The organism is Rhizobium mongolense subsp. loessense (assembly GCF_900099775.1).
Taxonomy (GTDB): Bacteria; Pseudomonadota; Alphaproteobacteria; order Rhizobiales; family Rhizobiaceae; genus Rhizobium; species Rhizobium loessense.
Genome location: NZ_FMTM01000001.1, coordinates 1,008,136 through 1,063,765, shown reverse-complemented (window position 1 = coordinate 1,063,765; position 55,630 = coordinate 1,008,136). Strand labels below are relative to the sequence as shown.

At 59.7% G+C, this 55,630-nt stretch carries 54 protein-coding genes, 1 tRNA gene and 2 pseudogenes (2 of these 57 running past the window's edge); 29 read left to right on the top strand and 28 right to left on the bottom strand.

Going from position 1 to position 55,630, the window contains the following annotated elements; translation table 11 throughout:
- Together dapE and dapD are read right to left on the bottom strand one after the other, a co-directional pair.
- Positions 1-561: the 5' end (the start) of a succinyl-diaminopimelate desuccinylase gene (gene dapE / locus BLP23_RS05315; protein WP_092583824.1), read on the bottom strand. The gene continues 633 nt to the left of window position 1, outside the view; 561 of the gene's 1,194 nt are visible here — the first part of the coding sequence; it begins with the start codon at positions 559-561; the stop codon falls past the left edge of the window.
- Positions 562-672: 111 nt separating this feature from the next.
- A complete protein-coding gene (gene dapD / locus BLP23_RS05310; RefSeq protein ID WP_092583823.1) occupies positions 673-1,533 on the bottom strand; it encodes a 2,3,4,5-tetrahydropyridine-2,6-dicarboxylate N-succinyltransferase in 861 nt (286 codons plus the stop codon).
- 193 nt (positions 1,534-1,726) lie between these two features.
- On the opposite strand from dapD, the gene BLP23_RS05305 reads away from it, so the two are divergent.
- Positions 1,727-2,593, top strand: coding sequence for an LOG family protein (locus BLP23_RS05305; protein WP_092583822.1), 867 nt, complete (start codon positions 1,727-1,729; stop codon positions 2,591-2,593).
- A gap of 45 nt (positions 2,594-2,638) precedes the next feature.
- On the opposite strand, the gene BLP23_RS05300 is transcribed toward BLP23_RS05305, so the two are convergent.
- Together BLP23_RS05300 and BLP23_RS05295 are read right to left on the bottom strand one after the other, a co-directional pair.
- Complete coding sequence (locus tag BLP23_RS05300) at positions 2,639-3,295, bottom strand: EF-hand domain-containing protein (RefSeq protein ID WP_092583821.1); 657 nt, start codon at positions 3,293-3,295, stop codon at positions 2,639-2,641.
- Between the two features lie 111 nt (positions 3,296-3,406).
- Positions 3,407-4,114 carry a pyrimidine 5'-nucleotidase gene (locus BLP23_RS05295; RefSeq protein ID WP_092584283.1) on the bottom strand — a complete coding sequence of 236 codons (708 nt, stop codon included), beginning with the start codon at positions 4,112-4,114 and terminating at the stop codon, positions 3,407-3,409.
- A 97-nt stretch (positions 4,115-4,211) separates the two neighbouring features.
- Here BLP23_RS05295 and BLP23_RS05290 point away from each other — a divergent pair, with 97 nt between their 5' ends.
- Positions 4,212-5,276, top strand: a complete 1,065-nt coding sequence (locus tag BLP23_RS05290; protein WP_092583820.1) for a bifunctional transcriptional activator/DNA repair enzyme AdaA — start codon at positions 4,212-4,214, stop codon at positions 5,274-5,276.
- Between the two features lie 12 nt (positions 5,277-5,288).
- Entirely contained in the window at positions 5,289-6,068 is a 780-nt protein-coding gene (locus tag BLP23_RS05285) for an isocitrate lyase/PEP mutase family protein (protein WP_092583819.1), read from the top strand.
- A gap of 1 nt (position 6,069) precedes the next feature.
- On the opposite strand, the gene argB is transcribed toward BLP23_RS05285, so the two are convergent.
- Entirely contained in the window at positions 6,070-6,957 is an 888-nt protein-coding gene (argB, locus tag BLP23_RS05280) for an acetylglutamate kinase (RefSeq protein ID WP_039843756.1), read from the bottom strand.
- Positions 6,958-7,103: 146 nt separating this feature from the next.
- Here argB and BLP23_RS05275 point away from each other — a divergent pair, with 146 nt between their 5' ends.
- The 3 genes from BLP23_RS05275 to BLP23_RS05265 all read left to right on the top strand — a co-directional run bounded on the left by BLP23_RS05275 (position 7,104) and on the right by BLP23_RS05265 (position 9,028).
- Positions 7,104-7,643 carry a sigma-70 family RNA polymerase sigma factor gene (locus tag BLP23_RS05275; RefSeq protein ID WP_092584282.1) on the top strand — a complete coding sequence of 180 codons (540 nt, stop codon included), beginning with the start codon at positions 7,104-7,106 and terminating at the stop codon, positions 7,641-7,643.
- The gene (locus BLP23_RS05270) at positions 7,640-8,362 is read left to right on the top strand and encodes an anti-sigma factor (RefSeq protein WP_092583818.1); all 723 of its coding nucleotides are present in this window, start codon (positions 7,640-7,642) and stop codon (positions 8,360-8,362) included. Before BLP23_RS05275 ends, BLP23_RS05270 begins: the two co-directional genes overlap by 4 nt.
- 108 nt (positions 8,363-8,470) lie before the next feature.
- Positions 8,471-9,028 (top strand): fasciclin domain-containing protein, encoded by a 558-nt coding sequence (locus tag BLP23_RS05265; RefSeq protein WP_092583817.1) that lies wholly within the window; start codon positions 8,471-8,473, stop codon positions 9,026-9,028.
- Between the two features lie 45 nt (positions 9,029-9,073).
- On the opposite strand, the gene yihA is transcribed toward BLP23_RS05265, so the two are convergent.
- From yihA to rpmH, 4 genes are all read right to left on the bottom strand, one after another.
- The gene (yihA, locus tag BLP23_RS05260; RefSeq protein ID WP_092583816.1) at positions 9,074-9,730 is read right to left on the bottom strand and encodes a ribosome biogenesis GTP-binding protein YihA/YsxC; all 657 of its coding nucleotides are present in this window, start codon (positions 9,728-9,730) and stop codon (positions 9,074-9,076) included.
- Positions 9,731-9,873: 143 nt separating this feature from the next.
- Entirely contained in the window at positions 9,874-11,664 is a 1,791-nt protein-coding gene (gene yidC / locus BLP23_RS05255; RefSeq protein WP_092583815.1) for a membrane protein insertase YidC, read from the bottom strand.
- Entirely contained in the window at positions 11,664-12,062 is a 399-nt protein-coding gene (gene rnpA / locus BLP23_RS05250) for a ribonuclease P protein component (RefSeq protein WP_092583814.1), read from the bottom strand. Before rnpA ends, yidC begins: the two co-directional genes overlap by 1 nt.
- A gap of 21 nt (positions 12,063-12,083) precedes the next feature.
- On the bottom strand, positions 12,084-12,218 hold the full coding sequence (rpmH, locus tag BLP23_RS05245; RefSeq protein WP_016552555.1) for a 50S ribosomal protein L34: 135 nt from the start codon (positions 12,216-12,218) through the stop codon (positions 12,084-12,086).
- A 452-nt stretch (positions 12,219-12,670) separates the two neighbouring features.
- Here rpmH and BLP23_RS05240 point away from each other — a divergent pair, with 452 nt between their 5' ends.
- From BLP23_RS05240 to BLP23_RS05230, 3 genes are all read left to right on the top strand, one after another.
- Positions 12,671-14,668: a methyl-accepting chemotaxis protein gene (locus BLP23_RS05240; RefSeq protein WP_092583813.1), complete on the top strand. Its 1,998-nt coding sequence runs from the start codon at positions 12,671-12,673 to the stop codon at positions 14,666-14,668.
- Between the two features lie 144 nt (positions 14,669-14,812).
- A complete protein-coding gene (locus BLP23_RS05235; protein ID WP_092583812.1) occupies positions 14,813-16,315 on the top strand; it encodes an ATP-binding protein in 1,503 nt (500 codons plus the stop codon).
- Between the two features lie 122 nt (positions 16,316-16,437).
- Positions 16,438-16,514: transfer RNA gene (locus tag BLP23_RS05230), tRNA-Arg, on the top strand.
- A 973-nt stretch (positions 16,515-17,487) separates the two neighbouring features.
- Here the strand turns inward: BLP23_RS05230 and BLP23_RS05220 are convergent.
- The gene (locus BLP23_RS05220; protein ID WP_092583811.1) at positions 17,488-18,681 is read right to left on the bottom strand and encodes a M14 family metallopeptidase; all 1,194 of its coding nucleotides are present in this window, start codon (positions 18,679-18,681) and stop codon (positions 17,488-17,490) included.
- Positions 18,682-18,816: 135 nt separating this feature from the next.
- Here BLP23_RS05220 and BLP23_RS34325 point away from each other — a divergent pair.
- A pseudogene (locus BLP23_RS34325) lies at positions 18,817-19,297 on the top strand (hypothetical protein); the annotation flags it as partial.
- Between the two features lie 274 nt (positions 19,298-19,571).
- Here the strand turns inward: BLP23_RS34325 and BLP23_RS05210 are convergent.
- The gene (locus tag BLP23_RS05210) at positions 19,572-20,042 is read right to left on the bottom strand and encodes an aminoacyl-tRNA deacylase (protein ID WP_092583810.1); all 471 of its coding nucleotides are present in this window, start codon (positions 20,040-20,042) and stop codon (positions 19,572-19,574) included.
- Positions 20,043-20,253: 211 nt separating this feature from the next.
- On the opposite strand from BLP23_RS05210, the gene BLP23_RS05205 reads away from it, so the two are divergent.
- From BLP23_RS05205 to BLP23_RS05175, 7 genes are all read left to right on the top strand, one after another.
- The gene (locus tag BLP23_RS05205; RefSeq protein WP_092583809.1) at positions 20,254-20,568 is read left to right on the top strand and encodes a hypothetical protein; all 315 of its coding nucleotides are present in this window, start codon (positions 20,254-20,256) and stop codon (positions 20,566-20,568) included.
- Between the two features lie 257 nt (positions 20,569-20,825).
- Positions 20,826-21,488, top strand: coding sequence for a class I SAM-dependent methyltransferase (locus BLP23_RS05200; RefSeq protein WP_092584281.1), 663 nt, complete (start codon positions 20,826-20,828; stop codon positions 21,486-21,488).
- Positions 21,489-21,503: 15 nt separating this feature from the next.
- On the top strand, positions 21,504-22,139 hold the full coding sequence (locus BLP23_RS05195) for a TetR family transcriptional regulator (RefSeq protein WP_092583808.1): 636 nt from the start codon (positions 21,504-21,506) through the stop codon (positions 22,137-22,139).
- Positions 22,140-22,575: 436 nt separating this feature from the next.
- Positions 22,576-23,829 (top strand): alpha/beta hydrolase, encoded by a 1,254-nt coding sequence (locus BLP23_RS05190; protein WP_208603128.1) that lies wholly within the window; start codon positions 22,576-22,578, stop codon positions 23,827-23,829.
- Positions 23,830-23,911: 82 nt separating this feature from the next.
- Positions 23,912-25,162: an NAD(P)/FAD-dependent oxidoreductase gene (locus BLP23_RS05185; RefSeq protein ID WP_092583806.1), complete on the top strand. Its 1,251-nt coding sequence runs from the start codon at positions 23,912-23,914 to the stop codon at positions 25,160-25,162.
- Positions 25,163-25,171: 9 nt separating this feature from the next.
- Positions 25,172-25,882: an SDR family oxidoreductase gene (locus BLP23_RS05180; RefSeq protein WP_092583805.1), complete on the top strand. Its 711-nt coding sequence runs from the start codon at positions 25,172-25,174 to the stop codon at positions 25,880-25,882.
- A 12-nt stretch (positions 25,883-25,894) separates the two neighbouring features.
- Entirely contained in the window at positions 25,895-26,932 is a 1,038-nt protein-coding gene (locus tag BLP23_RS05175) for a proline racemase family protein (RefSeq protein WP_092583804.1), read from the top strand.
- Positions 26,933-26,935: 3 nt separating this feature from the next.
- On the opposite strand, the gene BLP23_RS05170 is transcribed toward BLP23_RS05175, so the two are convergent.
- Together BLP23_RS05170 and BLP23_RS05165 are read right to left on the bottom strand one after the other, a co-directional pair.
- The gene (locus BLP23_RS05170; RefSeq protein ID WP_092583803.1) at positions 26,936-27,412 is read right to left on the bottom strand and encodes an RbsD/FucU family protein; all 477 of its coding nucleotides are present in this window, start codon (positions 27,410-27,412) and stop codon (positions 26,936-26,938) included.
- Complete coding sequence (locus BLP23_RS05165) at positions 27,396-28,643, bottom strand: ROK family transcriptional regulator (protein ID WP_092583802.1); 1,248 nt, start codon at positions 28,641-28,643, stop codon at positions 27,396-27,398. Before BLP23_RS05165 ends, BLP23_RS05170 begins: the two co-directional genes overlap by 17 nt.
- A gap of 239 nt (positions 28,644-28,882) precedes the next feature.
- Here BLP23_RS05165 and BLP23_RS05160 point away from each other — a divergent pair, with 239 nt between their 5' ends.
- The 6 genes and pseudogenes from BLP23_RS05160 to BLP23_RS34320 all read left to right on the top strand — a co-directional run bounded on the left by BLP23_RS05160 (position 28,883) and on the right by BLP23_RS34320 (position 34,374).
- On the top strand, positions 28,883-29,902 hold the full coding sequence (locus tag BLP23_RS05160) for a sugar ABC transporter substrate-binding protein (RefSeq protein WP_022713541.1): 1,020 nt from the start codon (positions 28,883-28,885) through the stop codon (positions 29,900-29,902).
- 154 nt (positions 29,903-30,056) lie between these two features.
- Entirely contained in the window at positions 30,057-31,121 is a 1,065-nt protein-coding gene (locus BLP23_RS05155; protein ID WP_092583801.1) for an ABC transporter permease, read from the top strand.
- A 2-nt stretch (positions 31,122-31,123) separates the two neighbouring features.
- Entirely contained in the window at positions 31,124-31,906 is a 783-nt protein-coding gene (locus BLP23_RS05150) for an ATP-binding cassette domain-containing protein (protein ID WP_022713543.1), read from the top strand.
- A complete protein-coding gene (locus BLP23_RS05145; protein ID WP_092583800.1) occupies positions 31,903-32,529 on the top strand; it encodes a nucleoside triphosphate hydrolase in 627 nt (208 codons plus the stop codon). Before BLP23_RS05150 ends, BLP23_RS05145 begins: the two co-directional genes overlap by 4 nt.
- A gap of 93 nt (positions 32,530-32,622) precedes the next feature.
- Complete coding sequence (pyrC, locus tag BLP23_RS05140) at positions 32,623-33,666, top strand: dihydroorotase (RefSeq protein WP_092583799.1); 1,044 nt, start codon at positions 32,623-32,625, stop codon at positions 33,664-33,666.
- 177 nt (positions 33,667-33,843) lie between these two features.
- A pseudogene (locus tag BLP23_RS34320) lies at positions 33,844-34,374 on the top strand (glyoxalase superfamily protein).
- A gap of 36 nt (positions 34,375-34,410) precedes the next feature.
- On the opposite strand, the gene BLP23_RS05130 reads toward BLP23_RS34320, so the two are convergent.
- Positions 34,411-34,908: an anthrone oxygenase family protein gene (locus BLP23_RS05130; RefSeq protein WP_407691765.1), complete on the bottom strand. Its 498-nt coding sequence runs from the start codon at positions 34,906-34,908 to the stop codon at positions 34,411-34,413.
- The gene (locus BLP23_RS05125) at positions 34,896-35,720 is read right to left on the bottom strand and encodes an NmrA family NAD(P)-binding protein (RefSeq protein ID WP_092583797.1); all 825 of its coding nucleotides are present in this window, start codon (positions 35,718-35,720) and stop codon (positions 34,896-34,898) included. The genes BLP23_RS05130 and BLP23_RS05125 overlap by 13 nt, the downstream gene beginning before the upstream one ends.
- 95 nt (positions 35,721-35,815) lie before the next feature.
- Between BLP23_RS05125 and BLP23_RS05120 the strand changes: the two genes are divergently transcribed.
- A complete protein-coding gene (locus BLP23_RS05120) occupies positions 35,816-36,481 on the top strand; it encodes a TetR/AcrR family transcriptional regulator (RefSeq protein ID WP_092583796.1) in 666 nt (221 codons plus the stop codon).
- On the opposite strand, the gene BLP23_RS05115 is transcribed toward BLP23_RS05120, so the two are convergent.
- Positions 36,478-37,749, bottom strand: a complete 1,272-nt coding sequence (locus BLP23_RS05115; RefSeq protein WP_092583795.1) for an MgtC/SapB family protein — start codon at positions 37,747-37,749, stop codon at positions 36,478-36,480. The genes BLP23_RS05120 and BLP23_RS05115 overlap by 4 nt on opposite strands.
- Before the next feature lie 154 nt (positions 37,750-37,903).
- On the opposite strand from BLP23_RS05115, the gene BLP23_RS05110 reads away from it, so the two are divergent.
- Both BLP23_RS05110 and BLP23_RS05105 read left to right on the top strand, forming a co-directional pair.
- On the top strand, positions 37,904-38,593 hold the full coding sequence (locus BLP23_RS05110; protein WP_092583794.1) for an orotate phosphoribosyltransferase: 690 nt from the start codon (positions 37,904-37,906) through the stop codon (positions 38,591-38,593).
- Between the two features lie 91 nt (positions 38,594-38,684).
- Positions 38,685-39,611, top strand: a complete 927-nt coding sequence (locus BLP23_RS05105) for a carbohydrate kinase family protein (protein WP_092583793.1) — start codon at positions 38,685-38,687, stop codon at positions 39,609-39,611.
- A 1-nt stretch (position 39,612) separates the two neighbouring features.
- Here BLP23_RS05105 and BLP23_RS05100 read toward each other — a convergent pair whose 3' ends face one another.
- From BLP23_RS05100 to BLP23_RS05090, 3 genes are all read right to left on the bottom strand, one after another.
- Entirely contained in the window at positions 39,613-40,416 is an 804-nt protein-coding gene (locus tag BLP23_RS05100; RefSeq protein ID WP_092583792.1) for an alpha/beta fold hydrolase, read from the bottom strand.
- Positions 40,417-40,771: 355 nt separating this feature from the next.
- On the bottom strand, positions 40,772-41,128 hold the full coding sequence (locus BLP23_RS05095) for a type II toxin-antitoxin system HicB family antitoxin (protein ID WP_092583791.1): 357 nt from the start codon (positions 41,126-41,128) through the stop codon (positions 40,772-40,774).
- On the bottom strand, positions 41,125-41,379 hold the full coding sequence (locus tag BLP23_RS05090; RefSeq protein ID WP_092583790.1) for a type II toxin-antitoxin system HicA family toxin: 255 nt from the start codon (positions 41,377-41,379) through the stop codon (positions 41,125-41,127). The genes BLP23_RS05095 and BLP23_RS05090 overlap by 4 nt, the downstream gene beginning before the upstream one ends.
- Before the next feature lie 443 nt (positions 41,380-41,822).
- On the opposite strand from BLP23_RS05090, the gene BLP23_RS05085 reads away from it, so the two are divergent.
- On the top strand, positions 41,823-42,836 hold the full coding sequence (locus BLP23_RS05085; RefSeq protein ID WP_092583789.1) for a PQQ-dependent sugar dehydrogenase: 1,014 nt from the start codon (positions 41,823-41,825) through the stop codon (positions 42,834-42,836).
- A gap of 267 nt (positions 42,837-43,103) precedes the next feature.
- Here BLP23_RS05085 and BLP23_RS05080 read toward each other — a convergent pair whose 3' ends face one another.
- The 3 genes from BLP23_RS05080 to BLP23_RS05070 form a co-directional block, all read right to left on the bottom strand.
- On the bottom strand, positions 43,104-44,039 hold the full coding sequence (locus BLP23_RS05080) for a HEPN domain-containing protein (protein WP_092583788.1): 936 nt from the start codon (positions 44,037-44,039) through the stop codon (positions 43,104-43,106).
- Positions 44,040-44,300: 261 nt separating this feature from the next.
- Positions 44,301-45,926, bottom strand: a complete 1,626-nt coding sequence (gene pgi / locus BLP23_RS05075) for a glucose-6-phosphate isomerase (RefSeq protein ID WP_092583787.1) — start codon at positions 45,924-45,926, stop codon at positions 44,301-44,303.
- 139 nt (positions 45,927-46,065) lie between these two features.
- The gene (locus BLP23_RS05070; RefSeq protein WP_092583786.1) at positions 46,066-47,766 is read right to left on the bottom strand and encodes a long-chain fatty acid--CoA ligase; all 1,701 of its coding nucleotides are present in this window, start codon (positions 47,764-47,766) and stop codon (positions 46,066-46,068) included.
- Positions 47,767-47,993: 227 nt separating this feature from the next.
- On the opposite strand from BLP23_RS05070, the gene BLP23_RS05065 reads away from it, so the two are divergent.
- Complete coding sequence (locus BLP23_RS05065) at positions 47,994-48,386, top strand: PRC-barrel domain-containing protein (RefSeq protein WP_092583785.1); 393 nt, start codon at positions 47,994-47,996, stop codon at positions 48,384-48,386.
- A gap of 60 nt (positions 48,387-48,446) precedes the next feature.
- On the opposite strand, the gene BLP23_RS05060 is transcribed toward BLP23_RS05065, so the two are convergent.
- The 6 genes from BLP23_RS05060 to osmF all read right to left on the bottom strand — a co-directional run bounded on the left by BLP23_RS05060 (position 48,447) and on the right by osmF (position 55,168).
- A complete protein-coding gene (locus BLP23_RS05060; RefSeq protein WP_092583784.1) occupies positions 48,447-50,891 on the bottom strand; it encodes a glycoside hydrolase family 2 protein in 2,445 nt (814 codons plus the stop codon).
- A gap of 10 nt (positions 50,892-50,901) precedes the next feature.
- Positions 50,902-51,297 carry a VOC family protein gene (locus BLP23_RS05055; RefSeq protein WP_092583783.1) on the bottom strand — a complete coding sequence of 132 codons (396 nt, stop codon included), beginning with the start codon at positions 51,295-51,297 and terminating at the stop codon, positions 50,902-50,904.
- A 47-nt stretch (positions 51,298-51,344) separates the two neighbouring features.
- Positions 51,345-52,094, bottom strand: a complete 750-nt coding sequence (locus BLP23_RS05050) for an ABC transporter permease (RefSeq protein WP_092583782.1) — start codon at positions 52,092-52,094, stop codon at positions 51,345-51,347.
- The gene (locus BLP23_RS05045) at positions 52,091-53,035 is read right to left on the bottom strand and encodes an ABC transporter ATP-binding protein (RefSeq protein ID WP_092583781.1); all 945 of its coding nucleotides are present in this window, start codon (positions 53,033-53,035) and stop codon (positions 52,091-52,093) included. The genes BLP23_RS05050 and BLP23_RS05045 overlap by 4 nt, the downstream gene beginning before the upstream one ends.
- The gene (locus BLP23_RS05040; protein WP_092583780.1) at positions 53,032-54,198 is read right to left on the bottom strand and encodes an ABC transporter permease; all 1,167 of its coding nucleotides are present in this window, start codon (positions 54,196-54,198) and stop codon (positions 53,032-53,034) included. Before BLP23_RS05040 ends, BLP23_RS05045 begins: the two co-directional genes overlap by 4 nt.
- 61 nt (positions 54,199-54,259) lie before the next feature.
- Entirely contained in the window at positions 54,260-55,168 is a 909-nt protein-coding gene (gene osmF / locus BLP23_RS05035; RefSeq protein WP_092583779.1) for a glycine betaine ABC transporter substrate-binding protein OsmF, read from the bottom strand.
- 417 nt (positions 55,169-55,585) lie between these two features.
- On the opposite strand from osmF, the gene BLP23_RS05025 reads away from it, so the two are divergent.
- Positions 55,586-55,630, top strand: partial view of a LysR family transcriptional regulator gene (locus BLP23_RS05025; protein WP_092584280.1) — the beginning only. The gene runs 1,167 nt beyond the window's last position; the window shows 45 of its 1,212 coding nt (coding positions 1-45); it begins with the start codon at positions 55,586-55,588; the stop codon falls past the right edge of the window.

The following is a 55,630-nucleotide window of genomic DNA, read 5'->3' as shown; positions in this document are numbered from 1 at the left end:
CGAACCGCGGCGGCCGATCTTGATCATGTCGCCGAGCGTATCTGGATTGGTCGGCTCGCCGACGAGGCAGGCATCCCAGCGCTCGCCGCGTTCTGCCGCCCATTGCAGGAGCTTGATCGTGCCGTTGATTGCGGGGCCTTCCTCGTCGCCGGTGATCAGCAAGGAAATCGAGCCCTTCGGATTGCCGTGTTTTTCGACGTACCGGGAAACGGCTGCCACGAAGCATGCGATCCCGCCCTTCATGTCGACCGCACCACGACCGAAGAGTTCGCCGCCTGAAATTTCGGCGGCGAAGGGGGGATGCGTCCAGGCGGCTTCGTCGCCAACCGGCACGACGTCCGTGTGTCCCGCAAACATCAGGTGCGGGCCATCACTGCCCAGGCGGGCGTAGAGGTTTTCGATGTCGGGGGTGCCTGCTTCCGTCGCTTTGACCTTGTCCACCTTAAAGCCCAGCGGCGAAAGCATGGCGTCGAGCGCAGAAAGTGCGCCGCCTTCGGCAGGTGTCACGGAGGGGCAGCGGATGAGCGCCTGGAGATTGGCGACGGGATCGGTAGCGGTCATGAGGGTCGAATTATCCGGCGGGAATGGCAAAGACATGGCAAGGCGGCCAACCGCCTCGCTGAACAGAACGCCGTTTGTTTACCGGATCGGAATCCGGCTGTCACTGAAAGCTTAGTCGCGCAGCAATTCATTGATGCCGGTTTTCGAGCGGGTCTGCTCGTCGACGCGCTTGACGATGACGGCGCAATAGAGATGCGGTGCCGGTTGGCCGTTTGCCATGGTCTTGTTGCCGCTCGACATCGAACCCGCAACGACTACGGAGTAGGGCGGTACTTCGCCATACATGACTTCGCCGGTGGCGCGATCGACGATCTTGGTTGACTTGCCGATATAGACGCCCATGCCGAGAACTGAGCCCTCGCGAATGATGCAGCCCTCGACGACTTCCGAGCGAGCGCCGATGAAGCAGTTGTCTTCGATGATCGTCGGGCCGGCCTGCATCGGTTCCAGCACGCCGCCGATGCCGACGCCGCCGGAAAGATGCACATGCTTGCCGATCTGCGCACACGAGCCCACCGTCGCCCAAGTGTCGACCATCGTGCCTTCACCGACATGGGCACCGAGATTGACGAAGGAAGGCATCAGCACGACGTTCTTGGCGATATAGGCCGAGCGGCGGACGACGCAGTTCGGAACGGCCCGGAAGCCCGCGGCACGATACTGGTTCTCGCCCCAGCCTTCGAACTTGGAAGGCACCTTGTCCCACCAGGTGGAATTGCCAGAGCCGCCCTTGACGACTTCCATGTCGTTCAGGCGGAAGGAAAGCAGTACGGCTTTCTTGAGCCACTGATTGACCGTCCAGACGCCATCGGCGCCGCGTTCGGCGACGCGAGCCTTGCCACCGTCGAGAAGCTCAAGCGCTGCTTCCACGGCTTCGCGAACTTCGCCTGTCGTCGACGTGTTCACGTTGTCGCGGTTGTCGAAGGCAGCTTCGATGGTCTTTTCGAGGGATGCGAGGTCGGTGGCGCTCATGAGAATTCCTTAAACTTCGAGCTTTATCCTGAAGACTAAAAAGTCCCCGGGAATTGTGATCGGCGGGATGCGATCTGCTCTATCGCATGAGCGGCTAAAATGGAATGATTTTTCGAACGAGATCGTTCCTGTATTCAAGGCGTTATAGACATACCCGGTCAGTGGTGCCGGCATTTTTGAAGGGCATTCTGAAATGGCGAAGGGAAAAAACGGCAAGCTCAGGCGCAAGGACAAAGTCTGGGCTCCGCTGAAGTCGAGCGAGATCGACAGGCACCGCGCACTGGCCGTGCCGAAGACGCCGCAAACGCTTTCTCCTTCCTATCGCCTGGCCTATGCCGACGACGACTTTCTCTGCCGCGAGGAGCTGCGGCCGATCCGTCTCCAGCTTGAACTTTTGAAGGTCGAGATGATGTTGACGGAACGCGGCATCAAATCCACCGTCGTCATGTTCGGCGGCGCGCGTATTCCGGCCCCCGGCCAGAGTGCATGGGCAGCCCGCAACGACATACAGCGCGCCAACCTGGAGGCGGCGTCCATCTATTATGACGAAGCGCGCAAGTTCGCCCGGCTCTGCTCGAAATATTCCGCTGGTTTCGATTTCCATGAATATGTGATCGTCACCGGCGGCGGCCCGGGCGTGATGGAGGCGGGCAACCGCGGAGCAGCCGACGAAGGCGCCCCTTCGATCGGCCTCAATATCGTGCTGCCGCACGAGCAGGCCCCGAACGCCTATGTGACGCCGGAGCTCAGCTTCAACTTCCACTATTTCGCGATCCGCAAGATGCATTTCATGGTACGCGCCAAAGCGATTGCGGTGTTCCCGGGCGGCTTTGGAACCCTCGACGAATTCTTCGAATGCCTGACGTTGATCCAGACGGGACGCATGGAAAAGATGCCGCTCATTCTCTTCGGCGAGAAGTTCTGGCGAAGCATCGTCAATTTCGACGCACTTGCCGAATTCGGGACGATCGCACCTGACGACGTGAAGCTGATCAGCTTCGTCGATACGGCAGATGCTGCCTGGAAGATCATCCAGGATTTCTATGAACATCAGGAATAGAACACTCGCGCGATGCGACGGACCTCAATAGAGGTAAGTCCTTGCTTACAGGAATGGCCGATTAGGCATGTCATCGATCGAGATCGCGCCGTCCTTGTTGCGATCCATGCGGATAAAAAACCTGTCGAAGGCGGCCTCGGCTTCGTGCCTGGAGATCTGGCCGTTCTCGTCGGTGTCCATGCGGCGCATCATCGATGTAAACACCATCCTGCCGCCGTCGCGCATCCCCCAGCGCTTGTCGCCGCGGCCGCGATCGCCGTCGCCGCGGTCATGGTTGGCGCGCTTCGGTATCGTCGGCTGGTCACCGTTGTCGGCCGTCTGCGCAGCGTTGGGCATGGCGTCGTCATTGGCGCCCATTTGGTCATCCGGTGCCTTGCGGTCCACCATCTGGGCTTCACGGTGCTTGCGGATTTCGCCCGGCGTCAGCGCCCCGTCGTTGTTCTCATCGATCGCGGCAAAGACCTTCTCGATGCCGTTCTGGGCTTCCTGTTTGGAAATCTGGCCGTCCTTGTTGGTGTCGAACTGCTTCAACATGCGCACAAAGGCAACCTCGCGCATTGCTTCAGCGCGCATCCCCTCGCCCATCATCCGGCGCGGTGGTTGGCGGGCCTTGTCGCCTGGAGCGGCAACGCTGGCGCCGGCTGCAGCGCCGACGATCATGACGGAGGAAAGTGCGATCAGTACCAGCTTGTTCCGAGACATCGTATTTCCTTTTCGGGTTCGCAATCTCGCTGGAGATCGCGCTCGAAGGCTAGGACCGATGCGTCAATTTGACCAATTAAACATTGGCAAGCTGAATGAAATCTTCGTAATCTAGTCCACGACCCTTGCCAGAAACGCTGCCAGATCGTCGGTGACGAAATCGATATGGTCCTCGTCGCCGCTCGTTTGTTCCCACCACTCGACGACGGTTTCCTCAAGATTGTTCGGCACGAGCAGCACAGTCTGCATGCCGAGCGCCTTTGGAACCACAAGGTTGCGCGGCAGGTCCTCGAACATGGCCGCCTTGACCGTTTCGACGCGTTTCAGTGCCATGAACTTGTCATAGGTAACCTGCGCCGGCTTCGGCACGAATTCGGCTGCGACAATGTCGAAGATGTCGTCGAAATGTTCGAGAATGCCGAGCGCACCGGCCGTCATTTCGGCATGTTTGACGCTGCCGTTGGTGAAGATGAACTTGCGGCCCGGAAGTGCCTTGATCGCCGCACCCAATTCGGGCTGAGCCGTGAGGCTCGAATAGTCGATAGCATGGGCCTTTTCCAGAAAGTCGTTCGGGTCGACGCCGTGATGGATCATCAGACCCTGCAGCGTCGTGCCGTGATCGAGATAATATTGCTTTTGCAGCTTGCGCGCCTCGTCCCGCTCCATCTGGAGAAGCGCCGAGACATAGGCCGTCATGTTTTTGTCGATCTGCGCGAAGAGATTGACGTGATGCGGATAAAGCGTGTTGTCGAGGTCGAAAACCCATTCGGTCACATGCGCAAAATCAGCCTTGGTCGGAGTGCGATCTATCTTGGTCATGGCGGCGTTATGGCATGAGCCAAGGAAATTGCCGAACAAAAAAATAGGCGCCCGATTTTCGACGGACGGAAAAGGGAAGGGATGATAAAAGGCTCCCATGCTTTTCGATCTTCCCAATGACGACACGCTTTATGATGCGCTGATCGCCCGCAGCTCCCATTACGAGGGGCTTGCCTATGTCTGCGTGAGAACGACCGGCGTCTTCTGCCGGTTGACCTGCCCCGCACGCAAGCCGAAACGGGAGAACACGCTCTTCTACGATTCCATCGCCACCTGCATGCAGTCCGGCTTCCGGCCCTGCCGGCGCTGCAAGCCGCTGGAACAAGCGGGCAAGGAACCGATCGTCGACGAACTGCTGGAAGCGCTCGACCGTGCTCCGGCGGCGCGCTGGACCGAGGATGATCTCGTCCGCAAGGGCTACGATCCCTCCACCGTGCGGCGCGCTTTCAAACGATCGCTAGGCATGACATTCCTAGAGATCGCCCGCTACCGCCGACTGGGCGAGGCAGCAAGGCAGCTTGCGAGCGGCGCCCGCGTCATCGATGTCCAGCTGGATGCGGGTTATGAGTCGGGCAGCGGGTTTCGCGCCGCGTTTCAGCGGTTGATCGGCAAGGCGCCTGGCATGTCGCAGAATCGCGAGCTGCTCTTCGCAGACTGGTTTGAAACGCCGCTCGGGCCGATGGTCGCGGTGGCCGATCAGACGCATCTGCATCTTCTGGAATTCCACGATCGGAAGGCGCTTCAGGCTGAGCTGGAAAACCTGCAGCGCAAGGCGCGCTCCTCGGTTGCCGCCGGGAGAACGCCTGCGATCGAGCAGATCGATGCCGAGCTGAGAGCCTATTTCGAGGGTAAATCCGCGAACTTCAAAACCCCTTTGGCGCTCGGCAACAGCACCGCCTTCGAGCGAGCGGTCTGGGCGAAGCTTCGGGAAATTCCTGTCGGAGAACGACGCGCCTATGGTGATCTGGCCAGGGAGATGGAAAACCCGCAGATGGTGCGCGCGGTCGGCCGCGCCAACGGCGCAAACCAGCTTGCCATCGTCATCCCCTGCCATCGCGTGGTTGGCGCAGACGGATCACTGACCGGTTATGGCGGCGGGCTGTGGCGCAAGCAATGGCTTTTGAGGCACGAAGGAAAAATGCGGCCCAAAGGGTCTGTTTGAGGAGGACGTTCTATGAACCAGGCGGAAAAGGCGAAGGCGTTCGGCGCATTGCATCAGAAGGGCAATCCGGTCGTCCTCTATAATATCTGGGATGCTGGCACGGGAAAGGCTGTCAGCGATGCAGGCGCCAAGGCGCTCGCGACCGGCAGCTGGTCGGTTGCTGCGGCGCAAGGCTATGCGGACGGCGAAAAAATCCCGCTGGAAGCGCTTGTCGCAACGGTGCGATCGATCACTGCGGCCAACGACTTGCCTCTCTCCGTCGATTTCGAGGGCGCCTATTCGACCGAGAAAGCGGGAGCCGCTGCCAACGCCGCCAGGCTGATTGATGCAGGCGCCGTCGGCATCAATTTCGAGGACCAGGTGGTTGGCGGCAGCGGGCTGCATCCGATCGATAAGCAGGCCGCACGCATCCGCGCCATCCGCGAGATGGCCGAGGCCAAGGGCATTCCGTTCTTCATCAATGCCCGCACCGACCTGTTCCTCAAGTTCTCCGATCCCGACCGGCATGTCCCGCTGGTGGATGAGGCGATCGAGCGGGCAGCCGCCTATGCAGAGGCTGGCGCCAGCGGCTTTTTTGCGCCGGGATTGTCGAACCAGGACCTGATCCGCCGAGTGTGCGAAGCGGTTACTCTGCCGGTCAACATCATGATGCGGCAAGGCGTGCCGGATGTGAAGACGTTGGCAAAGCTCGGCGTCGGCCGTGTCAGTTATGGGCCGGGACCTTACCGCGCAATGATGGAAAAGCTGAAGGAGGCAGCCGAGGCGGTCTTCGCCGCCGCGGGCCAAGCTTGAATCACGGAACGATCAGCGTTCCGGCGCCGTGTTCGGTGAAGATTTCGAGCAGCACGGAATGGGCCGTCTTGCCGTTCAGGATGACGACGCCCTGGACGCCGGCCTTGATCGCGTCGATGCAGGTTTCGACCTTCGGGATCATGCCGCCGGAAATCGTGCCGTCGGCGATCAGCGCGTGCGCCTGCGAAACCGAGAGCTCCTTGATGAGGTTGCCCTGCTTGTCGAGCACGCCGGGAACGTCCGTCAGGAAGAGCAGGCGCGTGGCATTCAGTGCGCCAGCGATGGCGCCTGCGAAGGTGTCGGCATTGATGTTGTAGGTTGCGCCGTCGCGGCCGGGCGCGACCGGGGCGATGACCGGGATCATTTCCGAACGGGCGAGCAGGTCGAGCAGCGTACGGTCGACTTCGACGACCTCGCCGACGAAGCCGAGATCGAGCACGCGCTCGATGTTCGAATCCGGGTCCTTGATCTTCTTCTGCGCCTTTTCGGCAAAGACCATGTTGCCGTCCTTGCCGCAAAGCCCGATCGCCCATTCGCCCGTCTGGTTGATGAGTGCCACGATCTCCTTGTTGATGGAGCCGGCAAGCACCATCTCGACGATCTCGACGGTCTTGGCGTCGGTGACGCGAAGACCGCCTTCGAACTTCGATTCGATGCCCATCTTCGTCAACATCGCGCCGATCTGTGGTCCGCCGCCGTGGACGACGATCGGATTGACGCCGGATTGCTTCAAAAGCGCGATGTCGCTGGCGAAGGCTTTGCCGAGCTCGGGATTGCCCATGGCATGGCCACCGTATTTGACGACTATCGTCTTGTTCTCGTAACGCTGCATGAAAGGCAGCGCCTGTGCGAGAAGGCGTGCTTGGGTTTCGCTTTCGGACTGGTTCATGGCATACCCCGCAGAATAGATCGCGGCCTTTTATCTCAAGTTCTTGACAGATGGAATAATGCCCTGCGCATTAGTTGCTGTGGCTCTTGTCAATTTGAGCCGGCCGCCGTTTATTGGCATCGTGTCAAAGACAGATGGGCCGCGGCATGACGAGCGAGGAAATCGCGCAATTGATAGGCCGCATCGCCATGGCCGACCGGAAGGCTTTCGCCGATCTCTATAAGGAGACGAGCCCGAAACTTTTCTCCATATGCCTGCGTATCCTGAACGATCGTGTTGAAGCCGAGGAAGCGTTGCAGGAGGTTTATGCAAAGATCTGGCAGCGCGCCGGGGCTTTCGTGGCCAACCAAGGTACGCCGTCCTCCTGGCTAGCGGCGATTGCCCGCAACCAGGCGATCGATACGATGCGGGCGCGAAAGCCTGTCGCCGACGAGTTGAACGGTGAATACGATCTTCCCGATCCTGGCCTCGACCCAGAAACGCAGGCCGTGTTGTCTGATGAAGGAAGGCGGATTGACACCTGCATGGAAGAGTTGGAAGCTGATCGGGCGCAGGCGGTGAAGAAGGCCTATGTCGAAGGACTGAGCTATCAGGAACTTGCCGATCAGTTCGGCGTTCCGCTGAACACCATGCGGACATGGCTGCGGCGCAGCCTTTTGAAGCTGAGAGAGTGCATGGAGCGATGACATCGCCGGATCAAAGCAAGGGAGGCCGTTCCCGTGATGAAGTGCTCGCCGGCGAGTACGTGCTTGGTGTTCTTTCGTTTCAGGATCGCCGGGTGGTCGAGGAGCGAATGCGCCGGGACCGCCAGTTTGCCGCAATCGTCAGCCGCTGGGAAACGAACCTCTCTGCTTTCAACGACGATTATGAAGTGGCCGCGAGCCCGGGCCGGGAGACGTTCAAGCAGATCGAGGCACGCCTTTTCGGCGAACCGGAGCTTTCGCGGTCCTTGTCGCGCGGCCTTTGGAATTCCGCCGTCTTCTGGCGCTCGCTGACCTTCGCTTCGCTGGTCGTTGCGATCGGTGCCATCATTTTCGCCTCCGGCAACGTTCCACCGCCGAAAGGTCAATCGCCACTGTTTGCCGAATTGTCGTCCCCCGACAGCCAGGTCAATCTGCTTGCCTCTTACGACGCCCAAAGCGGCCGCCTCCGCATCGTGCCCGTTGCGGCGGGCGGGGCTGAGAATAAATCACTGGAGCTCTGGCTGGTGCCGGCAAGCGGCACTCCAAAGTCGCTCGGCATTTTCCACTCGGATGAAGATGGCGAGCTTGTTGTTCCTGCCGATCTGCGCGGCGGCATTGCCGACGGTACGACGCTCGCCGTCAGCCTTGAGCCTTTTGGTGGTTCGACGACCGGTACACCGACAGGACCGGTTGTCGCCAGTGGCACCACGCATCGCCGCTAAAAAATCGTCTCTTCTGAAACTCTTTCTGCATCGCCTCGTACATTTCGATGTCCGGGCGGGCCGAGGCATTCCGCACGCGAACCGGCGCCGGACGTGAGGAGAATGGTCATGATGAAGTCAGCTTTGCGCACCATTGCGCTTGCCACTGCCGTATCCGCAATCGCTTTTGCTGTGCAGGCCGCCAACCCCATTGTGGGTGGCGCTCCGATGTTCCCGACGAAGAACATCATCGACAATGCCGTCAACTCGAAGGACCACACCACCCTGGTCGCGGCGGTGAAGGCCGGCGGTCTTGTCGGCACGCTCGAAGGCAAAGGTCCATTCACGGTTTTCGCACCGACGAACGAGGCTTTCGCCGCCCTGCCGAAGGGCACGGTCGAGACGCTTCTCAAGCCGGAAAACAAGGCCGCGCTCGTCAAGGTGCTGACCTGCCACGTGGTTGCGGCAGATGCGATGGCGAAGACCGTCGCCAAAATGATCAAGGACGATGGCGGCGAACACGACATCAAGACGGTCGGCGGCTGCGTGCTGAAAGCCAAGGAAAGCATGGGCAAGATCACGCTGACCGATGAAATGGGAGGCACAGCACGCGTGACGATCGCCGACGTCAAGCAGTCGAACGGCGTTATCCATGTCGTTGACAAAGTGCTTCTGCCTAAGACGTGATGGATTTATGGACGAAGGAGGGGAGGCGCCTGGGGGCGCCTCCCCTCAGTTCCAGTTTTTGATCTCGACCGTTTCGGCAATGGCTTGGCGCAACTCATCCAATCCCTCGCTCTTCTCAGAAGAGGTGGCGATAACGAATGGGAAGGCCGCCGGACGCTTTTTGATCTTCTCTGCCGTTTCCGCGAGCAGCTTGGCGACCGCGGGCGGCTTGATCTTGTCGGTTTTGGTCAGAACAATCTGGTAGGAAACGGCGGCCTTGTCGAGCAGGCTCAGAACGTCATCGTCGTTCTTCTTGATGCCATGACGGCTGTCGATAAGCACGTAGACGCGCTTCAGCGTAGCGCGGCCGCGCAGATAATCGAATACGAGTTTCGTCCAGGCGTCGACCTGGTCTTTCGGCGCTTGCGCATAACCGTAGCCCGGCATATCGACGAGCGCCATCGGCGGCAGGTCGCCGCCTTCGCCGGTATAACCCTCCGGAACGAAGTAGTTCAGCTCCTGCGTCCGGCCCGGCGTATTCGAGGTACGCGCCAGTCCCTTATGTCCGACAAGCGCATTGATGAGCGACGACTTGCCGACATTCGAGCGCCCGGCGAACGCCACTTCCAGCGGCCCTTCCGGTGGCAGGAACTTCATGGAAGGCACGCCGCGGATAAAGATCCACGGCCGCCCGAAGAGTGGCTTTTCGTTGTTTTGCGTCATTCCGCTTTTCCAGCGCGTCCTAATCCATTGCGCATAAGGCATTCAGGTTTCGCATGATTTTGTCAACCAACGGTCCCCGATGCGCCCTCATTGGAAACAGGTTGCCGAAAAGAAAAAGCCCCGCCGAAGCGAGGCTTCCTCATTCATTTCGATGGCGCCGGTTTTCGCCGGAACAAGCCCTTGAGATTGTCGAAGAGCTCGATCTTTACACCGTGGCGGCGCATGATTACCCCCTGCTGAATCACGGAGAGCGTATTGTTCCAGGCCCAATAGATGACGAGGCCGGCCGGGAAGCTTGCCAGCATGAAGGTAAAGACCAGCGGCATCCAGTTGAAGATCATCGCCTGCGTTGGGTCGGGCGGCGTCGGGTTCATGCGCATCTGCACGAACATCGTCACACCCATGATCAGCGGCCACACGCCGAGATGCAGGAGGGCGGGCGCTTCGAAGGGGAGCAGGCCGAAGAGATTGACGATCGTGGTCGGATCGGGGGCTGAGAGGTCCTGAATCCAGCCGAAGAACGGCGCATGCCGCATTTCGATCGTGATATAGATGACCTTGTAGAGCGCGAAGAAGACCGGAATCTGCAAGGCGATCGGCCAGCAACCGGCAATCGGATTGATCTTTTCTTCCTTGTAGAGCTGCATCATCGCCTGCTGCAGGCCCATCCGGTCGTCGCCGAATTTGGCTTTGAGCTCTTCCATCTTCGGCTGCACGCGCTTCATGTTCGCCATCGAAGCGTACTGCTTGCTGGCGAGCGGGAAGAACAGGCCCTTGACGACGATCGTCGTCAGCAGGATCGCGACGCCGAAATTGCCGAAGTAGCGGAAGAAGAAATCCATCAGCTTGAACATCGGCTTGGTGATGAAATAGAACCAGCCCCAGTCGATCAGGCGGTCGAAGCGCGGGATTTGGTAGGAGGCCTCGTAGCCGTCGATGACCGGAACTTCCTTGGCGCCGGCAAAGACGAGGTTCTTGAGCTCGATCGACTGTCCGGGAGCAACGGTTACGGCGTCTTCCTTATAGTCGGCCTGATAGCGTGGCTGGCCATCGGTGAAATGCGAGAAGCGGGCTTCATAAGCCGATTTCTGCGGCGGCACGATCGTTGCGGCCCAATACTTGTCGGTGATGCCAAGCCAGCCGCCGGTGGATTTGGCGGGCGTGACGGCTTCCTCCTCGACGGCAGAGTACTTGCTCTCGACCAGGCCGTCTCCGATGACGCCGATGAAGCCCTCGTGCAGGACGTAGACGGAGGGCGTCGTCGGCTTGTTGTAGCGGGTAACGCGCCCGTAGGACGAAATGGAAGCCGGCGTGCTTCCGCTGTTTGTCACCTTGTCCGTGACGGTGAACATGTAGCGGTCGTCGACCGAAATCGTACGCGCAAAGGTCAGGCCTTTGTCATTGGTGTAGGTCAGCGTCACCGGGGACTTGTCGGTGAGCTTGGCGCCTTCCGGCGCCGTCCATACGGTCGACGGACCGGGAACTGCTCCCGTCTCGTCGCTGCCGATATAGCCGAGTTCGGTAAAGTAGCCGTCCTTGGTGTCAGCCGGCGAAAAAAGCGTAATGATCGGGCTGCTCTTGTCGACCGTCTCGTGATAACCTTTGAGCTTCAGGTCGTCGAGGCGGGCACCTACCAGGTTGACGGAGCCAGACAGCGCTTCCGTGTCGATGGCGATGCGCGGCGCCTTAGCAAGCGCTTCCTCGCGCGTTGCGGTCGCGGCGGCTTGGCCGGTCGGCGCGGCGCCACTTGTTTGCGGTGCGGGCTGGCCGCCTGGAGCAGGAGCCTGCGTTTGCTCGCTCTGCTGCTGCGCTTTTTGGGCTTCCTGCGCTTTGCGCTGAGCCTCGATGCGCGGGTTCATGTAAAGAAACTGCCAGCCGAGAACGATCAGCACCGAGAGAGCGATCGCAATGAAATAATTGCGGTTGTTTTGCATCATACGTTCCTGGGGCGTCCGTCGGAGGATCGCCTATGTTTCGGCTTGCTTTCGACGCGTGCCTTAAGCTCCGCGCTCAATTCCTTGAAGGACGCCGTCAGGCAGTCTCTTCGCGCGACAACCACATAGTCGTGTCCGGGCTGCATTGCAAATCCCACATGAAGCCGCACCGCCTCTTTGAGGCGGCGGCGCATGCGGTTCCGTTCGACCGCGTTGCCATGTTTTTTTGTGACGGTGAAGCCGACGCGGGCTTCGGTTTCGGGCTCTTTCCGGTCGAGAACCTCGAGCAGGAAGAGGCCACCCTTGCGCTTTTCGCCGTTGCGGACAGCAAGAAACTGCGGGCGGCTTTTCAACCGCCCTGCAGTATTTTTTTCAGTGGTCGTCAATTCGCCCGCCATCTGTTATCGGGCAATCCGGCCTTAGGCCGAAAGACGCTTGCGGCCACGCGCGCGGCGGGCAACGATGACCTTGCGGCCGCCCTTGGTAGCCATACGCGCACGGAAACCGTGGCGGCGCTTGCGGACAAGCTTCGATGGTTGGTAGGTACGCTTCATTTATTTAAACACCGCGGAGTGCGGCCCTTCTTGAATTTGCATATTGCAAGGAGCGTTGTTTTTCGAACGGGCGAGGCCAAAGACCGAAGTGACCGAACGTGCGGCGGCTTATACGGATGAAGCCTCGAGAAGTCAATTATCGCCCGGTGATTCATCGGCCGGCCGTTTAAGACTGCAAAAATTCGCATTAAGGTATTAACTATTGTGCTCAACACGTCGAAAGGTTGAATTTTGCTGATTTTGTCTTGATGGGCATGCTATCGGCGATGTTTCTACTGAAGTTTATGCAATTTTTGCGAAGAATGCCGTCGATGCGCGGATAATATGGATAATTTTTTGTAGTACTAAACCATCGCATTCGAAATGTAACATTAAGACATTTAGCCGATCTTCATTCTATCGGCTGGGAATTTGCTTTCCAGACTGTCGTTAGTCCCTCAGGAGGCATTCCGTTGAAAATCCGCGGCAAGATCAATTTGCTCGTTTCCGTTATGGCAGCTGTCGCCCTAATTATTGGCGCAACCGCCCTTATTGCCATGAACGAGTACAACAACAAATTCAGCGCCTATAAGAGTGCCTCACAGCGTGCCTATGCTGGCGAGCGGCTGAACCGCTTCGTGACGGCAACAGTCATGGAAGCCCGCGGCATCTACGCTGCGAAGGAAATCAAGGATACCGGCAACTTCGCCAAGGGACTGATGGCGGATCTCGACGAGATCGACAAGGTCATCGCCGGATGGGCGCCGCTCGTTCCCGAGAGCCAGAAGGAGAGCTTCGGAAAGCTCGTCGAGCGCGCCAAGGAATTCCGCACCTTCCGCACTGAAACGGCCCGTCTCGGCACTGAAGTCGGGCCGGCAGCCGCCAACACCCAAGGCAACAATGAAGCCAACCGTGCGAACCGAAAGGCTTTCCAGGCCGAGATCGATGCCATCGTAAAGACCGACAAGGCCGAGCTGCAGGCCGTCGATGCCGAGATCGAAGCTTTCCGTGCTTCGCTGTTCTGGCTCGTGCTTGCCATTACCGGCGTCGGCATTTCGACAGGCGTCGGCATGGGCGTTTACATCGGTACCAGTCATCTCAGCCGCCCGATCAAGCGCGTAACGATCGCCATCAACGAAGTCGCCAACGGCAATTTCGACGCGGACGTGCCCTATGCCGGCCGTAAGGACGAGATCGGCGAGATGGCCGCCGCCGTCGCCGTCTTCAAGGAAAACGGGTTGGCCATCAAGCGTCTGCATGCGCAGGAAGCGGCCATGCGCACCAAGAGCGACGACCTGCAGTCGAGCATGTCTGTGGTGGTCGCTGCCGCGGCTGCCGGTGATTTCAGCCGCCGTATCGAGAAGGACTATGAGGACGAGAACCTCAATCAGTTCGCAGGCAATATCAACACGCTGCTTTCGAGCGTCGATGCCGGCGTCGGCGAAACCCGCCGCGTCATTGCAAGTCTTGCGGATGGCGATTTGACACAGACCATGCGCGGCGACTTCCAGGGCGCCTTTGCCGAGTTGCAGCAAAATGTCAACAACACGTTCCAGACGCTGCAGACGACCATGCGCGAGATCCGCGAGACCACCGAAGCGATCAACGGCAACACCAACGAGCTCCGCGTTGCCAGTGACGATCTTTCCAGACGCACGGAACAGCAGGCGGCAGCCCTCGAGCAGACCTCCGCAGCTCTCGACGAGATCACGGCCGTCGTGCAGAACTCGACAGAACGGGCGCAGGAGGCCAGCATCATGGTCTCGGAAGCGAAGGATGATGCCGGCCGCTCCGGCGTCGTCGTCCGTAACGCGGTCGATGCCATGGGCCGCATCGAGCAGGCATCACGCGAAATCAGCCAGATCATCAACGTAATCGACGAGATCGCTTTCCAGACCAACCTTCTCGCACTCAACGCCGGTGTCGAGGCGGCACGGGCCGGAGAAGCAGGCAAGGGCTTTGCCGTCGTCGCGCAGGAGGTTCGCGAGCTCGCCCAGCGCTCGGCAACGGCCGCAAAGGACATCAAGGCGCTCATCACCAAATCCGGCGATGAAGTTCATGTCGGTGTGAAGCTGGTGCAGGCAACCGGCGAGGCGCTTGGCGAGATCGAGACACGCGTCATCGCGATCAACGATCACATTCACTCGATCGCGACCGCGGCCAAGGAGCAATCGACCGGCCTCAAGGAGGTCAACACCGCCATAAACCAGATGGACCAGGTAACGCAGCAGAATGCGGCGATGGTCGAGGAAACCTCGGCTGCGACGCACAAGCTCTCCGCAGAAGCCGACGGTCTCGTCAATCTTATTGCCCATTTCAGGATATCGAATGCTGCTGCAGCGCCGCTCGCCGTTGCCCGCCGCGAAGAACACCGTCCGGTCGCCTCGCCGGCGCGCCGGGTGATGAAGACCGTCTCGCGGGCCTTCGACGGCAACGCGGCGGTTGCCGGGCAGAATTGGGAAGAATTCTGAGTATCCTCGACAGTCAGAAAACGCCGCCTGCGGGCGGCGTTTTGTTGTGTGACGGCTTGCCGTCGCTCGCGAAGATTTGAAAGCGCACCTCGATCGGCTAATATAGAAGTCTGGTTTCAGGCGCTTGGCCGATCGGAAATGACGATGCCGGATCAACAGCAAGGCGGAAATTCGACTGTCGACATTGCGGCGGACGGCGCAAATGGTCGTCCGGCGGGTGCGTTCGGCGGCCTGTCGGGGAAGCTGCTTTGGCTGACTGTTTTGTTCATCATGCTCGCCGAAGTGCTGATCTTCTTCCCTTCCATCGCCAGCATGCGCATCCGCTGGCTGGAGGACAAGCTGAACACGGCTGCTGCCGCCGCCATCGTTATTGATGGTCTGCAGCCCGTCGAACTGCCCTACGCTTTGCAGAAGGAAACATTGGCGGCGACCGGCACGAAGGCGATCGTTCTTCGCAAGGAAGGCACCTCCAGGCTTCTCGCGATGAGCAGCATGCCGACATCGGTCGATGAGCAGTATGACCTGACCAAGGCCACCCCGATCAGTTCCATGGGAGACGCACTGGATACGCTGCTTTTTGGCGGCAACCGCATCATCCGCGTTTACGGCCCGGTCGGCGAGACGAACATGGGCGTTGAAGTGCTGATGAAGGAAAAGCCGTTGCGCACGGCGATGCTCGTCTATGCACGCAATGTTCTGTTCCTCTCCGTGCTGATCTCGCTCTTTACCGCGACGCTGATTTTCTTCGTCATTAATCGCATCCTGATCCGCCCGATCCGCAGGCTGACCGGCAACATGCAGCAATTTTCAGCCGATCCGGAAAACCCGCAGCATGTCTTCGTGGGCGCTGGCGGGCGCGATGAACTGGCGGTCGCGGGACGGCGTCTGACGGCGATGCAGATGGAACTGCAAAAGACGCTGAAGCAGCAGAAGAATCTTGCGGCACTTGGCCTTGCGGTCTCAAAGATCAATCATGACATGCGCAACATCCTCGCCTCGGCCCAGCTGATGTCAGACCGTCTCGTAGATGTCGATGATCCGATGGTTAAGAGCTTCGCACCGAAGCTGCTGCGTACGATCGATCGCGCCGTCGGCTATACGACGGAAGTGCTCTCCTTTGGTCAGGCAAGTGAATCGGCGCCGCGCCGCCGGCGGGTCAGGCTCTACGATCTGACGCAGGACGTGCGGGATATGCTGGCGATCGATCCGCAGAGCGGCGTTGACTTTGCCGAGCAGATGCCGCCGGACATAGAGGTCGATGCCGATAGCGAGCAGCTCTTCCGCGTGATTCACAATCTCTGCCGGAACGCGTTGCAGGCGTTGACCGGCGAAACTGCCCCTGACGGTGTCAAACGCATCACTGTCTCGGCGCAGCGTGTCGGTAGCGTCGTCAGCATCATCGTTGACGATACCGGGCCAGGCATGCCGATGAAGGCCCGGCAGAATCTCTTTGCGGCCTTCCGCGGTTCGGCCCGCAGCGGCGGCACAGGCCTCGGACTTACGATCGCGCGCGAACTGGTCCTTGCGCATGGCGGTACGATCGCCCTCGTTGAAAAGCCCGCGGCCGGCACGCAGTTCCGCATCGAGATCCCGGACCGGCCGGTTTCGCTGGAGGACTATCGTTCGCGCACCCAGTCGGAAAAGTGATGCAAATTCCGCAACTCAGCCATCTGCAACCAAACTCGTGATTTTTTTCGAATTGCTATTGCATTCACCCAAAGGACGCTTTAGAGGATCGCCCACGCAAGCGGCACGGCCGCTTTTGGCACGCACCCGTAGCTCAGCTGGATAGAGCACCAGACTACGAATCTGGGGGTCAGGAGTTCGAATCTCTTCGGGTGCGCCATTTTCCCTATAGCTACTGTGGAGTGGCAATAAGAGCCGGTATGAGGCACTCATAGTGACGCTCATTGCCTCCATGGACCACAGTCCTCAAGAAATACCCAATCATCGTGACGTTTGGCACACTTCTGCTCTTTCTGGGCCGGTCAGCGCTGAACAGTGGGATTGGGGTGAGACGACCGTTGCTAAATCCGCAAAGAAGAAATTGCGGAAGTGAGCGGCAAGGCGCGCCGATCGATATCGTAGCGAGGTTCGTCGGCAGTTTCCCACGGTGCTGGCGGGTAGCAGTTCTTCGCCCTGGCGCTGGGCGTTCAAGGCGAACGGTAATCGACTCCTTGCCCGAATTGATCGCCCAAATGAGTTTTCGATCAGAACCTATGTGTTTAGGGACAAGAAGTGACGATTGTCGGCTCAGCGTCCGGCGGAAGCTTTACTATTTCTACCGTTCAAGCCGCACCCGTCATTTATCTCATGCACTTTATCTGTCGTATGCACGCGTTGATTCTCGACAATCTGCACGACGGTGAAGGAGCCCGAAGGGTATCATGGGCTTGGCAAATCAGTCCGGCCAATTTCCCTCTCTGAGCTGATGGACCGATGGCGGCCTTGTTCTCCATTACGGCAACAGTGCTGCGAAGCTGCGCCTAATGAGTGGCAATCTCCAAGGCTTGACCCATGACTTTCTCGGCGATCCGGGGTCGATGTCTGGGACAACCTAGCGAGTATGCTCAAGGATGATCTAGCTCGCGGATCGTGCACCCTTGACGGCTTCGGGGCGGCATGTACTGGGAAATTCATTCTGCCGAAAACGTATGGAAGCTGGACGCAGCGATGAGACTGCGTGCCGCTGATGGCGCTACGGGTGGCGCATATCATAGAGCGCCAGCAATAAGATATTGGTTTCCAGCTTCATCCTGTCCGGTGCGCCGTTTCACGCCATTCCAGACTAAGACAAGCGAAGAATCCCTCATAGGGCGTCACTCGGGATATGACTCAACGCCCTCCGGCGCCGCCTTGTGGAAGAGGATGAATACCAGGGGGTTGCCGGGCTCGGACATCGCATCGCTGCGCTGGCCCGTTATCTCTCCGGCTACGCCGCTCGTATACTCCGCGACCACTTCGCCGAAGCTATTGCGCTGGATGGCCACCTTCTGTCCGGGTTCGACCTTGTCGTTGAGCTTGACCAAATGCTCGACGATCCCGCCCTGGGTTGCCAGGATCGGGAACGCACTGTTGCCGACGAAGACATTCACGTCCTTGCCTGTCCGGCCCATCGGCCCGGCAACGATGCCGTGATGCTTGAGGACGTTCATCGTGCCTTCCACGAATAGCGAGATCATCTCGATGTCCAGAACGCGAGCAGCGCCGATCTCCGGCGTAAAGGACGGTATGCCCGCGTCCATAAATGCGTTGTGCAAGACACCGGGATAGACATGGTTGTCGAAGATCTGGCCGACGGGATAGAGCTCCAACATTGCCTTCACCTCGGGCACATCCATGCCGCCAATATTAAACGCGGTGACTTCGAATCCGGTTGTTCCGGTGTGGAAGTCGATCGCGAAGTCGGCGTTGGGCCGCAGCAGCCGGTTGAACAGCAGCCCGGCGTGTCGGCTGGGCGCGGCGGCACCGTTGTCGTTCCCGGGCCATTCCCGATTCATATCGATCAAATCTAGGCCCCTGCCGTGATTGGGCCACCTGCGCTGCATGCTTTCAATGGCCGGGCGTGCCACGTCGGTGACCGCCATGACCGTGCCCGACATCTGCGTCGGATCGAGCTGGTTCATCACGGTCTGGACCGTGTGAATGTTACTCATTTCGTCGCCATGCACACCACTCGTCAGGACGCCGCGCTTACCCGGCCTTGCTCCCTTGGCGACCGTCACAGACACATACCAGTGCTGCCCCGTGGGCATCTGCGCACCCTGAAAATACAAGAAGTGCTTCTGCCCCGGCTCCAGGTCGTTGACGTCGAGCGTGCTGACGACCTTTTTCCCCTGGATGACATCGCCGGTATAGGCCGTTCCTGATGCCGGATGGGCAGCGGGTGTCGCTGCGTCCTGGGCATTCGCAGCACCAGCGTTGACGGCGAGGGCAGCCGACGCGCCGACCGTGGCAATAGATGCAATCAACAGATCGCGGCGATCGATGCCTTTCTTCGATTTGTCCGACATGATGGAGGCCCCTTGTGATTTGAAAAGCTACTTTCGAACAACGGCATGCACATCGGTCGCGAAAATCCCGCGCGACTTCAAACTAGGGTATGCTGCTGAACTGACAAGGTTGCGTAATTTCTGCGAAGCTATGCCGGGGCTGGTCCGGTGACGTTTGAGGTGGACGGTCTTTGTTTCGGTTGCGCGCTTGGCATGGAGCTGCACTATCCAGAAATATTCGCCGAATACGAGCGGCTTGATGTGGATTGCGTCCTGTTCTCCACTACAGGCGAGACGCCTTCCTCTGCACCCGTCTTCGCAGCAGAGGCACTGGGACATGCTGCAAGCAATAAGTTTGGATCAGCTTTTCTGCCCACTCGCCGCAAGTGTGACAGCCCCCTCGGGAATAGCCGCACTTGATGGTCAATGGGCCGTGCGATGCTCCTCTGACGGCGTACCTGCAATTGCTATCGCGGACATCAAGACTGATCCGAGCAATCCTGCACGGGCATGGAGGCGAACAGCTCGTGCCGATCTTTACACGCCCCATCCGATAGACGGTGATCCCAGGAGTAACGACATTGACCCTGTCGATTTGTCGCGAAACTTCGATTGGGATAGAAGAGCTCGGACGTGAGGGTTGCGAAGAGGCTCTCCATTGCCGCGTTTTCGAGGCAGTTGCCTTTGCGTGACTTGCTCTGTTGGATGCCGGGGCTCTCCAGGTGCGCACGTAGCTCTTCGTGATGGAGGGGCTCGTTGCGATGCAAATGTGGTCGAGATTGCGACCACCGGCCACGCTGTTTGATGCCGACGATCCGACGCTCGCCACAGGCATATCCGCCAACACCTCGATCTTGGCCCATTTGCCCAAGTCTGTAGGCCCGTCAAGGCCGCGTCCGGGATCGTGACAACTACGGCAGGTGGCTGAAGCGGGCGATTTGCGCATCCTTCATGAGGCTGCGAAAATTGGGCCCAGTGACATGCACGAGTGTCTTGTGGTCGCCGCCTTCAAAATAGACGTCGCTCGCGTCGCCGAGACTTTCGTCGAGGATCACCGGCACATCGTAAGCGGGTCCGATGGGTGGTACCGCGCCAATGTCGCAATCCGAAAAAAGCGAGCTAACCTCCTCCTCCGAGGCGAGGCCAAGACGCCTGTTCATCAGATCCTGCAAGGTGGAGAGCTCGATCCGGTGTGTGCTCGGTACAACGGCTAGGACATACCCCGTTTCGTGATGTACGACCACGGATTTGGCCAGCCTGCTGCCCGGAATATGCGCGGCTTGCGCCGACTGGCTGGTCGTTGCTGTGCGGTGATGAGCGACGGTGTCGTAAGCGATACCCTCACCGGCTATATAGTCCTGAAGTTTTCCTGCGATCGTCATCGTAGGCACTCCCTATGTTTGCCTGGGACGCATAAGGGACATTTTCCTCTCATCATCCGGGAAGTCAACGGCGAACGGGCGGCCGCAAGTGTAAGCGGTTCGGAGACCATCTTGTTGCGGCCGTCGATCAACTTGCTTAGCTTCGCGCAATCTTGCGCATATATCTGCGTTCTGCGCCGCGATGGTGCGGAGCGGGGCGCGGGAGAGAACTATGAAGGCGAGAACCCAGGTTGTGATTTCGATGATGGCGGTCGCGGTCATTCTTGCCGGATGTGTCACCTATGCCGACAAGCTGGTTCTCTATCCCGTCGGCAGCCCGGTCAATCCGCCATTCCTTGCCCACGTCATGTGCATGGGCGAAGCCAATGCGATGTATGGCGAAGCGATGCAGCAATATAAACTGCGTGCACAGATGACTGGCGATTATGACAGCGCCGAAGCGGAAGCGCTTTCGCGCGGCGCTGCGCGCAGGCAGTATGACGCCTGCGCCTCGTCCGAAGGCTATCGCGCGGTCTACGATCGATAGGGCAGTCCGAAACGCTCTCTTTGGAGAACTGCTTGCTGGCCGGTGTGGCTGCATGTCTGCGGCCGTCGATAAATTCTGGCTCGTATGCGTTGCACCAAGTGCAAAAATGCAATAGATATAAAAGTGCAATAATTGAAAGGATAGGATCCCGTTCAATCGGGATGTCGCGCTGCGCGGCTGATGGCTTCTTGGAATTGCCGTTCTGAAGCGATGCCTGGCAGGTAATGACGTTGAATTTCAAAAGTGGGCCAATCAACATGACCGCAAACATTGCATGCTCGGATTTCCTGCATTTCTTCCGTTCGTGGATCAGCAATCCACTTCGCGTCGCTGCAATCGCTCCCTCCGGGGTTTCGCTCGCCAAGTTGATGACGAAGGAAATCGCAGCACTTGACGGGCCGATCATTGAACTGGGCCCTGGTACGGGTGTTTTTACGCGTGCGCTGCTTGCGCGCGGGCTCAAAGAGGCGGATTTGACGCTGATCGAATATGGCCCCGAATTCATCGATGGCCTCAAGGCTCGCTTTCCGTCCGCTCGCGTCTTGCAGATGGATGCGGGGCATTTGGCACACGCCGGCATTTTCCAAGGCGAGCCAGTTGGGGCGGTGGTCAGCGGCTTGCCGCTGCTTTCGATGTCGCCACGCAAGATCACCGCCATTCTCGCCGGCGCTTTCACCTACATGCGGCCTGGCGGTGCGTTTTATCAATTCACTTACGGCCCACGCTGCCCTGTGCCGCGGCCAATCCTCGACCGGATGGGGCTCAAGGCAACGCATATTGGCGGCACGATGCGGAACCTGCCGCCTGCCGCAGTCTACAGAATTTCGCGCCGCAAGCCGCTTGAGCTCTCGCGGGAGCGCTTCAAATATCATAGCAGGGAAGCGGAGATCGAAACGGCCGCAGGAGAGGCTGGCGGCTGATGAAATCGGACGCAAATGGCTGAATCGAAACAGACCGGCACTGCAGAAGGGCGCCGCGAGCGCAAGCGGCGCCAGACGCGCGAGCGCATTGAGCAGGCGGCAATGACGCTGTTTCTCGAACGCGGCTTTGATGCAACGACGATCGAGGACATCACGGATTCCGCCGACGTGTCGAAGCGCAGCTTTTTCGACTATTTCCCCTCCAAGGAAGAGGTCGTCTTCGCCTGGCAAGATTCCTTTGCCGACCGGCTGATGGCTGCCATCGCCGCAAGGCCAAAGAGCTACTCGCCCCTGAAGGTCGTTGAAGAAGCAATCGTGGAAACCGTTGCCGCTTCCGCCAATGAACGTGGTCTCGCCCTTGGTGAACTCGTCCGTCGCACACCTGTGCTGAAAGCGCGCGATCAGATGAAATATGCAAAACTTGAGCAGAAGCTGACGGAAGCATTGGTCGCAAGAAGCGCCGAAGGGAAGGAGGTCCGGGCTCGGATGCGGCTTCTCTCTGCGATCGTCATCGGTGCATTGCGTGTTGGCGGCGAGCGCTGGCAGGAGCGTCCGCCAGAAGGCCCACTCGAGGCGTTTGCGAGGGAGCTTTTTGCGGATCTTTGGAAGTTGCTGGCGGATTTTGGCGACGAGGCGAAAAATCGGCTTTAGGTTATCGCATTTTACCGGAACGATATTTTTGACCAGTTGATCAAAGTTGCTGCAAAATGAGGCGCCTTCGAAAGATTGCGCGTCGAGCCATGCGCTATGTGCATTGCTGCATTGCGGTAATAACCCTATTCTCGATCAAATCAATCGGGTATTTATAGCTTCGTAAGTAGCGCACTCCTCCTCCCAGCGCGCTTACGCAGACTGGTAACACTCCTCCTCCCAGTTGCCAGTCAGGATCAAGAGCCCGGTGCACCTCCTCCCGCGCCGGGCTCTTTTCTATTTCATCCCTGAAAATCAGTATGCGCATCTATTGTGAGGCTAACGGGCTGCTTGCCTTATTTGACTCCCCCGACGCCCACGGCTTATTTGAGCAGCAGCCAGAGCGTTCAGCCAGGCGTCGATGTTGGAGTAGGGGATGTTTGACGGATCGGGGGCCATGCGGAAGACGCTTGCGAGCCTGACGCTTGCTGCCTTCCTGTTATCGGCCTGCGGCGGACGGCACATCGGCGTGATGACGCCGGTGGGATCCGTGCAGCCGGGCACTTCGAAAGTCGATCTTCTCGTCGCAACCACGCGCGCGCAGGACAAGGACCCCGCCGTCCTCTTTTCCGGCGAGCGCGGCACCGGGCTGATGGTTAATGCGGTCAACGTTTCGATACCGCCGGATGCCAATCGCAAGGTCGGTCAGGTGCAATGGCCGAAGCGCCTGCCGGCAAATCCACTTCGCGATTTCGTCACCGTGTCCGTCGACCCGCTGGAAGGAGAGCAGGCGGGCGAGGTTTGGCTGAAGAGCCATATGCCGAAGAGCCGCCGCGTGCTGGTCTTTGTTCATGGCTTCAACAATCTTTACGAGGATTCCGTTTACCGCTTCGCGCAGATCGTTCACGATTCGCATGCGGACGTGGCGCCGGTCGTCTTCACCTGGCCGTCGCGCGGAAGCATCTTCGACTATAACTACGACAAGGAAAGCACGAATTATTCTCGCGATGCGCTGGAAGAGCTGCTGCGCCGCACCGCCCGGAACCCGGCCGTCAGCGATATCACCATCATGGCGCATTCCATGGGCACTTGGCTGACCGTCGAGGCGCTGCGCCAGATGGCGATCCGGGACGGGCATGTTGCAAGCAAGATCAACAACGTCATCCTTGCCTCACCCGATCTTGACGTTGATGTTTTCGGGCGGCAATTCGTCAGCCTCGGCGAGGAGAGGCCGCACTTTACCATCTTCGTTTCGCGGGACGACCGCGCGCTGGCGCTTTCGCGCCGCATTTCCGGCAATGTCGATCGCCTCGGGCAGATCGATCCTTCGGCGGAGCCCTATCGCAGCAAGCTCGAGGCGGCGGGCATCACCGTCCTCGATCTCACCAAGCTCAAGGGCGGCGACAGGCTGAACCACGGCAAATTCGCCGAAAGCCCGGAAGTCGTGAAGCTGATCGGCGACCGGCTGATCGCCGGCCAGACGATCACCGATTCGCAGGTCGGTCTTGGCGAAGCGGTTGGTGCCGTCGCGATCGGTGCTGCGCAGACGGTCGGCAGCGCGGCCAGCGTTGCCGTCAGTACCCCGATCGCGATCTTCGATCCGCGCACGCGCCGCAACTATGATGCCCAGCTGAAGCGCTTCGGCCAGTCGGTGGAGAATACCGCCGGCTCGGTCGGCGATACGGTCGGTGCCGGTTTGCCGACACAATAAAATTCCTCATAGGCATTCATCTCATTCTGATATATCACAACGCAAGTCGTGCCGGTAAAGCCTTGCCTTGATGGATGATGATATGACGAATGAGAGGAAGCAGACAGTCGCCGTAGTCGGCGCAGGCGTAATCGGCGCATCGATCGCCTTCGAAATGCAGCAACGCGGTTTTCAGGTGACGCTGATCGACAAGGGCGAGCCGGGCCGTGGCACGTCCTACGGGAATATGGCGAGCATCGCGCTCGATTTCACCGCCGGTTCTGGTCCGGCGACCTGGAAGAAAATTCCCCGCTGGCTGATGGACCCCGAGGGGCCGGTCTGGCTGCGTCCGTCTTACGCTCCGAAAATGCTTCCGTGGTTCCTGCGCTTCATCGCGGCCGGCCGCCCGTCCCGTCTGCGCGGGATCGAAGATGCAGGCATGAACCTGACGCGCCGGGCGCTAGGCGATTTCCGGACCATGCTTTCTGCAATCGGCGCACCGGAACTCATGACGGAGGACGGCTGCCTCGCCATCTATGAGACGGAAGCTGAATTCGCCGCCGACCGCGGCCATATCGAGTTAATGCAGCGCTATGGCTTTGATTTCGAGATCTTGAACGGCGGCGCGATCGGCCACTACGAGCCGGAACTTTCGCCCTCGATCGCGAAGGCCGTGCTTTTGCCGGACAACAAATCGATCCGTGATCCCTACCAATTGGTGGTCAAGCTTGCGGACGCCGCCCAGGCGGCGGGCGCGCGCTTCGTTTCAGGTGTCGTTCGCAATATCGAACGCAAACCGACTGGCGATGCCGTCGTGCTGCTTCAGGACGGCGGCCGCATCGAGGTCAACTCAGTGGTACTGGCAGCCGGTGTGCACACGCGCGAGCTTGCCGCAAAGCTTGGCGAGCCGATCCCGCTGGAGACCGAGCGCGGCTATCACACACAGATCATGAAGCCCGGCATCTCGATGCGCTATTCGGTCATCTGGCCGCATCGGGCTTTCATGGTGACGCCGACGGCCGGCGGCATTCGCGTCGGCGGCAACGTCGAACTGGCGGGTCTCGACGCGCCGCCGGATTTCCGCCGGCCGCGATTGCTCGTGCGCCATGCGCAACGTGCGCTGCCGGGATTGAAGATCGAAGAGACAACCGAATGGATGGGCCATCGCCCGGCACTGCCGGATACGATCCCGATCATCTCGCCTTCATCGAAGATGCCGGGTGTCTGGTATGCAACCGGCCACGGCCATCTCGGCCTGACGCTTTCGGCGACGACAGCGCAGCTGATCGCCGATATGGTGGCGGGGGGCAAACCCACCGTCGACATGACCCCCTTTCGCTTAAACCGATATTAGGAGGAACCGATGTCCGATAGCACGAAGCCCGTAGCGCTGATCACAGGTGGCGGCCGTGGCATGGGCGAGGCGATTGCCCGCGAACTGGCTGCGCAGGGCTATCGTCTGGCGCTGATGTCGCCCTCCGAAAGCTGCGAGAAGCTGGCCCTCGAGCTTGGCGGCGTTGCCTGGCGCGGCGTGGCGCAAAAGGCTGACGACATCCAGGCGATTTTCGACCTGACGATGAAGACCTATGGCCGCATCGACGCTGTCGTGAACCACACCGGTCATCCGCCGAAGGGCGATCTCCTGGATATCACTGATGAGATGTGGACGCTCGGTTCCGACATGATGATCCTGTCTCTGGTGCGCATGGCCCGTCTCGTGACGCCCGTCATGCTCAAACAGGGCAAAGGCGCTTTCGTAAACATCACGACCTTCGCCGCCTATGAACCGTCACTGATCTTCCCCGTTTCCTGCACCTATCGCGCGGCGGCAGGCGCCTTCACCAAGCTTTATTCGGATCGCTATGGCGCGGATAATATCCGCATGAACTGCATCCTGCCCGGTTATATCGACAGCCTCAACCACAAGCCGGAAACCGCAGACAAGATCCCGATGAAGCGGATCGGCCACATGGAAGAAATCGCAAAGACCGCTGCTTTCCTGCTTTCTGACGGCGCTGGCTACATCACGGGTCAGAATATCCGCGTCGATGGCGGCGTCACGCGTCACGTTTGATAGGAGTAAAAAATGAGGTGGAAGCGTACCATCCAGCTTCTGGACGTTCACTGCGAAGGCGAGATCGGCAAGGTCGCGATTGGCGGTTTGCCGAAAATTCCTGGCGAAACCGTTGCCGCGCAGCTTCACTGGTTGAATACCGATCCCAAGGGCACCGAGCTTCGCCGTTTCCTCTGCCTCGAGCCGCGCGGCGCGCCGATCGGGTCCGTCAATCTGCTCTTGCCCGCCAAGCATCCCGATGCCGATGCAGCATTCGTCATTCTGCAGCCGGATCAGGCGCATGCGAGTTCGGGCTCGAATTCGATTTGCGTCACCACCGCGCTGCTCGAATCCGGCATCGTCGAAATGAAGGAACCTGAAACGGTCGTTACCCTGGAGACTGCGGCCGGCCTGGTAAAGGCGCTGGCAACCTGTCGAGATGGCCGCTGCGAGAAGGTGCGGCTCACCATGGTTCCGGCTTTCGTCCATCAACTGGACGTCGAGATCCAAACGCCGCATTGGGGCAAGGTCAAAGCGGACATCTGCTATGGCGGCATCTTCTATGCATTGATCGATGTCCGCCAGATCAACCTGACGATTGACAAGACGAATGCAGCAGGCCTCGTACAGGCAGGAATGATCCTCAAGGAGATCATCAATCGCGACATTCCGGTCATACATCCGGAAATTCCAGCCATCTCCGGTGTTGCCTATGTGATGTTTCGCGATACCGAGCCGGATGGCGCAGTGCGCACCTGCACGACCATGTGGCCGGGCCGTGCCGACCGCTCGCCCTGCGGCACCGGCAGCTCTGCGAACCTGACTGCGCTCCATGCACGCGGCAAGGCCAAGGTCGGCGATATCTTCAGGTCACGCTCGATCATCGGCTCGGAATTCGAGGTTGGCTTGCAAGCGGTGACCGAAGTTGCAGGCCGCCCGGCCATCATCCCGACCATCACCGGCCGGGGTTTCACCTTCGGCCTGTCGCAGGTGGCGCTCGACCCCTTCGATCCCCATCCGGACGGCTTCGCGCTGACGGATGTCTGGGGGCCGCAGGCGGGCGAGATTTAAGCGCTAATAGTCGAAAGGCTCGACTGCCCCCTTTGCGCTTTCGCCGGGAGCCTTCGGGTAAATGACGCCCTTGCGCAGAATGATGTTGGCATAAAGACGCGGCTCGCTTGTCTGAACGACGGCGTGGGCGGCGCGAACGCGGTTATAGAAGTCCTGGCCGACGAGCGGCGTCACCTGGCGATGCGGCTCGTGCTTGGCGCAGCAGTCGATCATTTCCTCGTGCACGGGATCGAGCTTGTCACGCTCGGCCTTGACGGTCGAGCGGAAGATTGCTTCCGGCACGAAATCGTCGATCGGCAGCACGCTCAGAACCGCGTCGAGCACCGGTACGACGCCGTGGCCGTCGAGACGGATAAGGCGCCGTCCATGCTCGACACCCGGATAATTGCCGTCGACGATGGCGATCTCGTCGCCATGGCCCATCTCGCGCAGCGTCGAAAGCAGTTGCGGACTTAAGAGCGGATCAAGTCCCTTCAGCATTTTCGATCTCCTTGAAAAGCACATTCTGGTCGGTCAGATAGCGCGCAAAAATCGGCAGGCTCGCGCCACCGATTGCGCGCGCTTGCGCCCCCACCACACCCTCGATGATCTCTGGCATCACAACGCCCTGCAGGTCGAGTTTTGCGGCCTCGCGGGTTGTTGCGCTTACGATACGCTTGCGCACCCAGCCGGGGAAGCCGCCGTCGATGACGGCTGCGCTGAAATCGATGATCGAGGCAGCGGCAACGATCGCCTGCGCCAAGGCTTTCGCGGTATCCTGGATCCAGGTCTCCATCGGCGCGCCGAAATCCACCCAGTCGTCGGCGGAATACCAGAGCGGCTGAGGGTCGATACCTTTCTCTCGCAGCATGTTTTCGAGCACGAAGATCGAGGCAATATCGAGAAGCTGGCGGTTCTCGCCGTTCTTGCCGCGCACCGGAAGCGGGCCGATCGCGCCGGCAGTGCCAGTTCGGCCGGAGAATATCGCCGAGTTGAGGACGATGCCGCCGCCGATGAACGAGCCTATGAAAAGATAGACGAAATCCGGGTAGGATGGGCCGACGCCGAAGACGAGCTCAGCGCCGCAGGCGCTAGTCGCATCGTTTTGCAGATAGACCGGATGTGAAACGCGTGCGGCAACTTCAGCTTGAAGGTCGACCCCGCGCCAGACTTCCATCGCGCCCTCCGGCGCGCCGACCTCGTCTGCCCAGTTCCAAAGCTCGAAGGGCGCGGCAATGCCGATGCCTGCGATCCGGCTCCGTTGACTCTCGTCGAGCCTGCTTTCAAGGTCCCGGATGCCGGAAATGATGAAGGCGAGAATTTCGTCGGGTTGGGGATAGGCATATGTCTGGTGGAGCTGCATGCGGATGCGCCCGACAAAATCCATCAAAACCAGATCGGCGCTGCGGCGGCCCATCTTTACGCCGAAGGAATAGACGGCGTCGGGGTTGAGGCGCATTGGGATCGACGGCTGGCCGACGCGGCCGCGAACGGGTTCGCCTCTTGAAAGCACCCCCTCTCTCTCCAGTTCCCTCATGATGACGGAAACGGTTTGAGCAGAGAGGCCGCTGCGGCGTGCGATGTCGGCCTTCGAAAGCGAGCCGTAGAGGCGCACCAGCGAAAGGACCAACCGCTCGTTATAAGCGCGCACCCTGACCTGGTTCGCGCCTCCCGCCGGATTCAGAATAGGTGGTGTGCCCGGCGCGTGCGTCGGACCGTCCAAGGACGACATTGGGCCACTCCTCCCGTTCATTGGCCTATGCCTGATTTTTGATCAACATGCCACATGGAATTAATAATTCAATTGGATTTATTTATTGACAAGCGAATTTCTTTTCGTTCTTAATTGCGACCGTCAACAGTGTGGGACGGCTTTGGAGGAGGCCTTTTGACTGAATCTGCGGTATCGTCCTGTATCTCAAATTCCGGTTCTGCCATGCGGGCGTTCCGGCTAATCTCTGGGAGGAGTTCATGAAGAAATCAGTTCTGGCTTTCGGCGCGCTTGCACTCGGCGTTGCTTTTTCCGCTCCGGCCATGGCCGCGGATGTTTCCGCCTGCCTCATCACCAAGACGGACACCAATCCGTTCTTCGTCAAGATGAAGGAAGGCGCGACGGCCAAGGCGAAGGAACTCGGCGTTACACTGAAGTCCTACGCCGGTAAAATCGACGGCGATAGCGAAAGCCAGGTTGCTGCTATCGAAAGCTGCATTGCCGATGGCGCCAAGGGCATTCTCATCACTGCATCGGATACCAAGGGTATCGTTTCTTCGGTCAAGAAGGCGCGCGACGCTGGCCTGCTGGTCATCGCGCTCGACACGCCGCTCGATCCGGCCGATGCCGCTGACGCAACCTTTGCCACCGACAACCTGCTCGCCGGCAAGCTGATTGGCCAGTGGGCGAAGGAAACGCTTGGCGACAAGGCCAAAGACGCCAAGGTCGGCTTTCTCGATCTGACGCCGTCGCAGCCGACCGTCGACGTTCTGCGCGACCAGGGCTTCATGATGGGCTTCGGCATCGACCCCAAGGACCCGAACAAGATCGGCGATGAAGACGATCCGCGCATCGTCGGTCATGATGTGACCAACGGCAACGAAGAAGGCGGCCGCAAGGCCATGGAAAACCTTCTCCAGAAGGATCCGAGCATTAACGTGATCCACACGATCAACGAACCGGCCGCTGTTGGTGCCTATCAGGCGCTGAAGGCTGTCGGAATGGAGAGCAATGTGCTGATCGTGTCGGTTGACGGTGGTTGCCCGGGCGTCCAGTCGGTCAAGGATGGTGTCATCGGCGCCACCTCGCAGCAGTACCCGCTGATGATGGCGGCTCTCGGCGTCGAGGCGATCAAGAAGTTCGCCGATAGCGGCGAAAAGCCGAAGCCGACCGAGGGCAAGTCCTTCTTCGATACCGGCGTTTCGCTCGTCACCGACAAGCCGGTTTCCGGCGTCGAGTCGATCGATACCAAGGTCGGCACCGACAAGTGCTGGGGCTAAGCCTGGCTATCTAGCCACAACAACGGCCGGGGCTTGATCCTCGGCCGTTTTCGACAGACGATAAGCTCTTGCCTCAAGGACCGGCGTGCGAAGACCGGAGCAATATGGGCAATAGCTTCCGCGCGCGGTTCGGCGCGAAAGCGGAGGAGAAAAAATGACCGGAGCACAGGAATTCGAACGGGTTCTTGACGGCAGCGATAAGAATGTCGCGTCGTTCGAACACCAGGACATCTCATTTCTGAAGCGTGCGCAGCACTTCCTGCACTCGACGCCCGCGGCGGTGCCGCTGATCGTGCTGGTGCTGGCGATCATCATTTTTGGCATAGCGATTGGTGGGCGGTTCTTCTCGTCCTACACGCTCACGCTCATTCTGCAGCAGATCGCCATCGTCGGCATTCTCGGCGCGGCCCAGACGCTGGTTATCCTGACCGCCGGCATCGATCTTTCGATCGGCGTCATCATGGTCATTTCCGCCGTCATCATGGGCAACTGTGCCATCACCTACGGAATTCCAACGCCGATTGCCGTCATCCTCGGCATGCTGGTTGGCGGCCTGTGCGGCTTGCTCAACGGTTTCCTCGTCGCCTACATGAAGCTGCCGCCGTTCATCGTGACGCTCGGCACGTGGAATATCGTTATGGCGACGAATTTCATCTACTCGGCAAACGAGACGATCCGCGATGCGGACGTGGATGCGCAGGCGCCGCTGCTGCATTTCTTCGCGCTCAGTTTCAAAGTCGGCAATGCGGTCTTGACGCTTGGCGTCATCGCCATGGTGCTGCTGGTGCTCGGGCTCTGGTATGTTCTCAACCACACGGCCTGGGGTAGGCACGTCTATGCGGTCGGCGATGATCCGGAGGCGGCAAAGCTCTCCGGCATCCAAACCAAGAGCGTGCTGCTCACGGTCTATGCAATCTCGGGCGTCATCGCAGCCTTTGCAGCCTGGGTATCGATCGGCCGCAACGGCTCCATCTCGCCGTCTTCTGCGGTCACCGATTATAACCTGCAGGCGATCACCGCGACCGTGATCGGCGGTATCTCGCTCTTTGGCGGCCGCGGTTCCATCCTCGGCACCCTGTTCGGCGCGATGATCGTCGGCGTCGTGTCCATGGGCCTCAACATGCTTGGGGCCGACCCCCAGTGGAAAGTCCTGCTGACGGGCGTGCTCATCATCGCCGCTGTCGCAATCGACCAGTGGATCAGAAAGGTTTCGGTGTAATCATGGCTGTTGAACCCATCCTTACCGCCCGTGGCCTCGTGAAGCGCTACGGACGCGTCACCGCGCTCGACAACGCAGACTTCGACCTTTATCCCGGCGAAATCCTCGCCGTCATCGGCGACAACGGCGCCGGCAAGTCGTCGCTCATCAAGGCGATTTCCGGTGCAGTTACTCCCGACGAGGGCGAGATCACGCTGGAGGGCAAGCCGGTCCACTTCAGGTCGCCGATGGAGGCGCGTGAGGCGGGCATCGAGACCGTCTATCAGAACCTTGCGCTTTCCCCCGCCTTGTCGATTGCCGACAACATGTTTCTTGGTCGTGAGATCAGGAGGCCTGGCGTGCTCGGCAGTTGGTTCCGCATGCTCGATCGGCCGGCGATGGAAAAACGCGCCCGCACGAAACTCACGGAACTGGGTCTGATGACGATCCAGAACATCAATCAGGCGGTCGAAACGCTCTCCGGCGGCCAGCGCCAGGGTGTGGCGGTTGCGCGCGCGGCCGCTTTCGGCTCCAAGGTTGTGATCATGGATGAGCCGACAGCCGCACTCGGAGTGAAGGAAAGCCGTCGCGTGCTGGAACTGATCCTCGACGTGCGTTCCCGCGGCTTGCCGATCGTGCTCATTTCGCACAACATGCCGCACGTCTTCGAAGTCGCGGACCGTATCCACATCCACCGGCTCGGCCGCCGCCTGACGGTCATCAATCCGAAGGAATATACCATGTCCGACGCCGTGGCATTCATGACCGGCGCAAAGACGGTTCCCACGGATCCGGTTCCCGCATGAGCGTAACCGTCGAGGAAATCGCCGGCGAGGTGGTCACCCGCGCCGGCGACACCAAGCGCTTCCTGATCGCCATCGCCGGTCCGCCCGGCGCCGGCAAGTCGACCATGGCGGATAATCTCGCCGATGCGCTGAGAGCGCGGGGAGAAACCGCCGAAGTGCTGCCGATGGACGGCTTTCACATGGACAACGCAGTTCTGAGCGAGCGCGGTCTGCTCGCCCGCAAGGGCGTTCCGGAAAGCTTCGATGTCCGCGGTTTTCTGGACATCATTCGCGCCATCCGTCCAGCCGACCAGGAAGTGCTGATCCCGGTCTTCGACCGGTTCCGCGAGATCGCCATCGCATCGGCCCGCGTCGTCTCGCCGGAGCATCGCTTCATCATCGTCGAGGGCAACTACCTTCTGCTCAGCCAGGGCAAGTGGGCGGAGCTTGAGGGTATCTTCGACTACTCGATCATGCTTGCACCGCCGGTCGAGGTGCTGGAAGAGCGGCTCTTAGCCCGCTGGCGCGGCTACAAGCTGACGGAAGAGCAGGCGAGTGCCAAGGTTAATGGCAATGACCTGCCGAATGGCAGGCTCGTCCTGGAAAACCGCCGCCGCGCGGATGTGACGCTTGAAATCGCCTGACAATTGAAGCGGCAAAATGTTTGCCATGAGCCGTGCCGGGATGATAATGCGCGAGGCGGAACTTTGAAGGCCGCCCTGCCGGAGTTATAGCGCATGCAGTCCATCACCATCCGCCGCCCTGACGACTGGCACCTGCATCTGCGCGATGGCGCGATGCTTGAAGGTGTGATCGGCGATACCAGCCGCAACTTCGCCCGCGCCATCATCATGCCGAACCTCGTGCCGCCGGTCGTGACGACGGCGGACGCGAAAGCCTATCGCGCGCGGATCATGGAGGCATTGCCGAACGGCGATCGCTTCGAGCCGCTGATGACGCTCTACCTCACGGAGCATACGAGCGCCGACGATGTCGAGGAAGGCAAGAAAAGCGGCCTGATCACGGCGGTGAAACTTTATCCGGCGGGTGCGACCACCAATTCCCATAGCGGCGTGCGCGACATGGAAAAGGCCATGCCGATGCTGGAGCGCATGGCAAAGATCGGTCTGCCGCTTTGCGTGCATGGTGAAGTTACGACGCCTGAGGTCGACATCTTCGACCGTGAGGCCGTATTCATCGAAACGGTGCTCGATCCCCTGCGCAAGCGCCTGCCGGAGCTGAAAGTCACGATGGAGCACGTAACGACGGCAGACGGCATCGACTACATCAAGTCGTCGAAAGCCAATCTCGCAGGCTCCATCACGACGCACCACCTGATCATCAACCGCAATGCAATCCTGGTCGGCGGCGTCCGGCCGCACTATTACTGCCTGCCGGTCGCCAAGCGCGAAAACCACCGCCTGGCGCTGCGTGCAGCCGCTGTGAGCGGCGACAAGCGCTTCTTCCTCGGCACCGATTCGGCCCCGCATATCGATCCGCTGAAGGAGTGCGCCTGCGGCTGCGCTGGGATCTATTCCTCGATCAATACGATGAGTTGCCTTGCCCATGTCTTCGAGCAGGAGGGTGCGCTCGACAAGCTCGAAGCCTTCGTCTCGCTGAACGGCCCGGCCTGGTACGGCCTTTCGCCGAACGAAGAGCGCGTTACGCTGGTGAAGCGTGACGTGCCCGTGTCGTTTCCAACGAAGATCGAAACCGGTGCCGGAACGGTGACGGTGTTCGATCCCATGTTCCCGCTGCACTGGGACGTCGAACGCTCCTGATCGGCTCGTTCAATTTTTCTGGGGTCGTTTCCGGCAGGATGCGGTCAGCCATCCCGAAGCGTGCGAGCGCTAAGGTGAATGCATCCGGATAAATCCTTGCCTATCGCGGACGATGGCGAACCTGTCAGCCGACGCGGGCACTGATCTTCCTGTTTGGCGCCGACGGACGGATGAACGATGCGTGATTTTCGCGATGCCAAGCTTATGGCAAAAGCCCTGCGACAGGCTCTGGCCGCCCGAGATATTACCCTCACGCATAGCGAGACTCTGGAGATTGTCGCCAGGCAATTTGGCTTCGATCAGTGGAACATTCTTGCGGCGAGGCTTGATGGAGCCGACGCCAGCCCGGCAACAGCACAGAACCACCGATCCTATCTTCCGTATTTTCGATGTGGACAAGGCGATGGAGTTCTATTGCGGCTTTCTAGGCTTCAAGCTGGATTGGGAACACCGCTTCGGCGATCAGTTTCCGCTCTATTGCCAGGTCTCACGCGGGAACATGCTGCTGCATCTGAGCGAGCATTCCGGCGACGCGAGCCCCTGCGCCAGAGCCTTTGTGCCGGTGAGCGGTGTTTGCGCCTTCCAGGCGGAACTCGTCGGCAAGAATTATGGCTACATGAAGCCAGGCCTCGAAGAGGCGCCGTGGGGCTCGAGATGCAGGTCGTCGACCCCTCCAACAACCGCATCACCTTCTGCGAAAAGTGCTGAAAGGCACGGCGGGAGTAGAAAGTCCTCCCGCTTCCATCAAGGGATCATCAAGGCCCGGACGAAGGCAACTGCGGAAAGCAGGGACGCGATCGTGCGGACGTGGTTCCACCAGGTCCAATCCTTCAGATAGGTATTCCAGACGCTGGCGGCTTGCGCGCCATTGCCGCTGACCTTTGCCAGGGCATCATTCATCGGCACGTTGAAGACGATAGTCGAGATAAAGGACGCGATGACATAGAGCCCGGCACCAGCCAGCATCCAGATGCCTGCGCTTCCCCGCCAGTCGATGACGGCCAGGACGGCGATCAGGATGGACAGGATGGCGGTCGGAATGAAAACGAGCATGAAGGGCGAGCGCACGATCGTGACGTTGATCGAATTCATTGCCGCGATGCCTTGCTCCGGCGGAATGCGGGAAAATGCGGTCATGATGAAGGTCGAGAAGGCAAAGAAGATGCCGGCGACAAGGCCGCTGCCGATTGCAGCGGCGACAAGCGCGAAGGTGAGGATCATTCCCATGGTCATCGCTCCCATATGCCGGTCACCGCAGTCTCGCGGGCATATTGGCTGAAGTCTTTCGGCGGCCGGCCGAGGATTTCCGCAACACCATTCATGACGCGCGAATTGCGGCCGTCGAGAACCTTGCCGAAGAGCTCCTCGAGAAGATTTATCGTTCCTGCCGGCAGGTCGGCCGAAGCGAGCCCGGCCTTGAAGTCTTCCATGGAAACCTGGCGGTAGCGGATCGCCCGTCCGGTCGCCATCGCGATCTCCGATACCGCTTCGCGGAAGGTAAGCGCGCTTGGCCCGGTCAATTCGTAGGTTTTGCCGAGGTGACGCTGGTCCGTCAGCGCGGCAGCGGCCGCATCGGCAATGTCGTCGGCATCGGTGAAGGGCTCCTTCACCTCACCCGCGGGCAGGACGAGCTCTCCCGCGGCGATCGAATCCTTAAACGCGCCTTCGCTGAAGTTCTGGCAGAACCAGGATGCTCGCAGGATCGTGTAGCCGATGCCGGCGGCCTTGAGCATCTCTTCGCTGCGCTCGGCACCGTCTTCGCCGCGGCCGGAGAGCAGCACGATATGCCGCAAGCCGTAATCGACGGCCGTCTTCGCCAGGGCGCCGATAGCAGCGGCCGCCCAGGCGACGGCGAGATCGGGCTGAAAGGTGACATATGCGCTGGTGGCGCCTTTGAGCGCCGCTGGCCAGGTTGCTCTGTTTTCCCAATCAAAGGGGCGTGTGCTGGAGCGCGAAGCGAAGCGCGACTTGATACCGCGCTCCTTGAGTCGAGAAGCGACGCGCCCGCCTGTTTTTCCCGCGCCGCCGACTAGGATGATTTCGGAATTCTGCATTTGACCGCTCCTTCCCAAAACAAGAGAAAATCTCGTATTTGCATAATGAGATAAACTCTCTTATTTTACTCGTCAACAGAAAAATGGAGTGCCGAATGACGGAACGGACCGTAGTTAGGCGTAAAAGAGGATTGCAATCGGCCGGTCAACCTCGACGCATCCCGCGCCAGCAGCGGGGTCGCGAACGCTTCGAGAAGATCTTGTCGGTGGCAATGGAACTGATCGAAAAGAATGGCAGCGACGCCCTGAAGATGAGCGAAATCGTTGAAAAGGCCGAGCTTTCCTTCGGCGCTCTTTACCAGTATTTCCCGGACAAGAGCTCCATCATCCGGACCCTTGCCGAACGCTTCAACGAGCAGGGCAGGCACTGCGTCGAAGAAGAGCTGGCCAAGGTAACGAGCACCGAAACGCTAAAGCAGGCGCTCTGCAACATCGTCGATCAGTATTGCGATTTCTTCCGCAGAGAACCGGTCATGCGCGACATCTGGCATGCGACCCAGGCCGACAAGCTGCTGCAGCAAGTCGATGCCGAGGACATGGAATTCCACTCGCAACGGCTGTTCGAGGTCTTGGAAAAGCTGTGGCCGGAGCGCGAAGGGGGCGAATTGCTGGCGATTGCGCGGCTGACGATGCATCTGCTTGCAGCGGCTGTGCGCTATTCGATCTCGGTCAGCGAGGAAGAGGGGCGCACTGCGATCGCGCTCTACAAGAGAATGCTGCCGGCCGATATCGGCCGGCTTCTCGACAGCCCGTCGCGCTAGACGGGCATAAGGCTGCGGAGCATGAAATAGGCGATGCCTCCCATGGCAACCGCGGCTGCTGATGCCAACGCCAAGGCGACGCCATACTCCCGGGTGCCGGCGGTGAAGGCCAGGACCGCCTTAGTTATGACATTGACGGCGACCGCAATCAGGATGACATCGGCGGCAGTTTTGGCATTGATCGCGGTGCCCATAAGGCGCGCCGTCGAAAGTGTGATGGCGTCCACATCGACCAGCCCGGAGATCGCGGCCACGGCGTAAAGCGCCGACGCGCCGATATAGTCGATTGCCATCTTCGATATCAGGCTAATCAACCCAAGCAGCGCGGCGAAAGAGAAGACCATGCGAAGTTCGAACGGGTTCTTCAGTTCAATTTCCGGCACCTCTCTCGCGGAGCCGGAACGCCAGACCCAGAAGACGCCCGCAATCAGAAAGCCGATGATCGCCGGAATCAGACCGGCTGCAAGCGGAGGAAGCAAGTCAGGCGAGAAGGCGCTGCCGATGACAAGAACACGGGCAAAGGACAAGGCTCCAGCAACGGCCGCCCCGGCCGCCAGATGTGTCGAACCCTGAGGCGCCTGCTTGGAATAACGTGCGAAGGAGAGCGTCAGCGCAGTGGAAGAAACCAGTCCCCCGGCAGCCCCTGCCAGCAGGATGCCACGTGTCGTGCCAGTCAGCTTGATGGCGAGATAGCCGGCAAAGGAAAGTGCGGCGATGGTAATGGTCAGCACCCAGAGGGAAAAAGGGTTGAGCGCGCCCCAAGGGTCGAGCGGCCTGTCCGGAAGCAGCGGTAGAGCAACCACGGTCATGGCAAGCAGCACCAGCGCAGAGCGAAGCTCCGGCCAGGTCATACCTCTCAGAAAGCCATGCAGGCTGTGGCGCGCGGCAAGAATTATCGTCATCACGACGCCGCTTGCAGCCGCAGTCACGATGTCACCGACAGCGGCGAGAACGCCAAGCCCGAAAACCGCCAGCGCAGCCACGACCGAGGTTATGCTGTAATCTTCGTCTTCCTGGGTCTCCAGCCAATTCCCCGCTATATAGACGAGGCCAAGCAGTGCCGCGATCGTTGCCGGCAGGAAGGGACCGATCACCGAATGCAGCGTCCCGGCTATTCCGCCGAGAAAACCAGTGAGGGCGAATGTGCGGATACCTGCTGTCCTGCCGCCCGCCCGGACGTCGCGCTCCTGCCAGCCCCGCTCGACGCCGACAAGCAGGCCAATCGCAAGCGCCACGCCGAGACGCTGAAAGATTTCGAGATGTTCCATGGTCTTACGATATTCCTGTCGTGCCATCGCACAATCAGAAATGTTTGAAAGAGTTGACGCATTCGTTGCTATTCTTGACGCCGGACCCTCGCAGTTCTGGAATCTTTTCGCGCTTGCTGCTATTGCCGCATGGATTTAAGCGAAGGAGAGAGCGATGACCCACACGACATTTCCCGACCGCGCCGTCATGGCTGAACTGGTGGCGAAGATGCTCTGGGAGATCAGGGCGGTCCATTTCAACGCCGCCCAGCCCTACAAGCTCTCCTCGGGCATGGCGAGCCCCGTCTATATCGATTGCCGCAAGCTGCTCTCTTTCCCGCGAATCCGTTCCACGGTGATGGACTTCGCCGCAGGCGTCGTCCTTCGTGATGCCGGTTTCGAGCAGTTCGATTGTATCGCCGGCGGCGAGACGGCGGGGATTCCCTTCGCCGCGTTGCTTGCCGATCGTCTCGGCCTGCCGATGATCTATGTGCGCAAACAGCCGAAGGGCCATGGCCGCAATGCGCAGATCGAAGGCAATATGCCGGAAGGTTCGCGCGTCCTTGTCATCGAGGATCTGACGACGGCGGGCGGCAGCATGTTCAAGTTCATCGATGCCATCCGTGCCGCTGGAGGCATCGTGGATCACGGCATTGCACTCTTCTACTACGGCATCTTTGACGAAGGCGCGTTGCGTTTTGCTGACGGGAAGGTGAAGCTGCATTACATCGCTACCTGGCGTGACGTTCTGGCTGTTGCGAAAGCGCAGGAGCTTTTCGACGATAAGACGCTCAGCGAAGTGGAAGCCTTCCTCGACGCGCCGCTCGCCTGGTCGGGCCGCAACGGCGGCGTTTCGTCGCTTTAAGGACAGATAGGCAAAGTGCGGCTTTGCTTTTGCCACGAAATTATCTAATCGATTTGAAGACCGAAATTCACCGATACGTTGGGAGGCCGGAATGATTTTGTGCTGTGGCGAAGCGTTGATCGACATGCTGCCGCGGGAGACCACGCTCGGCGAGAAGAGCTTCGCGCCCTATGCCGGCGGTGCGATCTTCAATACGGCGATCGCGCTCGGCAGGCTTGGCGTTCCGACGTCCTTCTTTACCGGCATCGCCGATGACATGATGGGCGATATCCTGCGCGAAACGCTGGTCGCCAGCAATGTCGATTTCAGCCTTTGCGCCATATCGCCCCGCCCGTCGACGCTCGCATTTGTTAAGCTGGTGAACGGGCAGGCGACTTATGCCTTCTACGATGAAGGCACGGCCGGCCGCATGATCACCAAAGACGACCTGCCGGTCCTCGGCGACGATTGTGAGGCGCTACATTTCGGCGCGATCAGCCTGATCCCCAGTCCCTGCGGCGAGACGTACGAGACGCTACTCGATCGAGAGGCCGGAAAGCGCGTCATCTCGCTCGATCCGAACATCCGCCCCGGCTTCATCAAGAACAAGGAAGCCCACATGGCGCGCATCAAGCGCATGGCGGCGAAATCCGATATCGTCAAGTTTTCCGACGAGGATCTCGAATGGTTTGGCCTTGAAGCCAGCCACGACGATCTGGCGGCCCACTGGCTGAAGCATGGCGCCAAGCTCGTCGTCATCACCAAGGGCGCTGAAGGCGCGTCGGGCTACACCAAGGATCGCAAGGTCGTTGTGCCGAGCCAGCGCGTCACCGTGGTCGACACGGTTGGTGCGGGCGATACATTCGATGCGGGCATCCTCGCTTCGCTGAAGATGGACAATCTGCTGACCAAGGCGCAGGTTGCCTCCCTCGACGAAAAGGCGCTGCACAACGCCCTGTCGCTTGGGGCAAAGGCCGCGGCTGTCACCGTTTCGCGCGCCGGCGCCAATCCGCCCTGGGCGCACGAAATCGGCCTTTGAGCTACGCAAGCCGATCAAGAAAGCCGAGTACTTCGCGATTGAAGTGCTCGGGCCGCTGCAGGGGCGCGAAGTGGCTGACATCGGGCAGCAGGATGAGCTCCGCATCAGGGATGTTGCGCGCGAGATAGTCGGCATGCTCGGGCTTGATGAATTCGTCGCGCTCACCCAGCACGACCGCGACTGGCACCTTGATCCGCGCGAGATCGCTTGATGTGTAGTTGGGCTCGGTCGCCATCATCCTGCTGACGTCCTGAACAAAGGCATCGAACTGATCGGGTGTTGCCGATAGTGCCTGATAGTCCTTCCTGTGCCGGCTGAAGCAGCGATCGATGACCGGTGTCGCGACAAACTCTTTCGTGCCGCTCGGATCCATATTGCACGCGAAGAAGAAGACGCCGCAGACGCGGTCCGGATGCTGATCGGCAAGGATGAGTGCCGTGCAGGCGCCATCACTCCAGCCGACGAGCGCTGCTTTGGCGAGCTCTAGATGATCCATGATCGCCAGAACGTCCGTTGCCATCAACGCGTACTCATACGGCTGGCTATCGCGCGTGCTGCGGCCATGCCCACGGCTGTCGATGACCACAACCTGCCGGCCGGACTCGACCAATGCCGGCACTTGGTAGCCCCAATTGCCGCTGTTACCAAGCCCGCCATGCAGCAGGATCACCGCAGGACCGTTCCCGTAAGTCGCGTACCAGATCCTGGCGCCGTCATGCGCGACGAGACCTGCGGATGCCGCCCTCGGCAGCGGTGGCGCGCCCTCTGCCTCAAAAATCTTGAGCTCGTCGTCCATCCCACTCATCCGGCTCTCCCTTCCTGATACAGACGATCAGATGTGGCGCGTTTCGACAGCTTCAACTGAAAATCACAGATCCCATCCGAGATCTTGAAGCACGATCCGATAGTCGGGATCGTCGAACGTCAGACCCCGATGGTCCCACGGAGAATTTTTAGAAGGTGAAATAAGACACCATCAGATCGTCTAAGGGCTTCGAAAGTCGCACAATGCCTAAACGGGATGCCAGGCTTAGGGAGACCCGTCGTGCGCCGGCAGCCGCGACAAGGGCGAGCTGAGGTGCAGAGCAAACACAGCATCTCGTAGAACGGACTTACGTGGCCAATTCGACGGACAAACGAGTCATTCGCATTTACATCTACTAGGCCGATAGACGAGCCTCGACAAAGTGTTCGGCGGCTTCTTCGAGTGCTTCTTCCGCCCACTGATTGAGGCTCTTTCCTGAAAGCTCGGCGGCAAGAGCTGCTCGGCGGTGCACTTCAGGAGCGACACGAAACATCATCTTGCCAGAATAGGATTTCTGAGGCTCTTTTCCTATTGTCTTGCATGTCTCGACGTAATCATCGACAGCCTCATGAAAGGCTTTCTTAATTTCAGAGACGCTGTCACCGTGAAAGCCGATGACATCGGAAATACCTGCAATCTTGCCAAAAAATACCTCGTCCTCAGCGTCAAATTCGATGCGAGCGTGGTAGCCGTTGTAAGTCAAGGTGTTCATGGTGTTGCTCCAATTTGCGTCAGGAACTCGCGAGCATCGCGCACCTGATAGCGCTTCGCTTCCTTGTCCGGGTGAGGTCGATGGAAGCTCGCAATGATGCCGTCTTTTTCGAACTTAACGCGAGAGCCGTTTCCCTCGATTACACTCGCCCCGGCAGCTACAAGCAGGTTCTCGATTGCCGTCCATTCAATGGTTCCAGAGACCGGATCCCTGAAGACGGCCGCCAGAGTCTTTCTCTGCTTGCTGTTCATGCTAGCAAATATATAGGCGCTTGCTGATTATGCAAGCACATATTCGGCAGCCCAAGTAGGCTAGAACCATGGGTTCATAGTTTTCTAATCGCCCTTATGAGGCAGTCGATCAATTCGAAGAATAGGCTCGTGACTACGTTCTCGCCGGCATCGGTGTTATCAGGGGTCTGCGGTTCGAATCTTTTCAAGGCGAGGGATTGGAGTTGCCTCTTGGCGCGATCGATCCAGTCCGGCAAGCAATACAAAGGGCAAACTTCCATCCAAGCCGGCCCTGACGTTCTCGTCGGCGCGACAGGCAGCTCTGGAGCGCTTCGCCACGCCCGCGGCCGAGCCGCCCATCAAACCAGGAGATCACTTCGCCGTGAGGCCTGGGCTCCGTCTTGAAACGAAGTTAAGCCGCTCCAATTCCTTCCAGCAATTCAGCTTGTATTCGGAGGGCGCCGATGAACGTCTTTTCCCCTAAAGCCGAATTTCTCTCCGCTAGAATTGGATTTCTCGCGCTCGCCTCCGTCGCGACTGTCGCCTCCGGCGTGGCCCTCGGCCCGGCGCGCGCCGAGCTGCTCGCACGTGTTCCCGCCGCGCGCGAAATGGCGGTCTGCGGCGACATATTGTTCGTTGGAACCAAAGGTTCCTCGGTCTATGCCGTGCCATTCTCCGGCGGCCGCGCCCGGCGTGTCGCCTCCGGATTCTCCGCTCCGAACGGAGTCGCATGCTCTCGCGGTCGTTTGTTCGTCGCTTCGAGAAACAGCGTAACCGCATTCAACATCGGGCGTGGGGGCGCTCTGAGCGGTAGGCGTGATATTCGTCGAGACTTGCCGAATTCGGGAGCCCACAGTTTTCGCTATATCGCCGTCGGTCCCGATTCCCGGCTCTATGTCTCGTTGGGATCGCCTTGCAACATTTGCTTGCCGCGCGGGCTGCAAGGCACGATCGTCAGCATGGACCAGGACGGGTCCGACCTTCGACGAGTGGCCTGGGGTGTGCGCAATTCGGTCGGCTTCGACTGGCGCGGCGGCACGATGTTCTTTACCGACAACGGCGCCGACCGAATGGGCGACGATATCCCACCAGACGAGCTGAACGCGCTGCAGCCCGGCGGCTTTTACGGCTTTCCCTTTTTCGGAGGCCAGATCCGGCTCAAAGGGTTCGAGGACGCGCCGCCGCCCGCGCCGCAGATTTCGCCCGTCTTCAGCTTTCAGGCACATGTCGCAACCTTGGGAATCCATTTTTTCCGCAGCCTCGGCGGCGACGCCCTGGTTGCCGAGCACGGCAGTTGGGACAGGTCTGTTCCGGTCGGCCGTCAGGTAGTGCGGGTGCGCTTCCAAGGCGCGCGCCCCGTCTCCGCGACGACTTTCGCCAGAGGCGTCGGACGGCCTGTGGACGTCAAGGAAGCGCCGGACGGTTCCGTCCTAATATCCGACGACGCCGGAGGCGCGATTTACGTCCTCAGGCGGTGACGTCCGAGGGTTCCTTGGAGGGGCTCGCTTCAGGTTAACGGCGTTTTTAGTCGGATGAGCGCTTCGAGGTAGGTAGTCGGGTTCAGGATTGGCGAGCTGCCGCGGACTGCCGCTGCGAAAGCCTCCTGACGCCGGTTGCGCATTGCGCCTTATGCGACCTTGAACGATGGTCCGTTCGGTGAACATGTTCTTCTGTGTTGCGAAAGCCGCACAATGCCTAGTTTGGAACTGTGCTTTTCGCACCACTCAACATACTGAGATCTGACTTCATGGGCCAAGACGTTCCTTGCAGATAGTCTCCACAAGCGCCTGCAGGTCCTTCACGCGCGCGACAAGCCATTGCAGCTCTTCATTACTGATCGTGTATCTCGACGAATAGCGCGCCTCGACATAAGCCCGCGACAACAGCTCGAATGAGCGGCGGGCAGAGCGGGTGTCGCGCGGCCAGGCGGAAACCAGCCGCGCATCGGTGCTTTCGGCTTGCGAGCGCAGCACCTTGATGCGGTGAGACTTCGGGCTGTACAGCGTCAGGGTCAGCAAAACGCAATGGTAAAAGCGCTCTGTTGCCTGATGCAGATCGAAGGCGGCGTGGTTTGACATCTGATCGGCAAAAGCAATTTCAGCCTGCCTGACACAGTAAGACGCATCGAGAAACCATTTGTCAAAATACCGCTGTGCTTCGGCCTTTGCCTCGTCTGGTGTCAGCGCCTTCGGCTGGGCGAGGGGATGGCCGGGCTCCTCGTAGAGCACGATCCCGTCCTTGGCGATGTCGGTGAAGAATGGCCGGCCGCGTGCCAACTGGTCGTTGACGTCTGCCAGGCAGTGCACGATCGGGATCACCGGCGTTTCGATCCGGTGGCTGATCTGCTCCTGCAGCAGCCGTTCCTCCAGCGCCCCCCACAGCTCGTGCTCCTCGGCAAAGCTCTTGGTGTTGACGACGATGAGAAGGTCATAGTCGGAACGGTAGCCGCTTGCGCGATCCTCGACCCAGTCGCCGCGGGCATAGGAGCCGTAAAGGATGACCATGAGGACCTTGCCGGCGGCCTTCTTTCCGGACAGCTTGGTGGCACGGAACTGCTCGACCTCGAAAAACAGGATTTGCAGAATACGGGCGAGCTCTCGACGCTTCTTGTCGGGCAGATGGTCGAGATGGTCTGTCAGGGTCACTGCCGCGTCGAAGCCTTCGGTGGGAATCGTATCCATCGTAGCGGCTCATCGGTTGTTGCGCATCTAAACTCTTTACGCGCATAGATAAAACATTACAACCATATTTCGCGGGTACACCTCTCCCCGCAAAGCGAAAAGGGTTATCCTTATCTCCGATCCGAAATCTCACTGTCGCGGGCTTCTCTTGCGGTTCGGATCAACGCCGGCCCGCTCGGCGAGATACCTCCTCACATCCGCTGGGAGGAAGATCCGACAGCTATCGCCGAGGGGCGCACAACCCGAATGATCGGAGTGATCTTACGTGGCGAGCTTCGCCAATGCTGCAACAAGCCCCTGAGTCGAGCTATCGTGTCCTGCCGCGCTCTCCGTGCCTTCAATGACCGGCAGTAGGCCGGTCGCCAGTTCCTTGCCGAGCTCGACACCCCACTGGTCGAAGGAGTTGATGCGGAAGAGCACGCCTTCGACGAATACGCGATGCTCGTAGAGCGCAATGAGGCGGCCGAGCGCATAGGGCGTCAGTTTATCATAGACGAAGGTGATCGATGGCCGGTTGCCGGTGAAGACCCTGTGCGGCGCGATGAAATCGGCCTTCTTGTCGTTCATCCCCTTGGCTGTGAGCTGCGCTTTGGCTTCCTCGAAAGTGCGGCCCTTCATGAGCGCTTCGGATTGTGCCAGGCAATTGGCCATCAGCAATTGGTGCTGGTGGCGCAGTTCCGGCTCGAAGGCATTGGCGGCGATCATGAATTCACCGGGAATAATGCTCGTTCCCTGGTGGATGAGTTGGAAGAATGCGTGCTGGCCGTTGGTCCCAGGCTCGCCCCAGACCACCGGGCCGGAATTGCTCTCGACCGGCGTGCCGTCGATCGTCACACCCTTGCCGTTGGATTCCATGTCGAGCTGCTGCAGGTAGGCCGGGAAGCGCGACAGGCGCTGGTCGTAGGGCAGGATCGCACGGGTGGGGTAACCCAGCACATTGCGATGGTAAAAGCCGATGAGGCCGAGCAGCATCGGCAGGTTTTCGGTAACCGGAGCCTTACGGAAATGGTTGTCCATTGCATGCGCGCCGTCGAGAAACTTGCCAAAGTTTTCCGGTCCGATCGCGATCATCAGCGGCAGGCCGATGGCCGACCAGATGGAATAGCGGCCACCGACCCAATCCCAGAAGCCAAAGACGCGTTCGCTCGCGATGCCGAAGGCGGCGACCTTGTCGAGCGCCGTCGAGACGGCCGCGAAATGGTGCTGCACCGCAGTCTCACCCAGAGCCTTGGCGATGAAGTTGCGAGCCGTCTGCGCATTGGTCATCGTCTCGATCGTCGTGAAGGTCTTCGAGGCAATGATGAAGAGCGTCGTTTCCGGCTGGACCTGCTTCAGGATGTCGGCGATATGGGCGCCGTCGATGTTGGAGACGAAATGCGCGCGCGGGCCGTCATGGAAGGGCGCGAGCGCCAGGGTTGCCATGACCGGGCCGAGGTCCGAGCCGCCGATTCCGATATTGATGACGTCGGTGATCTGCTTGCCCGTCGCGCCCTTCAGCGCGCCGGAGCGGATTCCGTCGGCGAACTTGCCCATGGCGGCGAGAACGCCGTTGACATCCGGCATCACATCCTTGCCGTCGACCAGCACCGCCGTGTTGGAGCGGTTGCGAAGCGCAGTGTGTAGAACCGCGCGGTCTTCTGTGAAGTTGATGGCTTTGCCGGAAAACATTTCCTCGCGCTTCTTCTCCACACCGGCTTCTTCTGCGAGCTTGACAAGAAGCGCCAGGATTTCGTCGTTCACGGCGGTCTTTGAATAGTCCATCAAAAGGTCGTCGAGCGAGGCGGTGAAGCGCGAGAAGCGCTTTGGATCGGCCGCGAATGCATCGCGGATATCGGTTGCCTTCGTGGCGGCCGCAGTGCTCTTCAGCTGTTCGACGATGACGTTCATTGGAGGCTCCTTTGAAGGCGGAAAGGGTTGCGGAAACTATTCGCTTTGTAGGGCGTAAATCAAGTTCAGCCACCGCCGGAATGCAAAAAAGCCACCCGCGCACAGGCGGATGGCTTCAAATTTCATGCTGCTGTCAAAATCAGCCGCGCAGGTCCTTGCGCAGAATCTTGCCGACCGGCGATTTCGGCAATTCGGTGCGGAATTCGATATGGCGGGGACGCTTGTAGTTGGTGAGGTTGGCGGCACAATGCGCCTTTACATCGGCCTCGGTCAGCGCCAGGTCCTTCCGCACCACGAAGAGTTTCACCGCTTCGCCGGAATGGCCGTCCGGCACGCCGATCGCGGCAGCCTCGATGATGCCCGGGTGCATGGCGGCGACTTCCTCGATCTCGTTCGGATAGACGTTGAAACCGGAAACCAGGATCATGTCCTTCTTGCGGTCAACGATCTTGGTGTAGCCGCGCTCGTCCATGAAGCCCATGTCACCGCTGCGGAAAAAGCCGTCAGCCGTCATCACCTTGGCGGTCTCCTCCGGCTTCTGCCAGTAGCCGGCCATAACCTGCGGGCCGCGAATGCAGATCTCGCCGATCTCGCCGAGCGGCAGGGAATTGCCGTTTTCGTCGCGGATGTCGATCTCGGTCGAGGGCAGGGGCAAGCCGATCGAGCCGGTGAATTCCGGCGAATCGAAGCGGTTGGCGGTTGCAACCGGCGAGGTCTCGGAAAGGCCGTAGCCCTCGGTGATATGCGAGCCCGTCATCTTCAGCCAGCGCTCGGCGACCGGTCGCTGCACCGCCATGCCGCCGCCGAGCGACATGATGAGGGAGGAGAAATCGAGCTTGGCGAAATCGGCATTGTTCATCAGCGCGTTGAACAGCGTGTTGAGGCCGGGGAAGATATGGACGTTCGACTTGCCGAATTCTTTGACGAAGCCTGGGATGTCGCGCGGATTGGGTATCAGGATGTTGTGTGCGCCGAGCGACATGCCCATCAGCGAGTTCACCGTAAGCGCGAAGATGTGATAGAGCGGTAGCGCACACATGAAGTTGAGCACGTCCGGCTGCCTCTTGAGCTCGAAAGCGGATTTCAGCCAAAGCTGCAGCTGCCCTTTATTGGCAAGCAGGTTCTGGTGTGTCAGCACCGCACCCTTGGCCACACCCGTGGTGCCGCCGGTATATTGAAGGAAGGCGATATCGCTGCCCCTGATGGCCGGCCGTTGCAGCGGCCCTCGAGCACCTTCGCCCAGGATCTGCTTGAATGTCTTGTGCTGCGGGATCGACCAGGAGGGGACCAGCCTCTTCACCTTGCGGACGACGAAATTGACGATCAGTCCTTTTGGGCCGAGCATTTCGCCAAGCGAAGTCACCACCACATGGCGCACATCCGTCTTTACCAGAACCTGTTCGACCGTGCGCGCGAAGTTCTCCAGTACGAAGATCGCCTTGGCACCCGAATCGCGCAGCTGGTGTTCCAGTTCGCGCGGCGTATAGAGTGGATTGACATTCACGACGACCAGGCCGGCCCGCAGGATGCCGTAGACCGCGATAGGGTTCTGCAGCACATTCGGCATCATCACGGCGACCCGATCGCCTTTCTGAAGACCGATGCTTTGCAGCCAGGCTGCGACCTTGCGTGTCTGCTCTCCGAGCTCCCGATAGGTGAGTGTCTTGCCCATGCTCGAGAAGGCAACGCGATTCGCATAGGTCTCGCAGGATTTTTCCAGCAGATCCGCCAGCGATTCATGTTCCGGCGGCGGCAGTTCGGCCGGAACGATCGCGGGATAGGCGGCAAGCCAAGGCTTTTCCCGCTTCGCGCCACCTGGATGGACGGAAATGCTGCTCATCGTGTCTCTCTCCCTATCCGGCAAGGATGCCGGTCTGCGGCTGCCGGTCGGATGATCCTCCATCCTCCGAAGGGCAGCTTATGCCAATGCTTGAACGGTTCAAGCTGGATTAGAGTTACACTAACTTTGACGTAAACGTCAACGTGCTTCCACCGTTCCGATAATCGGAACTTTTGAGTCCGAAGACGCGTTTTATTTCCAGGACTGACAGGTGAGGAGAAGCAGAAATGCTCAATGAAGAGGCTGATGTCAGCCGCCTCGATCCCAATGTGAAGGATACTCCGTCGCTGATTGCAAGCGACCGGGTTGAGGGCACTCGAGTCTATGGCGCCGATGGCAAGCACATCGGCTCGATCGAGCGCCTGATCATCGGAAAGCAGGACGGCCGCGTGGCCTATGCCGTGATGAGCTTTGGCGGCTTCCTGGGTATTGGCAATGACCACTACCCGCTGCCGTGGGAAAAGCTGAACTACGACACGCAGCTTGACGGCTACCGTATCGATCTCACGAAGGAGGAGATCGAAAACGCGCCGAGCTACGCGGACGATGACGACAACTGGTACAACGATAATAGCCGCCGAATCTATGACTACTACGGCGTGCCACCTTACTGGATGTAACGTCGTTCGCGCGAACGAGCCGGAAAGGGCCCCGCGGCTGGCGGGGCCTTTTTGGTGTCTTCAAAGGAGATCGTTGGCCGAGCGAAGAACCACGCCCGGGACGATGTCGTCCGAAGAGATTGGCCGCTTCGTATTCAGTGTGAAAACATGGCTCTCGCCTGGCAGCAGGGAGACAAGCATGGAACCTACCACTGCAGTCGGATCGAGGCGGTCGGCCATCAGGCAAATATCCTTCAGAAAGCTTCTGGCCGTGACCTTCACCTCGCATCCGTCGACAACCGGGGTGACTGCGACGTCGAACTGCGGCCTCGGCAACTTCAAGTCGACATCCTCGACGAAATAATGGAAGGCGCGTTTGTCGAGCATCTCTACGACGACCACCTCGTCCTCAGCCGCATCTGGAGTGGCGATTTCGTCCGGCAGGATGAATTCCTTCGCTTCGAACCTGTCGCAGAGCAGCCGCCAGAATTCGAATTCGGCAAGCACCGTCCCGTCGAGCTTCATGCGCCTGCCGCTGATTTTCGACCGCCAGAAGAGCGTCCGCTCGTTGACGGCTATGGCGGCGAGCTTGTCTCCCCGCGGCTGGATCGTCAGCAGGCGCGGATCGAAAGCGTGTTGCAGGGCGTACCAGAGCGGCTTGCGCCGTCCCGCGGAATCGAGTGCGGACCAGGACGTTACCGGCCAGCAATCATTGAACTGCCAAACGACTGCACCTTTGCAGACGCCGCGATGCGAGCGCATATGCTCGACGGCGAAGCGGATCGCGCGCGCCTGGTTCAACTGTGTGGCGAAATGCCAGTCGCCCATCGTCTTCGGCACCGGCAAATGGCTGGCAAGGCCGCGGATCAGCCGCTCGTTGCCATGTGTCGCCTTTTGATGATGGAAGACGCCATGTGATTGCGGCGTCAGCGGATTGTCATGCACGCTTTCTTCGAGCGTCGCCCAGTTCGGCGGCGCCTGCCAGCCGAACTCGGAGCAAAAGCGCGGGATATAGTTGCGATAGACCTCGTAGCCGACGTCGTTCCACACATCCCAGATATGCTTGCAGCCGTGTTCGTCCGAATTGGGCGCGATATCCATCGTGCCGGAATAGGGACTCCCGGGATAATAGGGCCGGTCGGGGTCGAGTTCGGCACACAGCTTCGGGAGTAGATCGAGATAATAGCCAAGCCCCCAGGTAACGCCCTCATTGATGATCGGCCGCCAGCCCCACTCATCGAAGCCCCAGATATTCTCGTTATTGCCATTCCAGACGATGAGCGAAGGGTGTGACATCAGCCGGACGACATTGTCGCGTACCTCGGCTTCCACTTCGCTACGAAGCGGCTCTTCCTCCGGATAGGCAGCACAGGCAAACAGGAAGTCCTGCCAGACCAGCATCCCGGCGCGGTCGCACGCCTCGTAGAAACCATCGCGCTCGAAAATGCCGCCGCCCCACACGCGCAGCATATTGATGTTTGCTGCCTTCGCCTCGTCGATGCGCGAGACATAGCCGTCCGAAGTCACACGGGAGGGGAAGCAATCGTCGGGAATCCAGTTCGCGCCGCAGATGAAAAGCGGCACCTCGTTGACGATGAAAGTGAAGGCTGAGCCATGTGCGTCCGGCGCAGTATCTAGCCGGACAGAGCGAAAGCCGATCTCCTTGGAATAGCTATCGAGTAAGTCATCGCTTACGCTATCGCGTAACTCGATCTTCAGCGGATAGAGTGGCTGGGCGCCGAGATGATGCGGCCACCAAAGTTGCGGCGATGGAACACGGATGTCGAAGCTGGCGTCTCCAGCATCTTCGGCAATCTCGACCGCATGAAATACGCCCGCAATCTCGGCGTCGATCCTGCAGGCACCCGATGCGCCATGCTTCGCCAGCTTGGCATGAACCCTCACCAGGCCATCGCCACCTGCAAGCGTCGCCGATACCCGTGTCTCGAAGAGCCGTGCCCGATCCCAGCTTTCCAGCCGCACCGGCTTCCATATCCCCGCAGTCACCAAGGTCGGTCCCCAGTCCCAGCCGAAATTGCAGGCCATTTTGCGCATCAAGTTGCCAGGCCCCGGATAATTGTTGGGCCGGTAGCCGTAATGCTTCTCCATCTCCGCACCGTGGGCATAGGCGGAATGGAAGGTGACGCTGAGTTCGTTGACGCCGGCCTTGAGCAAAGCCGAAACATCGAAGCGGTAGGTACGATGCTGGTTGAAGGTTCGCGCCACCTCCTCGCCGTTCAATCGGATCGTGGCGATCGTATCCAACCCGTCGAAAGCCAGCTCATGAACTTTGCTCTCATCAGGAGCGGCTTCGAAGCTGCAGCGATAGGTCCATTCCGTCCTGCCGATCCAGTCGTTGCTGATCTCGTTGACGTCGAGATAGGGGTCGGGGATCAGCCGGTTTGCCAGCAGGTCGAGATGCACGCAGCCGGGAATGGCTGCGGGAATGGATTCGGGCAGTCCGGGATGCCCTGTATCGTTGCAGGAGAGCGTCCAGCCGCTTTGGAGTTCGGCTTTTTCGATCATGGAGGTGCTCTTACTGGAAACGACCGTGACGCTGCAGAATTTCGATCTTGTAGCCGTCGGGATCGGTGATGAAGAAGAACAGGCCGAAGAGCTTGCCGTCGCGGTTGAGCTCGACAAGCTTGCCGGGATTGAGGCCGGCTTTCGTCAATCGCTTGTGTTCGACGGCGACCTCATCGACCGAAACAGCGAGGTGACCATAGCCGTTGCCGAGGTCGTAGGATGCGGTACGGCCCTTGTTGATCGTCAGCTCCAGTTCGAATCCGGTCTCGGCATTGCTCATATAGATCAGCGTGAAGGTCTCGAACTCGACCCGATCGGCGACTGTGAGCCCCAAGACCTTGCTGTAGAAATCGACGGAGCGCGCCTCGTCGAGTACGCGGATCATGGAGTGGATCATCTTTGCCAAGGCGGCCTCCCATTGCCAGTATTGCGGCGGTCTTGGTAGCTTTCCCATTATGCGGGGCGCAAGCCAATTCTCTGCGTGATCGCGCTTTCGATGAGGCCCATTGCATCGTAGATCAGCACGGCCATCAGGCCGACGATGAGACCGCCTTGCAGGATGAAGGCTGTATTGTCGGAGATCAGGCCGGCGATGATGACCTCGCCAAGGCCCTTTGCCGCAACCGTCGAGCCGATCGTCGCCGTGCCGATGTTGATCACGGTCGCGACCTTTAGTCCCTCAAGGATGAGCGGAAGCGCAAGCGGCAGCTCAACGCGGAAAAGCCGCTGTGTCGCATCCATCCCCATGCCGTCGGCGGCATCAAGAACGGACGGCGAAACCTGACGCAATCCGGAGACGGTATTCTCGAAGATCGGCAGCAGGCCATAGAGAAAGAGAGCGATCAGCGTCGGAGCGGCGCCGAAGCCTGTGGCCGGAACGGCAAGCGCCAAGACGGCGACCGGTGGGAAGGTCTGACCGGCATTGGCGATCGCGCGTGAGAGCGGCAGGAAATCCTCGCCGCTTTTGCGCGTCACGAAGACGCCGGCCAGAACCGCCAGAATGGCACTGCCGACGATCGAGACGACCACCAGCTCCAGGTGGCCGAAGGCAAGCGATGGCAGGCTGTTTTGCGTGTAGACCGGCGGTGCGTTGTTGCTAGTCAGCGGCACCAATATGAAGGAAAGCCACTCGGTCCTGAAAAGCAGGATCAGGAGTAGCCCCAGAGCTGCGAAACGAAAGAGGTTGGCGACGACAAGCTTCATGCCTTGCGGCCCAGTTCGAGAAGCCGCGTCATGGAGATCGAGCCGACCGGAGCCCTGTCGGCATCTTGTACCGCTGCTTCCTCGACCCCTTGCCAGATCATTTCCGCGAGAGCGTCCCGGAGGCTGATCGATTGCGGTAGTGCGTAAGGCAGCCCTGTCTTGGCGGGCGCCATGCTTGCCTTGAGCGGCAGCAGCGACATCAGTTTCAAGGCCCTGTCGGAGGTACCGGTCAACTGTTGCACGAAGGGGTCGGCCGGTTCGGTCAGTATCTTTTCCGGCGTCGAGCATTGCAGCAGCCTTCCCTCGCTCATGACGGCGATCTGGTTGCCGAGGTGGAAGGCCTCGTCCATATCGTGAGTCACGAGAACGACGGTCGTGCCGAACTGTTTTTGGATCGCCAGAAGATCGTCCTGCGCCTTTCCGCGGATAACTGGATCGAGCGCACCAAAGGGCTCGTCCATCAGCAGTAGCTCTGGTTCAGCGGCGAGCGCACGGGCCACACCGACGCGTTGCTGCTGACCGCCGGAAAGCTGATGGGGATATTTTTCGGCAAAACTTGCCGGATCGAGATTGAAGAGACCGAGCAGCTCGTCGACGCGCCCGGCGGTGCGCGCTGCGTCCCAGCCCAGCAATTCGGGCACGGTTGCGATATTCTGCGCCACGGTCCGGTGCGGAAAGAGCCCATGACCCTGGATTGCGTAGCCGATCTTGCGGCGGAGATCTGTTGCCGGCACGTCCATGACATTTTGCCCGGCGACGAAGATCTGTCCTTCGGTGATCGGGACCAGCCGATTGATCATCCGCATCAGCGTCGATTTGCCCGAACCGGACGTGCCGACGATGACGGTGATCGAACCCTTCTCGACACTCATCGAGACACCATCGACGACGGTTGCAGCGCCATAGCGTTTGGTGACGTTCCTGATCTCGATCATGGTCATGCGGCGGATCCCCGTATGCTGTCGATGACCGCATCGAGGATGACGGCCGATGAAAAAGCGAAGAAGACGGTCGGCACGGCGCCGAGCATCACGAGATCCATGGCGGTCTGCCCGAGGCCCTGGAAAATGAAGATGCCGAAGCCGCCGCCGCCGATGAGCGCCGCGATCGTCACGAGGCCGATCGCCTGTACGAGCACGATGCGGATGCCGGTGAGAATGACTGGAAAGGCAAGCGGCAGATCGATGCCGGTCAGGATTTGCCGGCGCGTCAGGCCCATGCCGGCGGCCGCATCCCGCACTGAAGGATCAACGCCCTCAAGACCGACGACCGTATTGGCTACGATCGGCAGCAAGGAATAAAGCACGAGCGCGATCAGCGCTGGCGCCGTGCCAATCCCGCGGATGCCGAGGTCTGCTGCGAGCGGCATATGCGTTGCGATATAGCCGAGCGGCAGCATGAGGATGCCGAAGAGCGCAAGGCTCGGGATGGTCTGGATCAGGCTGAGGCCCTGCAGCACGGCGGCGCGCAGCTTCGGTACCCAGAAACAGAAAATGCCGAGCGGCAAGCCGACGACGATCGCGATCGCAAGCGAACCGAGGGCAAGCAGCGAATGGGCGACCGCCTCGGACCAGAATTGCGCAGACCGCGTTGCGAACTCCTTCATGATCGACAGGCTGTCGAGCAGGCCGGAAGAAAGGCAACCGGCCAGGAGCGCAGTGTAGCCGATCAGCGCGGCGACCCGCATCCACGGCGTCAGACGGATCTTGACGAGCGCATCCGAAATGATGAGACCGACGACGGCAAACAGCACCCAAAAACCGCCTCCCGGCGTCATGCGCGCCGCATTGCTGTTGGGTGGAGTAAAGGCCGCGGCGACGAGACCGATCGCCGCGACCAGTGCTGCCAGCCCAAGCGTCGCAATCGCAAGCCGCAAGGCGGCGCTCCGAGCAAAGAGTGCAGCAAATGCGGTGGCGACCAGAAGAATGGCGAGAATGATGATGGAAGGTTGGTCGAGAAGCTGCGTAAGAAGCATCGGCTTGCCGGAGGCAATGCGGTTTGCCTTCACATAGATGAAGGGCAAAAGCGCCGTGGCGATGATGCCGGCAACCACGAGAACCACGCCGAGCCGATCCAACTTGCGGACCGCTAAGGTTTCTTCCATCGATCCATCCTGTCTGGCAAGCAGCCGCTCCGCACTGCGATGAGGGCGGAGCGTAAGAAGATTACTTCAGGAAGCCCTTTTCCTTCAGATAGGTTTCGGCAACAGACTTTGCCGGCTCGCCCTCGACCTGGATCCTGGCATTCAGTTTTCGCAGTTCGTCGGCCGTCAGGCTCTTGAAGATCGGAGCGAGGATTTCCTCGATCTTCGGGTTCGCCTTCAGTACGTCCTCGCGGATGATCGGGGTCGGCGCATAGACCTGCTGCACGCTCTTATCGTCTTCAAGAACGGTGAGTTCGGCCGCTTCGATTGCGCCGTCGGTGCCATAGACCATGGCGGTGTTGACGCCGTTCGTCTGGTCAGCGGCGGCCTTGATCGTCGCTGCCGTGTCGCCGCCGGAAAGGACGACCATCTGGTCGGGCTTGAGTTGGAAGCCGTAGGTGGTCTGGAAGGCGGGAAGCGCACCGGCCGAGTTCACGAACTCGGCTGAAGCTGCAAGCTTCGCATCGCCGCCGCCGGTCACCCATTTGCCGAAATCGGACATGGTCTTGAGCTTGTTCGGACCGGCGACATCGTTGCGAACGCCGAGCGCCCAGGTGTTGTTGGCAGGCGAGGGGGCCAGCCAGACGATCTTGTTGGCATCATAGTCGAGCTTCTTGGCCATCTCGTAGCCCTGCTCGAGGTTCTTCCAGGCTGCATCATCGGCCTTGTTGAAGAAGAAACCGGCATTACCGGTATATTCCGGATAGATGTCGATTTCGCCGGCCGTGATCGCCTTGCGCACGACAGGCGTCGCTCCCAGTGCGATGCGGTCCTGCGTCTTGATGCCGTTGGCTTCCAGCGCCAGCGCAATGACGTTGCCGAGGAGCGTGCCTTCCGTATCGATCTTCGACGAGACGACGACGTCGGCAGCATGGGCCGCACCCGCCGCAAAAGCGGAAAGTGAGACGGCAAGCGCGAGTTTCTTGAGCATGGAGTGTCCCCTTGGTTACACCGTTTGACCGTCGCGAGGGCCCGGCGGGAACCTTCGCGCATGAAATCCGCCGGCCAAAGCGCATAAGCGATCATGCCGGACATACGAGCATCATGGAAATAGTGTGCGCTCTCGAAAAATCGATGCAACCCCTCTCCAGTATCTGCAGTCGCAGCGCGATTATGGCCGTGAAAGCATTGCCGCGCGCGAAATCGCATTTCCTTTTGCAAGGCCGCGGCGGTTTGTTTTTGTCCCCTTGCGTGTTTCCGCAATCCTCCGGTGCTCTTTAGTCGGCACTGCTGCCGCGCCCGGATTTGTTCTTGAAAAAGACGATAGCCCGGCAACTCCGGAAGAGGGATATCTTTTTTCGTGAACACATCATATCGTCCGGTTTTTCAGTCACTTCCGGAGAATGCCTTGCATCTCGGTGCCCTTTTTGTTGCCAGCCACGTTCTCGCCTCG

Bases quoted from the DNA above. Each gene is read 5' to 3' on its own strand.
- BLP23_RS05180 (WP_092583805.1), top strand. From the start codon at position 25,172: ATGTCCGATAGCACGAAGCCCGTAGCGCTGATCACAGGTGGCGGCCGT.
- BLP23_RS05275 (WP_092584282.1), top strand. From the start codon at position 7,104: ATGACGAGCGAGGAAATCGCGCAATTGATAGGCCGCATCGCCATGGCC.
- pyrC (WP_092583799.1), top strand. From the start codon at position 32,623: ATGCAGTCCATCACCATCCGCCGCCCTGACGACTGGCACCTGCATCTG.
- BLP23_RS05155 (WP_092583801.1), top strand. From the start codon at position 30,057: ATGACCGGAGCACAGGAATTCGAACGGGTTCTTGACGGCAGCGATAAG.
- BLP23_RS05190 (WP_208603128.1), top strand. From the start codon at position 22,576: ATGCGGAAGACGCTTGCGAGCCTGACGCTTGCTGCCTTCCTGTTATCG.
- BLP23_RS05150 (WP_022713543.1), top strand. From the start codon at position 31,124: ATGGCTGTTGAACCCATCCTTACCGCCCGTGGCCTCGTGAAGCGCTAC.
- yihA (WP_092583816.1), bottom strand. From the start codon at position 9,730: ATGACGCAAAACAACGAAAAGCCACTCTTCGGGCGGCCGTGGATCTTT.
- BLP23_RS05270 (WP_092583818.1), top strand. From the start codon at position 7,640: ATGACATCGCCGGATCAAAGCAAGGGAGGCCGTTCCCGTGATGAAGTG.
- BLP23_RS05205 (WP_092583809.1), top strand. From the start codon at position 20,254: ATGAAGGCGAGAACCCAGGTTGTGATTTCGATGATGGCGGTCGCGGTC.
- BLP23_RS05200 (WP_092584281.1), top strand. From the start codon at position 20,826: ATGACCGCAAACATTGCATGCTCGGATTTCCTGCATTTCTTCCGTTCG.
- BLP23_RS05170 (WP_092583803.1), bottom strand. From the start codon at position 27,412: ATGCTGAAGGGACTTGATCCGCTCTTAAGTCCGCAACTGCTTTCGACG.
- BLP23_RS05295 (WP_092584283.1), bottom strand. From the start codon at position 4,114: ATGACCAAGATAGATCGCACTCCGACCAAGGCTGATTTTGCGCATGTG.
- BLP23_RS05305 (WP_092583822.1), top strand. From the start codon at position 1,727: ATGGCGAAGGGAAAAAACGGCAAGCTCAGGCGCAAGGACAAAGTCTGG.
- BLP23_RS05265 (WP_092583817.1), top strand. From the start codon at position 8,471: ATGATGAAGTCAGCTTTGCGCACCATTGCGCTTGCCACTGCCGTATCC.
- dapD (WP_092583823.1), bottom strand. From the start codon at position 1,533: ATGAGCGCCACCGACCTCGCATCCCTCGAAAAGACCATCGAAGCTGCC.
- yidC (WP_092583815.1), bottom strand. From the start codon at position 11,664: ATGCAAAACAACCGCAATTATTTCATTGCGATCGCTCTCTCGGTGCTG.
- pgi (WP_092583787.1), bottom strand. From the start codon at position 45,926: ATGAACGTCATCGTCGAACAGCTGAAGAGCACTGCGGCCGCCACGAAG.
- BLP23_RS05060 (WP_092583784.1), bottom strand. From the start codon at position 50,891: ATGATCGAAAAAGCCGAACTCCAAAGCGGCTGGACGCTCTCCTGCAAC.
- BLP23_RS05130 (WP_407691765.1), bottom strand. From the start codon at position 34,908: ATGGGAGCGATGACCATGGGAATGATCCTCACCTTCGCGCTTGTCGCC.
- BLP23_RS05185 (WP_092583806.1), top strand. From the start codon at position 23,912: ATGACGAATGAGAGGAAGCAGACAGTCGCCGTAGTCGGCGCAGGCGTA.
- BLP23_RS05160 (WP_022713541.1), top strand. From the start codon at position 28,883: ATGAAGAAATCAGTTCTGGCTTTCGGCGCGCTTGCACTCGGCGTTGCT.
- BLP23_RS05045 (WP_092583781.1), bottom strand. From the start codon at position 53,035: ATGACCATGATCGAGATCAGGAACGTCACCAAACGCTATGGCGCTGCA.
- BLP23_RS05165 (WP_092583802.1), bottom strand. From the start codon at position 28,643: ATGTCGTCCTTGGACGGTCCGACGCACGCGCCGGGCACACCACCTATT.
- BLP23_RS05175 (WP_092583804.1), top strand. From the start codon at position 25,895: ATGAGGTGGAAGCGTACCATCCAGCTTCTGGACGTTCACTGCGAAGGC.
- BLP23_RS05080 (WP_092583788.1), bottom strand. From the start codon at position 44,039: ATGGATACGATTCCCACCGAAGGCTTCGACGCGGCAGTGACCCTGACA.
- osmF (WP_092583779.1), bottom strand. From the start codon at position 55,168: ATGCTCAAGAAACTCGCGCTTGCCGTCTCACTTTCCGCTTTTGCGGCG.
- BLP23_RS05095 (WP_092583791.1), bottom strand. From the start codon at position 41,128: ATGAACACCTTGACTTACAACGGCTACCACGCTCGCATCGAATTTGAC.
- BLP23_RS05065 (WP_092583785.1), top strand. From the start codon at position 47,994: ATGCTCAATGAAGAGGCTGATGTCAGCCGCCTCGATCCCAATGTGAAG.
- BLP23_RS05285 (WP_092583819.1), top strand. From the start codon at position 5,289: ATGAACCAGGCGGAAAAGGCGAAGGCGTTCGGCGCATTGCATCAGAAG.
- BLP23_RS05145 (WP_092583800.1), top strand. From the start codon at position 31,903: ATGAGCGTAACCGTCGAGGAAATCGCCGGCGAGGTGGTCACCCGCGCC.
- BLP23_RS05120 (WP_092583796.1), top strand. From the start codon at position 35,816: ATGACGGAACGGACCGTAGTTAGGCGTAAAAGAGGATTGCAATCGGCC.
- BLP23_RS05085 (WP_092583789.1), top strand. From the start codon at position 41,823: ATGAACGTCTTTTCCCCTAAAGCCGAATTTCTCTCCGCTAGAATTGGA.
- BLP23_RS05300 (WP_092583821.1), bottom strand. From the start codon at position 3,295: ATGTCTCGGAACAAGCTGGTACTGATCGCACTTTCCTCCGTCATGATC.
- BLP23_RS05070 (WP_092583786.1), bottom strand. From the start codon at position 47,766: ATGAGCAGCATTTCCGTCCATCCAGGTGGCGCGAAGCGGGAAAAGCCT.
- BLP23_RS05195 (WP_092583808.1), top strand. From the start codon at position 21,504: ATGGCTGAATCGAAACAGACCGGCACTGCAGAAGGGCGCCGCGAGCGC.
- rpmH (WP_016552555.1), bottom strand. From the start codon at position 12,218: ATGAAGCGTACCTACCAACCATCGAAGCTTGTCCGCAAGCGCCGCCAC.
- BLP23_RS05125 (WP_092583797.1), bottom strand. From the start codon at position 35,720: ATGCAGAATTCCGAAATCATCCTAGTCGGCGGCGCGGGAAAAACAGGC.
- BLP23_RS05235 (WP_092583812.1), top strand. From the start codon at position 14,813: ATGCCGGATCAACAGCAAGGCGGAAATTCGACTGTCGACATTGCGGCG.
- BLP23_RS05110 (WP_092583794.1), top strand. From the start codon at position 37,904: ATGACCCACACGACATTTCCCGACCGCGCCGTCATGGCTGAACTGGTG.
- BLP23_RS05090 (WP_092583790.1), bottom strand. From the start codon at position 41,379: ATGAACAGCAAGCAGAGAAAGACTCTGGCGGCCGTCTTCAGGGATCCG.
- BLP23_RS05210 (WP_092583810.1), bottom strand. From the start codon at position 20,042: ATGACGATCGCAGGAAAACTTCAGGACTATATAGCCGGTGAGGGTATC.
- argB (WP_039843756.1), bottom strand. From the start codon at position 6,957: ATGAACCAGTCCGAAAGCGAAACCCAAGCACGCCTTCTCGCACAGGCG.
- rnpA (WP_092583814.1), bottom strand. From the start codon at position 12,062: ATGGCGGGCGAATTGACGACCACTGAAAAAAATACTGCAGGGCGGTTG.
- BLP23_RS05040 (WP_092583780.1), bottom strand. From the start codon at position 54,198: ATGGAAGAAACCTTAGCGGTCCGCAAGTTGGATCGGCTCGGCGTGGTT.
- BLP23_RS05220 (WP_092583811.1), bottom strand. From the start codon at position 18,681: ATGTCGGACAAATCGAAGAAAGGCATCGATCGCCGCGATCTGTTGATT.
- BLP23_RS05100 (WP_092583792.1), bottom strand. From the start codon at position 40,416: ATGAGTGGGATGGACGACGAGCTCAAGATTTTTGAGGCAGAGGGCGCG.
- BLP23_RS05290 (WP_092583820.1), top strand. From the start codon at position 4,212: ATGCTTTTCGATCTTCCCAATGACGACACGCTTTATGATGCGCTGATC.
- BLP23_RS05115 (WP_092583795.1), bottom strand. From the start codon at position 37,749: ATGGAACATCTCGAAATCTTTCAGCGTCTCGGCGTGGCGCTTGCGATT.
- BLP23_RS05050 (WP_092583782.1), bottom strand. From the start codon at position 52,094: ATGAAGCTTGTCGTCGCCAACCTCTTTCGTTTCGCAGCTCTGGGGCTA.
- BLP23_RS05105 (WP_092583793.1), top strand. From the start codon at position 38,685: ATGATTTTGTGCTGTGGCGAAGCGTTGATCGACATGCTGCCGCGGGAG.